This is a genomic window from Halopenitus persicus (assembly GCF_900107205.1).
Taxonomy (GTDB): Archaea; Halobacteriota; Halobacteria; order Halobacteriales; family Haloferacaceae; genus Halopenitus; species Halopenitus persicus.
The window spans coordinates 415,772-471,419 of sequence record NZ_FNPC01000001.1 but is presented as its reverse complement, the minus strand read 5'-3'; the positions used below and the strand labels follow the sequence as shown (position 1 = coordinate 471,419).

The following is a 55,648-nucleotide window of genomic DNA, read 5'->3' as shown; positions in this document are numbered from 1 at the left end:
CCGCCCTCGGGCGTCCGGTAGACCTGCTTGCGCCCGGAGAGTTTGCCGCGCTTCGCGGCCGGTTCGCCGTCGACGCTCACGATGTCGAGCGCGAAGTCGACCGGATCGGCGTTCGAGACGTAGCCGCCGACGCCGAAGCCGTCCGCCACGTCGCGCAGCGACCGCAGGTCCGCGGGGCCGAGCCCGCCCGAGACGTACACGTCGACGTCCTCGTGGCCGCGCGCGTCGAGCTCCCACCGCACCTCGCGGACGATGTGTCGGAAGTCGCCGCGCCGTGATCCGGTCGTGTCGAGGCGGACGCCGTCGAGGTCGTCGCCGAGCTCCCGGGCGGCCCGGATGACCTCGTCCTTCTCGTCGGAGTACGTGTCACAGAGCGCGATCCGCGGCACGTCGGCGTCGACCTCGTCGGCGAAGGCGCGCCAGGCCGCCTCCTGGTTCCCGTTCCCGAAACAGATCACCAGCGCGTGCGGCATCGTCCCCGAGGCCTCGCGCCCGATCACGTCCCCGGCCGCGACGTGGGAGAACCCGTCGAACCCGGCCACGAGCGCCGACCGTTCGACCGTGGCGGTCATCGCGGGATGGACGTGGCGCGCGCCGAAGGACAGCACCGTCGAGTCCGGCGCCGCGGTCCGGCAGTCGAGCGCCGCGGTCGCGATCCCGGAGGCGTGTGAGAGGAACCCCAGCAGCGACGTCTCGAAGCGCGCGAACGCGAGGTACGGCCCCTCGATCCGCATCACTGGGCCGCCGTCGAACAGCCGTCCCTCGGGGATCGCGTCGACGTCGACGTCGAGCCCGGCGAGGAGCTCGGCCGCGTTCTCGAGGCCCGCGAACAGCTCGAAGTCCCCGTCCGGGAACTGGTCGGCGGTCACCTCCGCGACCACGGTGGGGTTCCGGTCGGACGCCTCGAGCACCCGTTCGGTCCGGTCGAAATACGCGTCCGTCGCCCGGCCCGCCCGGATCGCGTCGGCCCCGACGATGTCGAACTCGCTCATACCGGCCCTTCGCCCGCGGCCGGAAAAAGCCACTCGGCTCGCTGCTCACCCGCAGCTCATCCGCGGCGGCGTCTCGCGAGCAGCGCCGTAGCCGTGAGTGCGGCGAGCGCAGCGAGCGCGGCCGCGATCCCGAACCCCGGCGTTTCCTCCGCCGTCGGATCGGTTTCCTCCTCGGACGTTGCGGGCTCGGCCGTCGGCGTTCCGTCGTCCGGGATCGTCGGCGACAGCGGTGTGACGGTCGCGCCTCCATCGATCGGCTGTACCGGATCGATCGCGGGACGGAGATCGAAGACGGCATCGGAGTCCGGCGCGTGGACGATCGTCACCCGGGTCCCGTTCCGCTCGATCGCGTAGGCGCCGCTGAAGCCGCCGTCGGCGACGTACCGCGTGCCGTCCTCGCGGTGGACGGCGTCGTGTGCCGCGAGCACCTGCCGGTAGGTCGCGTGGAACTGCGCGGCGTCGAGCGCCGTCCGCCACTCGGTCACCCAGACGTAGCCGTTTCGATCGGTCGCTCCCTCGTCGTTCCGATAGGGGAACAGCCGGTCGCCGGCCCAGCCGGCCGTCGAGGGATGGTCGTAGTTGTAGACGGACTCGGGATGGGACGTGTCCGTCAACGTCGCCCGCCAGTCGAACGTGTCGGCGCCGTACTGCCGGTTCTGGTACCAGAACATCGTGAACATCGACGCCTCGCCGGCCGTGTCCGACCCGTTCACGCCCTGGTCGGGGTAGGTCGTCCAGCCGTTCCGGGCGGTGTCGGTGAACGTGATGTTCGCGGGGCGACGCGGCTCGCGGTGGATCGTCTCGGCGGTCGCGTTGGGCGGGTGCTCCATTCGCTCGTCGACGCCGCTCCATCCTTCCTCCTCGACGATCTCGGCGACGTAGGCGGGACCGTCGGAGTACGGCTGGAACACCGTCAGATACACGCCCCAGTTCGCGGGGCCGCTGCTGCTCCCACCACCGCCGTCGTTCGGAGCCGGCAGACACTCCCACTCGCCGGTCTCACACCGCTCGCGGTATCGGTTCTCGACGTAGGCCGCCTCCCCCTCGACGATCCCGTCGATGGCGAGGTCGGAGTCCTGCGTTGCCCCGACGTACCGCGGTCGCGAGAGGTTGTGGTACTGGTCCTGCATCGCGTGGGTCAGCTCGTGGACCAGCGTGGCCTCGCTGATCCGGAGCGTCTCGCCCTCGGGCACCACGATCACGATCCGGTCCTGGGCGGGGGAGTAGAACCCGGCGACCGACCCCGAGAGCGTCCCCTGGATCGCCTCCTCGGAGGAGCCGTCCTCGCCGACGATGAACAGCGCCTTCCAGACCTGGTCGTTCCACCGGTTGAACTCGCTTCGGTTCCCGGTCGCGGAGCCGTTTCCGGACGCCGAGTCGTTTCCGGACGCCGAGTCGTTTCCGGAGATCATCGTCGTGTACTCCTCGCGCGTCATCGTCTCGACGGGGACCGTCCGGTTGAAGCTCCGGTTGCGGACGTACTCGACCCGTGCCATCCCGCGGTGAACGAGCCGCGTCAGCTCCTCGTCGCTCAGGCCGTCACTCGGGTCGACGTCGAGCTCGGAGTCGTGACAGACCCCCTCCCAGTAGCCGATCGCGTCGTTCGATGTCGCGTTACACGTTTCCGCCGTTTGGGCGGGGTCCACCGGTCGGATCTGCGTGGTGGTGTTGGCCGGCCGGACTTGCGTGGTGGCGTTGGCCGGCCGGACTTGCGTGGGCGGATCGGCAGCGATGGCCGGCGTGGTTGCGCTCCGGTCAACTCCGGACCCCGGTCCGTCGATGTCGGCCGCTAGCCCGGAGGCCGTGACGGGCGTGGCGGCCGCCGCGGCCGGTCCGACGATCGCGGCGACCAACAACGCGGCGGCGAGGAGGCCGAGAACCCGTCGCATACCGGGGTATGAACGTAGGGGCGTAAGTACCTTACCCGACGGCAGCCGGATCGGTGAGGTCCTGGAGGACCGGATCGGTCTCACCGGACGGTTCATTTAAAAGGAATTCGCTCCGGGGGATCCGTTTTTGAGACCGCGCCGTCGATCGATCGATATGCGCTTCGATCCGACCGAGACCGCCGTGGTCGTCGTCGACATGCAGAACGGGTTCTGTCACCCGGACGGAAGCCTGTATGCGCCGCCAAGCGAGGCGGCGATCGACCCGGTCGTCGACCTCGTCGAGCGCGGGCGCGAGGCGGGCGCCCGGATCGTCTTCACCCGGGACGTCCACCCGCCCGAGCAGTTCGAGAACGCCCACTACTACGACGAGTTCGACCGATGGGGCGAACACGTCACGGAGGACTCCTGGGAGGCCGAGCTCGTCGACGAGCTGTCGGTGAAGGGCGACGACCACGTCGTCGAGAAACACACCTACGACGCCTTCCACCGGACCGAACTCGAGGGGTGGCTGAACGCCCGCGGGATCCGCGATCTGGCCATCTGCGGGACGCTGGCGAACGTCTGCGTCCTCCATACCGCGGGAAGCGCCGGGCTCCGCGATTTCAAGCCCGTCGTCGTCGAGGACGCGCTCGGCTACATCGAGTCGGACCACCGCGAGTACGCGGTCGATCACGCCGACTGGCTCTTCGGGGAGACGACGACGCTGCCGGACGTTACGTTCGAGTGACGCCGGCGGCGGATCGTCTCGGCCAGACGTCAGGAATCGTCCCGGTCAGCGTCGAGGAATCGTCCCGGTCAGGTGTCGACCGTCACGACCTCACAGTCGAGCTTCTCGCGCAGGAACTCGTCGATGTCCGGATCGGAGAACACCTTCCGGAGCGTTCGCCGCCAGCGACTCGCCTGCCGGGAGCCGATCACGACGACGTCGGCGTCCTCCGCGGCGACCTCCTCGAGGATCGATTCCTCCACGAGGAATCCCTTGCGAACGACGTACCGCGCCCGGTCGATCGGCCCGAGCTCCCGTTCGACCGCCCGCTTCAGGTCGATGCGGGTGACGTTGTGGCTGTCCTGATACAGATCGACGTGCAGAACCGTGAGGGCGGCGTCCCGGTCCTCGGCGATCCGGGCCGCTTCCCGGAGCGTGGCCGCGGAGTTGCTCGTCAGCGGGTACCGAACCGGGACCACGACCAGGGTCATGTCCGACCCCTCGAGCGCCCGTTACAAGACCCTGCCGTTCCCCGACGCGTCGTGCCGCTTCCGGGACGGCTGACCCATCACGTATCCGCCCGTGCGGGGTCGGCTCCGTGCACGATCCGGATCCGACCCTCGATCGCGGGATCGACGCCGCGTTCGGCCGCGTACCGGTACAGCTCCTCGTACTGGATCCCGCCCTCGCCGGCGCGATGTCGTTCCTCGAGCGTCGGGAACTCGTGGTCGGAGTGCAGCAGGTACTCGGAGGTCGCGACCGTGTACGTCGCGTCGGGGTCGATCGGGTCGCCGCCGACGGTCGCCTCGCGGAGCCGTTCCGCGTCCGCGTCCCAGACGACCCGCGCGTTCGAGACGTGGCCGTGCCACCAGTCGTCCGCGCCGAAGTCGACGTCCGGGGCGGCCATCTCGCGGAGGATCGACCGCAGCTCCGTCCCGGTCACCGCGGCGCGGACGACCGGCTCCTCGAACGGAACGAGCCCGATGCACGTCGCCTTGGTGACCGCGCCGGCGATCGGGTCCCCGGACCGGATCCCGCCGGCGTTCGAGAGCCCGACGTCGGCGTCGACGGCCCACCGGAAGGCGTCGGCGACGAAGTTCCCGACGCGGCATTCTCCGCCGTGGACCACCGCGTCGCCGCGCTCGATCGGCTCCGTGACCGTGGCCACGACCTCGTCGAGGGCCGCCCGCTCCAGCCGGTCGGTCAGGGTCGCCCGGAGTTTCGGAACCGGATCGGCGCCGTCGCGCTCGTGGAGGCGCGCCGTCGGCGTCCCGGATCCGGACAGCTCGACCTCCGCGACGGCCCGCCCGTTGACCCCCGGCCGGACGAGGAGGGTTCCGTCGATGACGTCGACCCGGCGGTCGTGGACGTGCCCGCCGAGGATCGCGTCGACGTCGGTCGTCCGGGCCAGCTCCTCGTCCCCGCCGCCGAGATGCGAGAGGACGACGACGTGGTCGGGATCCGCCTCGTCGGTCAGCCGGTCGACCGCACGCTCGACCGCGGCGATCGGGTCGGTGAACGACAGCGACGCCGCGGACGGGTTCAACGAATCGGTCGCCGGGTCGGTGACGCCGACGAACCCGACCCGGTCGCCGTCGACCGTTCGCACCGTGGCCGGGACGACGCCCTCCGCGCGGCCGAACGGCTCGCCGTCCGCGTCGCGGACGTTCGCGGAGACGAACGTCGGGCCGGACGCGGCGACGATCTCCCGGAGCGCGTCGGGGCCGTAATCGAACTCGTGGTTGCCGAACGTCTCCAGCCGCGTGCCGGCGGCCGCGTAGAAGTCGACCGCCTGCCGGCCGCGCGTGACCAGCGAGCAGACGCCCGGCGCGACCGTGTCGCCGGTGCCGACGACGATCGCGTCCGGGCCGTCGAGTGCCCGGAGCCGTCCGGCGAGCGCGGCCGCCCGCTCGGGCGTGTCGAAGACGTTCTCGACGTCGGAGTGATGGAGAAGACGCGGCATCGGATACCGGTCGTACGTGACGGATCGAATAAAAGGGATCGACGTGGCCGGTCGGTTCGTGACCGGTCGGTTCGTGGCCGGTCGGTTCGTGGCCGGTCGGTTCGTGGCCAAAACCGGACGTAGTCAACGACCGAGGACCGCCGGTGCCGACGGCCGTCGGTCCGATCCGTGGATCCCGTTCCATTTCCATCCGGATATTGACACGCCGTTTGACGTTTTCCGATGATTTCCACACAAAAGTCGTTCACAGCATAAACGCTTATGTAGTGCGACTCATATGCGAAAGTGTACCTATGCCACGAAAACACGACGATCGTCGAACGTTCCTGAAAAGCGTCGGGGCTGCGGCAACCACCGTGGGGCTCGCGGGGTGTGCCGGTCTCGGCGGCGGCCCCGAGCGTGACACCTTCCTGCTGGGCGCGGTCACGTCGCTGTCGGGCGACCTCCGCTTCGGCGGCGGAGTCACCCAGCGCGGCTACGACATGTGGGCCGACACGATCAACCGCGAGCAGGGCGGGATCGAGATCGGCGGCGACACCTACGAGGTCGAGGTCGAGTACGCCGACGCGCAGTCGAACCCCTCGGCGGGCGCCGACGCGGCCTCGCAGATGATCAACGACGGGGCCGACGCCCTTCTCGGGCCGTACTCGAGCAACGTGACCCTCTCGGTCTGTCCGATCGCGGAGCAGAACTCGATCCCGCACATCACCGGCAGCGCCGAGTCGCCGCAGATCTGGCAGGAGGGCTACGAGTACAGCTTCGGGACGATCCCGACGGTGAGCATCATCGGCAACGAGGCGACGTCCGCGCTGTTGAACCTCGAGCCCCAGCCCGAGTCGGTCTACGTCACGGGCGTCAACGAGCCGTTCTCGGAGGCGACCGCCGTTTCGATGCGGACCGCCGCCGAGGACGCCGGGGTCACCGTCGAGAACTACGAGCTGTTCCCGCGCGACACCGACTACACGAACGTCGTGAGCGCGGCGCAGAACGCGGACCCGGACCTGCATCTCCACGGCGGCCACATCGGGAGCCACGTCGACCTCGTCAGCGCGGCCTCGCAGCTCGGGTACACCCCGAACGGGTTCCTGATGCATTACGGCGTCAACACGGGATCGTACAAGGAGGGCGCCGGCGCCCAGGCGCCCTACACCTTCGGCGCGACCGTGTGGATCCCGAGCGTCGACCGGTCCGGCGGCGTGCTGTTCGACTCCCCGCAGGCGTACGCCGACGCGGCCGAGGCCGCGTACGGCTCCGCGCCCGACTACACGCAGGCCGGCTCGACCGCGGCCGGGATCGTCTACCAGGAGGCGCTCAAGGAGCTCAACGCGGCCCCGCCGCTCTCCCAGGACGACAAGGACGAGCTCATCGGCATCCTCGAGGAGATCGAGGTCAACACGTTCTACGGCAACGTCACCTTCGAGGTCGGCGGCGAGTACCACCACAACAACATCAACACGCAAACCCTCCTCATCCAGCTCGGCGAGGACGGATCGCCGACGATCGTCGGCCCCGAGGACGCCGCGACCGGCGAGCCCAACTACCCCGTCCCCGCCTGGGACGAGCGGTAACCCCCTCTCGCCATCATTTTAAATGGTCGATATTGGACTCTTCACGCAGATCGTGATCAACGGCCTCCTGCTCGGGGGGATCTACGTCACGATCGGCGTCGGCTTCTCGCTGGCGTTCGGCGTGCTCGAGGTCGTCGACTTCGCGGTCGGCGAGTACGTGATGGTCGGCGCGTTCATGGGCGCGGTGCTCGCGCCCCTGTTCGGCGCCGAGGGCGTCTTCGTGATCCCGATCGTGCTCGTCGTCTTCTTCGCGGTCGGCGCGCTCATTCAGCCGCTGATCCACCACGTGACGACCGGCGATAGGCCCCACCCGCTGTTGATGGGGCTCGTCTTCACGTTCGGGCTCGCGACGTTCCTCCGCGGGTCGGTGCTCACGATCTTCGGCCCGAACAGCCAGGACGTCCCCTCCTCGCTGCTGACCGGCGGCATCGAGGTTCCCGGACTCGGGACGTTCCCCGTGGTCCGGACGGTGACCGCCGTCTTCGGCGTGACGGGCCTGGCCGTGTTCATGTACTACCTGTACCGAACGCGCGGCGGGATGGCCATCCGCGCGATCGCCGAGGACCGGACGAACGCCAGGCTGATGGGGATCAACATCAACCGTTACCAGTCGATCGCCTACGGCGCCTACGCCGCGTTGACCGGCAGCGCCGGCGTCTTCATCGGGATGACGTTCAACGCGAGCCCGGGAATGGGCCTGCAGTACACGGCGTTCGCGTTCTTCATGGTCGTGCTCGCCGGGATGGGCTACCTCCCGGGAGTCATCGTCGCGGGGATCGTGCTCGGGCTCACCCAGTCGTTCACGGCGGTGTACATCAGCGGGAACGCGGTGTTGCTCGTGCTGTTCGCGATCATCTACGTCGTGTTGCTCGTCTCGCCGGCCGGCATCCTCGGGAAGGGGGAGTGGGCCACATGAGCGGGTCCGCCCCCGTCCTCGACCGGTTGCCGGGCGACCGCCGCTACTGGTTCCTCGCCCTCGGCGTCCTGCTGCTCGCCTGGCCGTTCCTGTTCGGGTCCTTCTGGGCGCGGATCGGCCTCGGCGCGCTGATGTGGATCGGCCTGGCCCAGTCGTGGAACATGATCGGCGGGTACGCCGGCTACCTCGACTTCGGCCACGGCGCCTACTTCGGCATCGGCGGGTTCGCGGCCGGGATCGCGATGGTGCAGTTCGGCTACCCCTTCGTCGTCGGCTTCGCCCTCGCGATCGTCGTGGCCGCCGTCCTGGCGTACCTGGTGGCGGTGCCGACGCTCAGACTCACGGGCGCGTACTTCGCGATCGCGACGTGGGCGCTGGCCGAGTCGATCAAGCAGGCGGCGCTGATCCTCGAGATCACCGGCGGGACGTTCGGGTTGAGTCTGCCGCGGTCGCCGGACACGTTCATCGGGATCGCGGTCCCGTTCGCGATCTCGGAGACGTTCTTCTACTACGTGATGCTGCTGCTGTGTGCGGCGACGATGCTCGTCACGTACGTCCTGTTCGAGCGACACGAGTTCGGCTACCGGGTGAAGGCGCTGCGTGACGACCAGGACGCGGCCGAGTCGCTCGGCATCGACACCACCCGCGTCAAACGACAGGTGTACGTGCTCTCCTGTGTCGTCGCCGCGGTCTTCGGGTCGGTGTACGCGTGGTACATCGTCTTCATCCACCCGAACGACATTCTGGCGCCCATCGTCACCGATCGGATGGTGATCATGGCGCTGCTGGGCGGGCTCGGAACGCTGACCGGGCCGATATTCGGCGGGCTGTTGGTGTTCCTGCTCCAGCGCCTCTCGTCGGTGTTCCTCGGATCGAGCACGTTCTACCTGCCGCTGATCGGGACCCTCATCATGATCACGGTGCTGTTCGCGCCCAGCGGGATCATCGGGATCCTCCGCGGCGAGATCGGTCGCGACGACGTGCGAAAGAACCTCAAGGAGCTCGGGGAGAAGTTCGATCTACTATGAGCGACGGCGACACCATCCTCAAGACGACGGACCTGACGAAGCGCTTCGGCGCGTTGACCGCCAACGACGAGATCTCGTTGGCGGTCGAGCGCGGCGAGATCCGCGGGATCATCGGGCCGAACGGCTCCGGGAAGACGACCTTCTTCAACACCGTCACCGGCTTCTACGAGCCCGACGGAGGGTCGGTTCACTTCAACGGCGAGGAGGTGACCGGCTGGGAGCCCCACCGGCTCGCGCGGCGCGGGCTCGGGCGGACCTTCCAGATCGTCTCCCCGTTCAAGAACATGACCGTCCGGCAGAACATGCTCGCGGTCCAGACCGACGACGGTCGCTCCCGCGAGGAGAAACGCGAACGCGTCGGGGAGATCCTCGAGTTCCTCGAGATCGACCACATCGCGGACAACGAGGCCCGCGGGATGTCCGGCGGCCAGCAGAAGCTGCTCGAGCTCGGCCGCGTGCTGATGCTCGATCCCGAGCTCGTGATGCTCGACGAGCCCGCGGCGGGCGTCAACCCGGCCCTCGAGGAGCGGATCATGGACCACATCCACGAGCTCAACGACGAGGGGACGACCTTCGTCGTCATCGAACACGATATGCACGTGATGAAGACGCTCGCCGACACGGTGTCCGTCTTCGACTCCGGGCGCCACATCGCACAGGGCGACTTCGAGGAGGTCTCCCAGAACGAGGACGTCCGGAAGGCCTACCTCGGCGGAACGACCGCGGAGGACGACGAGGTGCCGGTATGAGCGACGTCACCGGCGGCGGATCCGGCGCCGATGATGCGGCCGATTCGGATGATGCGGCCGGCGCCGATTTCGACGGCGCCCAACGGACCGGCGACGTTCCGACGCTCTCGGCGACCGACGTCGAAGCCGGCTACGACCAGCACCAGGTGCTCCACGGGATCACCTTCGAGAGCCGCGACGGCGTGACGTGCATCTTCGGGCCGAACGGGTCGGGCAAGTCGACGTTCCTGAAGACGATGAACGGGATCGTCCCCGTCTGGGACGGCACGATCACCTACGGTGACGTCGACCTCACCGACGAGAAGCCGGAGGACATCGTCACCCACGGCATCGCGACGCTGCCGCAGGGCGGCGGCATCTTCGCCAGCCTCTCCGTCGAGGAGAACCTCAACGTCGGCGCGTTCACCGTGGACGACGCGGACGCGATCGCCGAGCGGAAGGCCGAGGTGCTCGAGGTGTTCCCGGCCCTGGAGGACAAACTCGACCAGAAGGCGCGCGAGCTCTCGGGCGGCCAGCAGATGATGGTCAGCCTCGGCCGGGCGATGATGACCGGGGCCGACACCTTCCTGCTCGACGAGCCGTCGGCCGGCCTGGCGCCCCGGCTGGTCGACGACGCGTTCGGACTCATCGAGCGGCTGGTCGACCGGGGCGCGCAGGTGATCCTGATCGAACAGAACGTCCGGGCCGCGCTTCGGCTCGCCGACTACGTCTACATCCTCGCGGAGGGCGAGGTGCAGTTCCACGGCCCGCCGGAGGACCTCTCCGAGGAGGACGAGCTGATGGAGCTGTACCTCGGGCTCTAGCCGGCGGTCGGATCGAGGTGCCTCGACCGCGGCCAATCACTCCCCGCTCACAGTCGATCGGGGTCGTGCCATGCAGCCGCCTCGCACGCTCCGGGCGGTTTGAAAGCCCTTTTATGCCATCCCGCAGTATCACGGGGCACAGCCTCTTCGGGGTTGATGATGTGGCGCGCCGATAGGGACCGACCGCCGGCGCGGCCACGCGAGCCCACGAGGGGGAACGGTGACCAACTATGGCAGTTTACGTAGACTACGACACCCCAGCCGACCTCGCGGACCGCGCGCTCGACGCGCTCGAGGTCGCCCGAGACACCGGTACGGTAAAGAAAGGCACGAACGAAACGACCAAGTCCGTCGAACGCGGCAACGCGAAGCTCGCCTTCGTCGCCGAGGACGTCTCGCCGGAGGAGATCGTGATGCACCTTCCCGAGCTCGCCGAGGAGAAGGGAATTCCGGTCGTCTTCGTCGAGACCCAGGACGACGTCGGTCACGCGGCCGGCCTCGAGGTCGGCTCCGCGGCGGCCGCGATCGTCGACGCCGGCGAGGCGTCCGACGACGTCGAGGACATCGCCGGAAAGGTCGAGGAACTCCGATAAGCGGTTATGAGCGCAGAAGAGGGAACCGGCGACTCGACGGCCGCGGAGGTCATCGAAGTCGTCGGCAAAACCGGGATGCACGGCGAGGCCATGCAGGTCAAATGCCGCATCCAGGAAGGGTCGAATCAGGGCCGCATCATCACGCGAAACGTCCTGGGCCCCGTCCGCGTGGGCGACGTGCTCCAGCTGCGGGAGACCCAGCGTGACGCCGACTCGATCGGAGGGCAATGACGATGGTCGAGACACGCACCTGTGATTACACCGGCGAGGAGATCGAGCCCGGCACGGGCACGATGTTCGTGAAGACGGACGGAACGATCCTCCACTTCGTCGACTCGAAGGCGGAGAAGAACTACTTCATGGGCCGTGAAGCCCGCGACCTCGAGTGGACCGAGGCCGGGCAGGCCGCCAAGGGCGAGGACGAATGAGCCACCACGACGAGCGCACCTTCGTGATGGTCAAACCCGACGGCGTCAACCGCGGCCTGATCGGCGAGGTCGTCTCCCGGTTCGAGGACCGCGGGCTCCAGCTCGTCGGCGCGAAGTTCATGCAGATCGACGAGGAGCTCGCCCACGAACACTACGGCGAACACGCCGACAAGCCGTTCTTCGACGGGCTCGTCGAGTTCATCACGTCCGACCCGGTCTTCGCGATGGTCTGGGAGGGCGCCGACGCGACCCGCCAGGTCCGCGCGATGGTCGGCGAGACCGACCCCGCCGAGTCCGACCCGGGCACGATCCGCGGCGACTTCGGGCTCGATCTGGGCCACAACGTCATCCACGCCTCCGACCACGAGGACGAGGGCGCCAACGAACGCGAGATCGACCTCTTCTTCGAGGAGGACGAGCTCGTCGACTGGACCCGCTCCGGCACGACGTGGGTCTACGAGGACGCCGAGTAACCACCCGACCCGAACGATTTTTCGCGGACGATTTTCCCGTCGAGGAGCCCGGTCTCCGTGGGCGATCACGTCCACGGACGCGACTCCACCCGTCGACACGGCCTCGCCGCCCTGAGCCTTTATACGGCCGCCGGACGAATCACGGGACATGGTCGGAATCACCTACGAGGACTTCCTGGACCGGTCCTACGAGCCGACGGCCGACGACCTCGTCTGCCGGTTTTACGTCGAGCCGGCGGCGGACATGGACGCCGAGGCGGCCGCGTCGCGGGTCGCCTCCGAGTCCTCCAACGGGACGTGGGCGGCGCTGCAGGTCGAGGGGTCGGTGACCGACCTCTCGGCGACCGCCTTCGACGTCGAGCCGACGAGCGTCGGCGGCGACACGCCGGGCACGGACCGGCGGGAGGGGTACGACGTCGGCGTCGCCTACCCGATGGCGCTGTTCGAGCCGGGGAGCATGCCGCAGGTGCTGTCGTGCATCGCCGGCAACATCCTCGGGATGAAGGCGGTCGACCGGATCCGCCTGCGCGACTGCGAGTGGCCCGAGCCGCTGGCGACGTCGTTCCCCGGGCCGGCGTACGGCTCCGCCGTGCGCGACCGGGTCTTCGACGCCGGGGACCGGCCGATCACCGCGACGGTCCCGAAGCCGAAGGTCGGCCTCTCGACCGACCAGCACGTCGAGGTCGGGTACCAGGCCTGGACCGGGGGGATCGACCTGCTGAAGGACGACGAGAACCTCACCGACCAGGCGTTCAACCCGTTCCACGACCGGCTCACCGAGAGCCTCGACGCGCGCGACCGCGCCGAGGAGGAGACCGGCGAGCGCAAGTCCTACCTGGTCAACGTCACCGCGCCCGGCGGGGAGATGCTCGACCGCGTCGACGCGGTCGCCGAGGCGGGCGGCGAGTACGTGATGGTCGACGTCGTCACCTGCGGGTGGGCCGCGGTCCAGCAGGTCCGCGAGCGCTGTGACCGCCACGGGCTCGCGATCCACGCCCATCGGGCGATGCACGCCGGCTTCGACCGCCTGCCGGACCACGGCGTCTCGATGCGCGTCATCGCCCAGATCGCCCGGCTGTGCGGCGTCGACCAGATCCACACGGGCACCGCGGACCTGGGCAAGCTGGCCAACGAGGACACCGCCGGCATCAACGAGTGGCTCCGGTCGGACCTGTACGGCCTCGCGGACGTGCTGCCGACGGCCTCGGGCGGGCTCCACCCGGGACTGGTGCCCGAGCTCGTCGACCGGCTCGGCACGCAGCTGTGCATCCAGGCCGGCGGCGGGATCCACGGCCATCCGGACGGGACCCACGCCGGCGCGAAGGCCCTTCGGGCCGCCGTCGACGCGGCGGCCGCCGGCGAGGACATCGAAGCCGCGGCCGAGCGGGAGCCGGCGCTCGCGACGGCCATCGAGAAGTGGGGGACGGAGACGCCGCGGTAGCGGACCTCGACCGGTGATCCGCGGCGGGGCTACACCGGCTCGCCGAACGCGTAGACGGTGTTGTGGCCGGTGACCTCGACGGTCGCGACGTCGCCCGGTTCGAGCCCGTGGTCGGTGGCGTTCTGGACGATCACCTGTCGGTACGCCGAGTCGCGACACTTCACCGAGTCGCCGGTCCCCTCCTCGACGACGAGCACCTCGCGGGTGGTCCCGACCAGCTCCGCGTAGGCCTCGCCGACGACGTCCATCTTCAGCTCGGACATCGCCTTCGAGCGCTCCTTTTTTACCGTCCCGCCGAGGCCCTTCATCTCGGCGGCGTCGGTGCCGGGGCGCTTCGAGAAGCGGGTGACGTTGATCTTCTCGGGGCGGACCTCCCGGAGGAGGTCCATCGACCGCTCGTGGTCGTCGCTCGTCTCCGTGGGGAACCCGACGATGAAGTCCGTCGAGAGCGTCCAGTGGTCCAGCCGGTCGTCGAACGTCTCCACGATCTCGCGGAACTTGTCGACGCGGTGCTGACGGCGCATCGACTCGAGCACCTCGTCGCTGCCCGACTGGACCGGCGCGTGGATGAAGTCGTAGAGCTTCTCGTTGCGCGCGAAGACGTCGGCCAGCTCCTCGTGGATCCCGTGAATGCCGCCGGGGTTCGCCATCCCCAGCCGGACGCGGAACTCCCCGTCGATGGCACAGATCCGGTCGAGCAGCTCCGGGAGCTTCCGCTCGCCGTCGTCCCAGCCGTAGACGCCGGTGTCCTGTCCGGTCACCCGGATCTCCTTCGCGCCGGCGTGGACGAGCGCGCGGGCCTTCTCGACGTTCTCCTCGACCGGCGGCGAGTCGACGCGGCCGGTCGCGAACTTGGTGATGCAGTACGAGCAGTTGCTCATACAGCCCCGCGCGATCGGGAGTATCCCGACGACGCCGTCGAGGATCGGCTCCGTGTCGGACGCCGGGGTCGGACACTCGCCGTTGCGCACGCGGGTCGGGACGTCGTCCCAGTGGAGCACCTCGGCGTCGATGCCGGCCTCGCGGAACTGCTCGCCCTGCGCGAGCGCCATGCAGCCCGTGACGATCAGGTCGGCGGTCTCCTCGGCGAGCTCCTCGGCGCGACGGAGCATGTTCCGCTCGGTCTTCTCGACGACGGTGCAGGTGTTGAGGATGGCGACGTCGGCCTCGTCGGGCCCGTCGGCGGGGCGGTGGCCGCCGTCGCGCAGCGCCCGCTCGATCTCGCGGCTCTCACCCCGGTTCGACGTGCAGCCGTACGTCTCGATGTGATACGTCGCCATCGGTTGGTCCCGCTAACGCCCCGGCGGGCAAAAGGACGACGGATCGGCGGGACGCGGGATGCCCGTCGTCCGTGGGCTGTGACGGACTCGATGCCGTGGTACCGACTCCCGATGCCGTCACGTGGCGGATGGGTTTTCACCCCGCCGCCGAAAGGAGGCGTATGGGCTTCGGCAGCTACGATGAATCCGAACAGGAGAACGCGAACCGGGACGACGAGGACGACGACTCCGAGGCGGTGAACGTCCACGAGAACGACCACGACGGGTCGATGTCCTTCGAGAGCGACGCCTCGACCGACGACCTCGTCGGGCGGCTCGCGGAGATGAAGGACGACGAGGACGAGGACGAATAGCGCGGCCGGTCGTGAACCGGATGTGGTAGTGTACAAACGTTTTATTTCATGCTCGAAAACCCCGATTAAGTGATCTCGTGATCGAACGTCTCCGCGGAACGGGACCGCTTTTGAGCGGGACGGGCGATGTCGGATCCGGACCGTGACCCATCGTCGAACCGACCACGACGGCGATTCGCGACGGTCGGCGGCGACCGACGGCGGCCGGTTCCGCGTGCTGGTGCCGCTGGCCAACCCGCAACACGAGACTGCGCTCGTCACGCTCGCGAGCGCGGTGGCGAAACGGTACGGCGGCGTGATCGACGCGGTCCACATCGTCACGGTTCCCGACCAGACGTCCCTGGAGTACGCCGTCGACCACCTCGAGGACCACGAGGAGAACTACCACGGGATCCTCGACGCGGCCCGCCGCGATGCCGAGACCCTCGGCGTGCCCGTGGAGACGCACACCATCGTCTCCCACCGCGGCTTCGAGGAGATCTTCGACGCCGCTCGGACCCACGACGCCGACCTCGTCGTGATGGGATGGGGACCCGACTCCCACGGCGACCCCGGCCGGATCGAGAGCACCGTCGACGAGGTGGTCGGCGACGTCCCCTGTGACGTCCTCGTCTACCGGGATCGGGGGTTCGACCCCTCGCGGGTGCTGCTTCCCACCGCCGGCGGTCCCGACTCCGATCTCGCCGCCGAGATCGCGCGGATCCTCAACGCACGGTACGGCGGCGAGATCACGCTGTTACACGTGGCGGAGGACGGGGAGCGGGCCGCCGGCGAGGCGTTCCTCGAGGAGTGGGCCCTCGAGCACGGCTTCGAGGACGCCGCCCGGCGGGTCGACACCGGCGACGTGGCCGCGGCCATCAGCCGAGCCGCCGACGACGCGACGCTGCTGGCCATCGGAGCGACGGAGCGGGGACTCCTCCCCCGGCTGGTCCGCGGAAGCGTGGCGGCCGACGTCGTCGACGAGGTCGACTGCTCGGTCCTGCTCGCCGAACGGTCGCGAACGACCGGGATCCTCGATCGGCTCCTCGGGTGGCGGTGACCTCCGACGACGGCTGCTCGAGAAGGAACGAACTAAGCGGCTCGACGCCGAACGACGGAGTATGTTCCCGTATGTGCGTCGATTCCCGGTTCACGATCGTGATCGACGGGATCTCGCCGAGTTCCACGGCCCGCTCGAGGAAACGAGCCGTGGACGACCGATCGAGTTCGGGAGGCGTCGGACGTGAGCGGCGACGAGGAGCTCGCGAAGGACCTCGGGCTGCTGGCGGCGCTGACGATCGGGATCGGGACGATGATCGGCGCGGGCATCTTCGTCCTTCCCGGGACCGCCGTGGCGCGGGCCGGGCCGCTGTCGGCGGCCACGTTCGTGATCGGCGGCGTCGTCGCGCTGTTCACGGCGCTGTCGGCCTCCGAGCTGGGGACCGCGATGCCGCGATCCGGCGGCGCCTACTTCTACATCAACCGCGCGCTCGGCCCCCTGTTCGGGTCGATATCCGGCTGGGCGAACTGGCTCGGCCTCGCGTTCGCGTCCTCGTTTTATATGTACGGCTTCGGCGAGTACGTCAACGCGCTCGTCGGCGCGCCGGCGCTGACGCTCGGCCCGGCGTCGCTGTCGGCGGCCCAGACCATCGGCCTGGTCGGGGCCGTGCTGTTCGTCGGCGTGAACTACGTCGGCGCGAAGGAGACCGGCGGCCTCCAGAACGCCATCGTCCTCACTCTGCTTGCGATCCTCGGGCTGTTCACGGTCGTCGGCCTGTTCAACGCCGAGCTGTCGTCGCTGCGCCCGATCGCGCCGCCCGGCGCCGCCGCCGAGGTGTTGCCCGTGACGGCGGTCGTCTTCGTCTCCTATCTCGGGTTCGTCCAGATCACCTCCGTCGCCGAGGAGATCAAGAACCCGGGACGGAACCTCCCGCTCGCCGTCATCGGCTCGGTCGTGATCGTCACGACGATCTACGCCCTGTTCCTCGTGGTCCTGCTGGCTGCCGTTCCCACGGAGATGGTGGCGAACAACGACACGGCGGTCGTCGAGGCCGCACAGCTGCTGTTCGGCCGGTACTCGGTCCTCGGATACGGCCTCGGGCTCCTCGGCTGGGGCGCGTTGCTGTTCGGCGGCCTGCTGGCGACGGCCTCCTCGGCGAACGCCTCGATCCTCTCGTCGTCCCGGATCAACTTCGCGATGGGTCGCGAGAAGATCGTCACCCCGAAGCTCAACGAGATCCACGGTCGGTTCGGCACGCCGTATAAATCGATCGCGGTGACCGGCGCGCTCATCGTCGTCTTCCTCGTGGCCGGGAACCTCGAGCTGCTCGCGACCGCGGGGTCGGTCCTGCATCTCATCGTCTACGGGCTGTTGAACCTCGCGCTGATCGTGATGCGGGAGGCGGAGCCCGAGGGCTACGACCCGGACTTCACGGTGCCGCTGTATCCGGTCGTCCCGATCGTCGGGGCGATCACCTCCTTCGCGCTCATCGCCTACATCGAGCCGCGGGTCATCGCGCTCTCGGCCGGGCTGGTCGCGTTCGCGACCCTCTGGTACTTCGGGTACGCCCGGAGCCGGGTGGAGAGCTCCGGCGTGCTCGGAACGTGGGTGCTCGACCGCGCCGAGGAGATGCCGGACGCGGCCGTCTCGGCTGCTACCTCCGTCCAGCCCGAAGCCGCCGACTACCGCGTGATGGTTCCGCTCTCGAACCCCGCGACCGAGGGACACCTCATCTCCCTGGCGGCCGCGGTCGCGAAACAGCGCGACGGGACCGTCGTCGCGGTCAACGTCGCCAACGTCCCTGACCAGACCTCCCTCACGGCGGCCCGCGACCGGGGCGCCCACGACGCCGCCTACGACCTGCTGGACCGCGCCAAGGAGGACGCCGAGACCTTCGGCGTGGACGTCGAGACCCACGTGATCCTCTCTCACCGCACCTTCGAGGAGGTCTTCGACGCGGCCCGCACCTTCGGCGCCGACCTGACCGTGATGGGCTGGGGCGAGGACGCCCACGGCTCGCCGGGTCGGGCCGAGTCGGCGATCGACGAGATCGCCCACTCGCTGCCCAGCGACATCCTCGTGTTCAAGGACCGCGGGTACGACCCCTCGCGGATCCTCGTCCCGACCGCCGGCGGTCCCGACTCCGAGCTGTCGGCGGCCGTCGCCCGGATGCTGCGCGCCGAGTACGATAGCGAGGTCACGCTGTTGCACGTCGCCGACGACGTCGCCGCGGGCCGGCGCTTCCTCGAGGAGTGGGCGGCCGACAACGACCTCGCGGACGCGACCCTGCGGGTCGAATCGGGCGGCGTGCAGGAGCGGATCGCCGAGGCCGCCGCCGACGCGACGATGCTCGTGATCGGCGCCACCGAGAAGGGGCTGCTCTCACGGCTCGTGCGTGGTTCGCTCGTGCTCGACGTCCTCTACGACGTCGACTGTTCGGTGCTGATCGCCGAGAAGAAACACGATCGCGGCATCCGGTCGCGGCTGTTCGGATCGGGCGCCCGGTCGCGGATACCGTCAGAGGAGCCGGATTCGTCAGAGGAGCCGGATTCGTCAGAGGAGCCGGATTCATCGGAGAAACCGGATTCGTCCGAGGCGACCGCCGAGACCTCCACCGAGACGACGACTCGGGACTGACCGGCCGGTTCCCGGTCGGACGCCTGCCCTTTCCTCACTCGGGCGCACCCTCGAGGATCGTCACGCCGGAGGAGGCGCCGATCCGTTCCGCGCCGGCCTCGACCATCGCCATCGCCGCCTGGTAGCTGCCGATCCCGCCGGAGGCCTTCACCGGGAGGTACTCGCTCATCAGGTCGACGTCGGCGGCAGTCGCCCCGCCGTCGGCGAAGCCGGTCGAGGTCTTGACCATCTCGGCGTCGGCGGCGACCGCCGCCTCGCAGGCGCGCCGCTTCTCCGCGTCGGTCAACAGGGCCGTCTCGATGATGGCCTTCACCGGGATCGGGACGGCGGCGACCACCTCGGCCAGGTCGGCGACGACGGCGTCGTCCTCGCCGGCCTTCAGCCGGCCGACGTTGATCACGACGTCCAGCTCGTCGGCGCCGTCGTTCCAGGCGGCGACGGCCGCCTCACGCTTCGCCGTCGTCGACCCCTGTCCGTGGGGGAAGTCGATAACGGTCGCGAGCAGCGTCTCCGTCGTCTCGTCCGTCGCTGCCGCTTCGTCCTCCACCGTCGCTCGGTCCCCCGCGGCCGCTTCGTCCCCTGCCGCCGCTTCGTCCGTTGCCTCCTCCTCGAGGAACGCGGTCGCCTCCTCGAGATAGCACGGCGGCACGCACGCGTTCATCCCGTGTTCGACCGCCGCCTCCAGGGTCGCCCTGACGTCCGCGGCGGTCGTCTCCGGGCCGAGAACGGTGTGGTCGATCAGCGGAGCGAGTTCACGTCGGTTCATATCCCCGGGTTACCGTACGCGGGGAAAGGTTTGTGGGTCGTCCTCCGATCGTGGACCACGGTTCCGACCCGTTCCCCTAGCCATATTTTATAAGATATATTAAGTATATTTAAATATTATATGTTTGCGCAGTGGAGCTGCCGGCATTCGGAGCAGTCGGTACGGATCCGTCGCCCGATCCGATCCCGTCTCGATGCCGTCGGCGTTCATCACGGTGGCCACGGTTCCGGATGCGATCACGAACTCCTTATAAATACGATCGTTCGATCCGAACGAATCGAGTTTTGTACGCCGTTCCGGAGCCGTGTTCCCGTTCCCGGAGCGGCGTGGTTTGGTCACGGCGCCGTTCGACCGTGGCGACCTTCCCCGTTGGAGTCGTCAACGGTCGATACCGGACCGACGGATATATTATGGAATTCTGTTCGGTATTCCCATTTATCGTATACGTTATATAAATGAGATCCGCCGCGGTGACGCCTACGCGTCCGTCGACCCCGGGTCGACCTCCACGAGGTTCGTCTTGTACTCGGAGAGCTCGATCGCCGAGCGGGCGACCGGCTGCGGGTCGATCCGGACCTTGAGCCGCGACCGGACGCGGTCGATCGCGTCCTCGACGACGGCGCTCGGATCCCGGTCCGAGTCGGGGTCCAACACGACGGTCACCGGGATCGGCGACTCGAAATGAACGGCGTCGGGGTCGGGCACCGTGACCCGTGCGTACGGGAGCGCGCCCTCGACCTCGGCGACGACGTCGCGGATCGCGGACGGGAACACGTTCATTCCCTTATAAATGAGCATCTCGTCGACGCGGCCGATACACTGCATCCGCGGCGACGTGCGGCCGCACTCGCAGTCGGTGCCCGTGATCCGGACGTAGTCGCCCGACCGGTACCGGAGCAGCGGCGTCGCCTCGCGGCCGAGCGGGGTGTACACGAGCTCGCCCTCCGCGCCCGCCTCGAACGGGACGGCCGCCTCCGTATCGGGGTCGATCAGCTCGACGTGCGCGTGTCCCTGCCCGCAGTAGTGCATCCCGTCCTCCGCGGCGCACTCGGCCCACAGACAGCCGATGACGTCGCCCAGTCCCATCAGCTCGCGGACCAGGTCGGCGTCCCACGCCTCGTAGAGCGCGTTCCGTATCTCGGGAGTGGCGATCCCCGGCCCCCCGCCGCCGATCAGCTTGACCGCCGGCAGCTCGTCGACGCCCTGGTCGATGATCTCCGGGGCACGCTCCGTGAGGTATCGCAGGTGCGAGGTCGTCGTGAAAAGCACCGGCGCGTGCAGGTCCCGCAGGGCGTCAAGCAGGCGCTCGGTGCTTCCGCCCCCGGCGGGGACGACGTTGGTCCCGAGCTCGGTCATCGCCTCGAAGTAGGGCGTGCCGCCCGGCACCATCGTCTGGCCGACGCCGAAGATCACCGTCTCCTCGGGCCGGATCCCGGTGGCGTGGAAGCAGCGCTTGATGACCGCGTTCCAGTGCTCGCGGTCCGCCTCGGTCAGCCCGAAGTAGGTCGGCTTGCCGGTGGTGCCCGACGAGGAGATGGTTCGGTTCAGCCGCTCGGTCGGGACCGCCTGGTGGTCGCCGAGCGGGCGGTCGGGGTCCGGATCCTCCTGGTTGCGCCGCTCGTCCTCCTTCGTCGTGAACGGGATCTCCCGGAACGCCTCGAGGGTCGTGATCGACGCCGGGTCGACGTTCCACTCCCGGAACTTCCGACGGTAGTAGTCGGAGTTCCCGTCGAGGTACTCGAGCTGCTCCGGCAGCAGCGACTCGTGGCGCGCAACCACGTCGTCCCACGGTTCCGTCTCGATCGGGTCGTACGGTTTCGTCTCGATCGGGTCGTACGTATCGGTCATGATCTATGTCTGATGAAATATGGGTGTGGGCCGGCGTACCGTCCTCCGGTCGTCACATCCGGAGCACGGGGCCTTCCTTCTCCGCCTCGGGCCAGCTGCCGTAGTGCTCGAGGATCTCCTCGGGCGGTCGTTTCTCGGTCCACTCGTCCTCGAACTCCTCGAACGGGACCGCCTCCTCGAGACGCTGCTCCCGGTAGCGCTCGCGGCGTCGCTCGGTCGCCTCCTCGTCGACGGTCAGCGACTCCTCGTCGTATTCGATCTCGTAGATGTTCTCGGCGGCCCAGTGGGAGACGCGGTCGGCCTCGATGTCGTCCATCACGGCCTCAGGGTCGCGCTCGAGCGCGTCGCCGTAGCCGCAGCCGCCGCCGGAGTGGCCGATGAACAGGTCGCCGTTCTCGTAGGGCTGGGACTCCCGGACGTGGCTCGTCACGTTGTAGTCGGCGTCCAGCGGCTGTTCCTGGAGGAGCTCGATCATGTCGTCCGGGACGTACTCCCCGTTCGCCATCCGCTCCTTCAGGTCCGAGTCGGTGACCGTGAGGCCGGGGATGGTGCGGGGCGGATAGCCGCCGAACAGCCCCTGTCCGGTCACGAGCTTCGAGTTGTGGCAGATCGAGAGCCACTCGACGGCTGGCACGTGGTGTTGCATGTACGCGAGCTGCATCCCGATCCCGCCGCGGTGTTTCCCGTGCCCACACGAGTCGGTCCCGTGCCGGAAGTACTGGTGGGTGAACGGGTACTCGTTCTCGACGAACTCCATGTTCGAGGCGTGCCCGAACGGACACCACGGGAAGATCGCCTCGTCCTCGCCGTCCCGCCGGGCCTGTCCGCCCGTGCCGTCGGTGTTCAGCGCGTGCGACATCAGGTCGGCGACCGGCTCCCCGTGCTGGCTCACCGCCCCGAAGGCGTACCCGGCGCCGGTGTTGGCCATCGGCGCCGTGACGTGTTCGTTCTCGGTCTCGTCGTCGTACATCGACCGCGAGAACAGCGTCGTGGTCGAGTCCATCACCACCTGGTTGACCATCACTGCCTGGACGGTCGACGCCTCGGCGTCCGGGTACAGGATCGACCCCTTCGGGATCTCGAAGTCGATCAGGTCGTAGGTCCCGTTGCTCTTCGGGAGGTCGTGGAAGGGCACGCTGAACAGGTAGTTCGCCGTGTGCGCGATCGAGGCGACCGGCTGGGAGTTGAACGAGCCGTCGTTCTCCGGGGAGGTCCCGGCGTAGTCGATGGATATCTCCGGTCCCTCCTTCTCCATCGTCGCGTTGAGGCGCCAGAGGCCGTCCTCGTACCCGACGGAGTCGGCGAAGTGGACGGTCCGGAAGGTCCCGTCGTTCCAGGAATCGACCCGCTCCTTCGCGCCCTGTCGGGACTCCTCGATGTTCCGACGGATGAGCCCCTTGAAGAAGTCGGGGCCCTGCTTCTCGATGATGAGGTCCTTCACCCGGCGTCTGACCCGGTCGCAGGTCGTCAGCCGCGCCCGGAGGTCGATCTCGTGCATCCGGGGCGCCCGCGAGATGAAGTTCTTCTGCATCTCGAGCATGTCGGTCTTGAGCTGGTAGTCCTCGCCGATCTTGATCGGCGAGAGCTTCATCCCCTCGTCGTGGCGCGTTCGTGCCGAGATGGGCATCCCGCCGGGCTCGATCGCGCCGGTCTCGGTGGTGTGCACCGCCGCGGAGACCCACGCCATGATCTCTCCCTCGTGGAAGATCGGCATGAAGGCGATCTGGTCCGGGTTGTGGATGCCGCCGTAGAGCGCGTCGTTCGCGTAGAAGACGTCGCCCGGCTCCACGCCGACGGTCTCGTCGTCGGCGAAGTTGTTGATGACGTACTTCAGCGGCGGGATCCCCGTGACGACGTGCAGGTACGCGCCCGCCGCCGAATCGATGAGATCCCCCTGCGGCGTGTAGATCGCCACCGCCAGGTCGCGGGCGGCGATGAACTGGGAGACGCCCGAGCGGACGAAGACGTCGACGCCCTCGTCGAGGATGAGCCGGAGGCGCTCCGAGTAGATCTCGTAGTCGCCGTGGCCGAGATCGTCCATGCAGGCCAGCTCCTCGTCGGTCGGTTCCTCCAGATCGAGCCAGTCGATCAGTTGGTCGCGGTTGACAGTCATTGGGTTGCTCCGTCGGTTTCCAGGATTCCGTTGCGGTAGTCGTCCATTCGGTACGTCCAGTCGTCGGGGACCGCGGTCGTCGTGTAGTCCGCGTCGACGACCGCCGGGCCCCGGATCTCCATCCCCGGACGAACGTCGTCGTACTGGTAGACCGGGGTCGTGACGGCTCCGTCGCTCGACTCCCACAGGACGTCCCGGGACCCCGCCCGCGCGTCCGCCGGGTCGCTCCCGCCGATCGCCGCGGTCGGGAGATCGATGTCCTGGCTCTCGACGCGGGACTTCAGCGCGAAGTTCTCGACGGTGATGCCGTGGCTCGGCGTCACCGAGTACGAGGAGAAGCGGTCCGTGTACTGGTCGATGAAGTGGTCACAGATCGCCTCGACGTCGGACTCGTCGTGGATCTCGAGCCGGGGCGATCCGACGCGTGCGACGTGGATCTGCCCGCCGAACCGCATGTCCAGCTCGAGCTCGTAGGTGATGTCGTCGGGGTCGTACCCCTCGCTTTCGATGTCGCGACGACCCTTCGCCTTCAGGTCCGCGACGGTCTCGTTGAACGACTCGTAGTCGGTCGAGTAAACGGCCTCCTCGCCCGACTCGCGCAGGTACATCGAGTTGGACTGCTCGTAGATGTGCAGCGTGTCCATCGTCGCCGATCCCATCGCGCAGAAGACCGGCGAGTACGGCGTCGTCACGACGGTGTCGATGTCGAGGTACGACGAGTAGGAGGCGGCGTGGAGGGGCCCGGCGCCGCCGAAGCTGTAGAGGATGAACTCGCGGGGGTCGTGGCCCCGAAGCATCGTCTCCTTGCGGACCGTGTTGCCCATGTTGCCGTCGGCGATCCGGCGGATGTTGCGCGCGGCCTCGGTGACCGACATCCCCGCCGGGTCGGCGACGTGGGTCTCGATCGCCTCCTCGGCGCGGTCCACCGCGAGCCGCTGGTTGCCCGCGTAGAACTTCTCCGGGTCGATGAACCCGAGCACCACGTCCGCGTCGGTGACGGTCGGCTTCGTGCCGCCCCGGTTGTAACAGGCGGGACCGGGGTCCGCGCCGGCGCTCTCGGGGCCGACCTCCAGCCGGCCGCCGAGCTCGTCGTTGACGGAGGCGATCGACCCGCCGCCCGCGCCGATCGACTTCGACTCGATCATCGTCCCCGAGACGCGCCAGCGGTCGATGACGGGCTCGAACTCGTAGGACTGGACGCCGCCCTGGGTGAGGATGCCGATGTCGAAGCTCGTGCCGCCCATGTCGGTCACGACCGCCTTGTCGTAGCCGAGCAGGTCACAGAGATACTCGCCGCCCTTCAGCCCGGCGACCGGCCCGCCGTTGAACGTCTCGACGGCGGTCGTCTTGTAGGACTCGGCCATGCCGCCGGTGTTGTGCAGCATCTGGACGTCCCCCTCGTAGCCGTACGCCTCCAGCCGCTCCTTGATGTCGGCGATGTGCTCCTGCATCAGCTCCGAGAGGTAGGCGTCGAGCAGCGTCGTGTTGGTCCGCTCGTACTCCTGTTTGGTCGGCATCACCTCCGAGGAGAGGAACACGGGGATGCTCCCGAGATACGAGGGCGGATACTCCTCGCGGACGAGCTCCCGGATCCGCTGTTCGTGTTCGGGGTACTCGTAGGACCACAGCAGGTTGACGACGATCGCCCGCGCCCCCCGGTCGACGAGGTCGCGGATCTGCTCGCGGGCGTGGTCCTCGTCGAGCGGCCGGAGCACGGTCCCCTCGCTGTCGACGCGCTCGCGGATCCCCTTGGTCCGGGAGTCGGGGACGAGGTACTCCGGCTTCTTCGCATCGGAGATGTTGCGCTGCTCGTTGTCGGTGAGCCCGTCAGCCCAGCGCGGCCCGCGACCGATCTGCGGGTAGTCCTGGACTCCGGCCGTGGTGAGCAGCCCGAGCTTGGGACCCTTCCGCTCGATCAGCCGGTTCATCGCGGTCGTCGTGGAGTACCGGATCGAGTCCACGTCGGCGATGAGTTCGTCGAGGCCGACGTCGAGCTGGGACGCGCACTTGCGGATCCCCTGGAAGAAACACTCCGACATATCGTGTTCGGTCGTCGGCGTCTTCGCCGAGACCGCCTCGCCGTCGTGGAGGGTGAAGCAGTCGGTGAACGTCCCGCCCGCGTCGATGTTGATCCGCGTCGTCATCGCGACCCTCCGTGCTCCTCGACGAGCGCATCCACGTCCAGCTCCGTGTCGTGGGTGATCGGGTGTCCCGGCGGGAGGTACTCGTTTTCGACCATCGTCCCGCAGCCCGGGCAGTAGAACTCCACGATCCGCACCCAGTCGGGGTCCGGCGCGAACGAGTAGTCCGCGTCCTCGATCAGGGGTCGATGGACCTCGTGCGGGTGGCGCTCGCGCACCAGGCAGCCGCGTTTGTAGTTCTCGTCGGCCGGCGCGATGGTCTCGGCACACTCGGTGCAGGTCCACGTCCGGTCCTCGAGGTCGATCTCCAGATATTCCGTGATCCGTTTCGTCGTGCTCATCTGGTCTCACTCCGTCGGTCGCGTTCGACTGCGTCCGTCGATCCGATGCGTCGGTCGGTCGTGTTCGGTGTGTGGGTATGTCCTGTCATCGTTTCTCTCGGGTTTCTCACGTCGTCGCCCCCACGGCCCGGGAGACGGCCTGGAGCTTGCTCGGGTGCGTTTCCGGCGGGATCTCCGTTCCGCTGGCGGGGAACACCGCGTCCGGCGCGGCCTCGAAGCGCGCCTCGATCGTTGACTCGATCTCGTCCGGCGGCTCCGCGAGCAGCTCGGGAGTGATCCCGCCGCCGACGCGGAGGTCGGGAAACCGGTCGGCCAGCGTGGCTGGATCGCTGCTGTCCACGAACACGCCGTCGATCGGCGTGCGCTCGGCGATCTCGGCCGCGACGTCCACGTCGTACCCCTCCGGAACGAACGCCACGGGAACGCCGAAGAACTCGGCGATGTTCCCGAGCATCTCCAGCGCCGCGACGTCGGTCTCGACCACGGCGGACGGCGACTGGGCTCCCGTGGCGAACTCGGTCACGAGGAAGGCGTCGACGCCCGCCCGGCCGTACGCCCGCGCCACGTCGCCGAAGACCTCGCGGATCAGCGCGGTCGTCTCCGGGTTCGCGTCGAGGCGCGCGTCCGCCAGCAGCTCGTTGAACGTCGCCACCGGGCCGGGGAGTCCCCCGACGACCGCGACGTCATCGAGGGTCGCGGTGAGCCGCTCCGTCACGTCGATGACCGTCGGGACGCGTCCCGCGGCCGCCACGTCGGTCGGCGCGCTCAGCTCGCCGCTCCCGGAGACCGACTCGACGACGAACCGGTCGGCGTCGTCGCTCCACGCGACGGCGGCGTCGAGGACGTCACACAGCAGCGTCCGGTCGAGGGTGGTCGCCACCGCGTCGTGTTCGAACAGCCGCTGTGCACGCTGTCGGCCGTTCGCCGACTGCGTCGCGTCCCGGTGGTACACCTCGTGGGGCACCTGGTTGATCTCCGCCGCCAGCGTGTCGACGAGGGGCACGAACGGTCGCTCCGTCGAGAGCCCCTCCAGGTACTCGACGGCCGGCGGCGATCCGAAGCTCATCGTTCGCTGATCCCGTTTGCGTCTTTCATCGTTCGCCGATCCCGTTTGCGTCTTTCATCGTTCGCCGATCCCGTTTGCGTCTTTCATCGTTCGATGATCCCGTTCGCGTATTCGTCGATAGTGTACGTCCAGTCGTCCGGGACGACGTAGGTGGTGTCGGTCGCCTCGATCAGCGCTCGTCCCTCGACGGCGTTGCCGGGAACGAGGTCCTCGCGCTGGTAGACGTCGGTTTCGACCCAGCCGTCGCCGGGCCAGTACGCCTCGCGGGACCCCTTTCGGGCGTCGCTTGGATCGGCGTCCCCGAGCTCGTGGCGGTCCAGATCCTCGGTGGCGACCGGGCCGACGGCGGTCAACACGAGCGTGTCGAGGTCGATCTCGTCCTCCGGATCGGCGTCGAACGCGTCGATCACCGGGTCCAGATCGCTCGAGTCGTCGATCCGGGACGGGACGTCGACCTCCCGGATCTCGTCGCCCAGCCGCGCCAGGATCGACGTCTGGAGCGCGACCTCGTCCGCGTCGAAGCCCTCCCCGGCCATGTCCTGGATCGCCTCCGCCTCCAGCCGCTCGATGGTCCGTTCGAACGCGTGCTCGTCGACCGAGGGAACGTCGCCGGCGACGGTCTCGCCGAGCGCCTCCGAGTAGCGGTGCTCGACGTCGAGCGTCGCCCCGCCGAAGGCGCTGAACTCGGCCGCGGCGGGCGCGGTGATGATGCGGGTGATGCCGGCCGCCTCGGCGAAGGTACAGCAGTGGGTCGGCCCCGCGCCACCGTAGGCGATCAGGGTGACGTCCGCGGGGTCCTCGCCGCGTTCGGCCAGCTGCGTCTCGATGCTGTCGGCGATGTTCCCGTCGACGCGTTGCCGGACCCGGAGCGCGGCCTCCGCGACCGAGACGTCGAGCGGGTCGGCGACCTGGCGCTCGATCGCCTCCGCGGCCCGGTCCGCGTTGAGCTGCTGGTCCCCGCCGAGGAAGTAGTCCGGGTCGATGTACCCCAGCGCGACGTCCGCGTCAGTCGTCGTCGGCTGGAACCCGCCGAGGTCGTAACACGCCGGGCCCGGCTCCGCGCCGGCGCTTTCGGGGCCGACCGAGAGCTCCCCGTCGCTCACCGAGGCGACGCTGCCCCCGCCGGCGCCGGCCGTGTGGACGTCGATCATCGGGACGTGGACCGGCATGTCCGCGACCTCCGGCAGGAGGTTTCGCTCGAGTTCGCCGTCGACGATCGTTCCGAGGTCGATGCTCGTGCCGCCCATATCCGCGCTCAGCACCGATTCCAGGTCGTACAGCTCCCGGAACGCGTCGGCGCCGAGCACCCCGGCGACCGGGCCGGAGTTGTAGGTGTGTAACGCGACGGTCTTGGAGACGCCGGCGACGCCGCCGGTGGACTGGCCGATGAGCAGCGGGTTCGAGTAGCCGCTGTTTCGGGCGTCGTCCTCCGCCTTATAAAGCGACCGGGCCATCGGCCGGTGCACGTACGCGTTGACCAGGGCGGTGTACGTTCGCGTTCGATACCCAGGCCGGCTGCTGACCTCGTTGGCGGTCAACACCTGGTTTGGGCCGAGGTAGTGGGGCGGATACTCGGTCTCGATGACCGTGCGTGCCCGTTCCTCGTTCGTCTCGTCGTGAAACGAGTTGGCGAAGCTGATGAGCAGGAGCTTCGCGCCCCTGTTCATCAGGGTCTTCGCGGCCGCCTGCACCTCGTCGGCGTCGACGGGGTCGACCACCTCGCCGTCGGCGTCGGTGCGCTCCTCGACGCCGATGACCAGGTCCTCGCCCGCGATCAGGCTCTCGTCCTCGGCCTCGGCGCTGAACAGGCCGTCCTCCTCGCCGGCGGTCACGATGAGCCCGATCTTCGGGCCCGACCGCTCGATGATCGTGTTCGTCCCGATCGTCGTCGAGAACCGGATGACGTCCGTGTTGACGAGGAACTCCTCGGTCGGCTTCTCCAGCTTGGCCGCCGCCTTGTCGATGCAGTTGCGGAAACACACCGTGAGGTCGTGGTCCGTCGTCGGAACCTTGACCGTCGTCGAGCCGTCCGGATACGACACGTAGCCGTCGGTGAAGGTCCCGCCGGTGTCGATGCTCACGTAATAGTCATCCTCTACCATGCGACCGACCCATTGAACACTATCTATATAAACATTCCGGCGGCTGTGAACAATGAGCACGCCCTCGAGGATTCCCGTCCGACGCGCCGTCCCGGCCCAAGATGATTTGGTATTACCAAAAGAGATCCGTGACGACGGCCGGCGCATCGCCGCTTCTTTCGTGCCGATCGGCGCGGATATTACAGCTATATATGTGTCAGTTTGACGCCGTCACGGCCGATGAGTCGCTGCCGAGTCCGCGGGTTTCGCATCGACGAATCCGAAACCGACCGGGCAAGCGGTGGCCTCACACCCCGCGTTCCTGCGAATGGATCCGGATCTCGATGTCGTTGGCCGCCTCCGTGACCGCCGCGGGGATCGTCCGTTCGAACCGGTCGCCGGTCCAGCTCGCGGCCGACCCCGAGACGCTGACGGTCCCGAGCACCGTCCCGTCCTCGTCGTGCAGGATGGGTGCACCGACCGCTCGGATGCCCGGCATATGCTCCTGGTCGTTGCGCGCGTACCCGCGGTCCCGAACCGTCTCCAGCTCCTCGAGCAGGCGCTCGCGGTCCGTGATCGTTCGGGAGGTCCGCGAGGGGAGCCCGTGGTCGTCGAGGATCTCGTGGACCCGCGACTCGGGCAGGTGCGCGAGGATGGCCTTTCCGCCCGCCGTACAGTGGACGTGTCGTTGGAGCCGGCCGCGCTTCTCGATGTGGAAGTCCTTGCCGATGGCGTCCTCCCCGTACACCTCCTCCAGGATGAGGAGTCGGCCGTCGTACTCGGCCATCAGGTGGACGCAACCGCCCGTCTCGAGCGCGAGTTCCTGGATGATCGTCTTCGAGGCAGCGTACAGCGTCGATCGGTTTCGGGCCCGAACGCCGAACGGGATGAACATCGATCCGAGCCGGTACTCCGTTCCGTCCTTGTCGACGAAGCCGTGATCCCGCAGCGTCGAGAGGTACGTGTGGACGCTGCCCGCCGACAGTTCCGAGTCGGCCGCCAGCTCCGAGATCGTCGACGGCCCGTTCCGGCGGAGGGACTCCAGGAGTTCACATCCCCGATCGACCGATTGGATGGTTCGTTTTTCGGCGTCCCGTGCCATGGTCTCACGTCACGCTCGGGACGGTTAGTTTTTGTCATTGCCAAACCACCGTGGTCTCGGATCGCTCGTTATGAACATAGAATATTTAGATATAATTCGAATATAGCAGTATACTTATATAATATGACGACTCGTGGACGTGCGATGCCCTCGGCGGATCGGGAGCGGCCGGCGCTGCAGAACCGGCGCTGATCGGGAACCGATATGCGGGTTCGACGACCGTTATATGCGCGTATATCGAATCTTCGCGGCGTATTTATGAACCACGGGGTGGGAGTTACCCGCTCGCCTCCGACGCGATCCCGGTTCGGTCCGCCAGTCCCTGCCGTCGCTTCTTCCACACGTGATATAAATTCTCAATATATTATTCATATTTTATATACTTGGTCGATCGGCTTTCTCGATGCGTCTCCCGGTTCGAGTCCGCCTCGCGCTCCGACGCTTCGGCGCCACCGTCCGCGACGCCCGGAATCCACCGTCCGCCTTATTACGCCCGCCGCGAAACCGTCACGTATGACCCGATTCGACGCCGCCGAGGAGACGGAGCGGCGCACGCTGTTCGCCGACGCGGTGACCGCCCACCGCAACCGGTCGAGTCCGGTGGCGACCTTCGACGTCGACCCCGACAGCGACACCACGACCGTCGAGGACGACGTCCCGCCGTGGATCCAGGTGGCAGGGACCGAGGTCGTTCTCGACGTCACCGACGACGAGCTCGAGCGACTGAAGGACCTGATCGGCGAGTATCCCGAGTTCCGGATCGACGAGCTACAGAGCCCCGAATCGGTCGAGGGGACCAACGTCGTGATCACCGCACGGTCGGACGCCAACCGCATCGCGGGCTTCCTCGAGCGCGCCTTCCGGACCGTCTTCGAGCTCGAGGCCGACTACCGGGTGTGGGTCAGCGAGGTGTGACGTCCGGTCGCGACCATACAACGCTTAAACCCTCCGCGGTCGAAGGGTCCGCCATGACCGACCTCACGGACCGCATACTCGTCCCGATCGCGAACGAGGCCGACGCCGTCGGCACCTACGACGCCCTCTCGATGTACCTCGACGCGGACACCGAGATCGTCGTGATCCACGTGATCGAGAAGGCCGGCGGCGGCATCGACAAGGCCAGCGTCGAGCAGCGGCGCGAGATCGCCGAGCAGTCCTTCGAGGCGATGCGCGGCCTCGCCGAGAGCGACGACGTCCCGATCGAGACACAGATCCACTACGGGACCGACGTCGCGGAGACGATCAACGACGCCGCCGCGGAGCACGGCGCGACCACGATCGCCTTCCGGTCGCGCGGCGGCGGCCGGATCCTCGATTTCCTCTCGGGCAGCGTCCGCACGAAGCTCGTGACCGACAGCGACGTCCCGCTCATCGTGTTGCCGCGGGACGGAACCGAGACCGAAGAGGACTGAGGTGGGATGAGGCGGCGGGAGAGGACTGCGTCGATTTCCTATGCCTCCCCCTTACCCCTGTCCGTCGCCCCGTCCGGGGACCGTCGACCCCTGACGTAGAGGTACGCGAGCACCGGCACGATGGTCAACACGAGCGTCGCGACCGCCCAGACGGCCGGGTAGCCGATCCCGCGGTCGCGGGCGTCCCGGTAGATCCAGACCGCGACCGCGAGGACGACGCCGTAGATGGCGCCGTAGTACAGCAGCGACCTGGCGGTCGCGAGGTCGACGGCGAGGGGGACCATCGTAACGAGGGGAGCCATCTCGACGAGGGGAGCCATCAGCGGTCCCCACGGGTTCGACCGTATTCGGGCCGGTCGAGTCGGTCGGGCCGGTCGGACCGGATCATCGCCAGGGCCGCGACTCCGCGGTGAGCTCGCCCGCCAGCGACGTCCGCATCGCGTCGGCGACGTCCTCGGTGTTGGCGATCGCCCACATCAGCTTCACCATCGCCGTCTCGGGGAGCATGTCGCCCCCCTCGATGATCCCCGCATCGAGCAGGTCACGGCCGGTGTCGTAGACGCGGTCGCAGACGCGCCCCTCGAGACACTGGCTCGTCATCACGACCGGCGTTCCGTCGTCGACGAGCGCCTCGATCCGCGGGATGAGGTCGGTGTGGACGTGACCCAGTCCGGTGCCCGCGACCACGACGCCCGCGGCGTCGTCCAGATGCTCCCAGGCGGCCGGGTCCATTCCGGGAGCGAAGGTGGCGAGCTCGACGCCGTCAGCGAGGTCGGGCGCGATGTCGAGGTCGGCCTCCCCGCGGCTCGCGTGCTCGCGCCGGAACGCGATCGCTTCGTCGGCGACCGCGCCGTCGGCCCCGGCTTCGGTTGCGGTTTCGTAGTCGATCTCCCCGAGCGGTTTCGCGCCGACCGTCTCGAAGGCGTCCCGCCGGGAGGTGTGGTTCTTCCGCACGCGCGTCCCGCGGTGGAGCGCGCACGCGTCGTCGGACTCGTCGGCGTGCATGCAGACGAGCACCTCCGCGCAGTCGGCCTTGGCCGCCTCGACCGCGCAGACGGCGTTCATCACGTTATCGGAGGAGGGTCGGTCCGCCGAGCGCTGGCTGCCCGTGAACACGATCGGGACCGGCGTCTCAAGGGTGAACGCCATCGCGGCCGCGGAGTACTGCATCGTGTCGGTGCCGTGCATCACGACGACGCCGTCGGCCCCGGCCGCGATCTCCTCGTGCACCGCGTGCGCGAGGTCCCGCCAGATGGCGGGGTCCATGTTCTCCGAGAGGATGTTCGCGACCACCCGTCCGCGGTAGTTCGCCCGCCCGGCGAGGTCGGGGACGGCCCGGAGGACGTCCTCGGCGTCGAACCGGGCGGTCACCGCGCCGGTCCGGTAATCCACCGTCGAGGCGATCGTCCCGCCGGTCGAGATGAGCGAGATCGTCGGCAGGTCCTCGTCGAAGGTGATCTCCGAGACCGCGCCGGCCTCGGGCGCCGGCTCGTCGTCGACCGCGTGGACGTCCGACTCGAGAACGTCGACCGACGCCGCCTCGCGGTCGACGCCGACGTTGTATCCGCCCTCGAGCTTGACCACGAGGTGCTCGGCCGTCGAGGAGGGCATCAACACGCCCTCGTTCGTGACGCCCGCCCGTTCGATTCGGACGCGATCCCCTGGGTTCATACCCACCGGTTGCGAGGGCGCGGACTTGAATCCAACCGTTCGCGTCGCTCGCGCTCGACCGCCTTCGCCCCGGGATCGGTCGCGGCGATATCGGTCGCGGCGGCATCGGTCGCGGCGATATCGGTCGCGGCGGCATCGATCGCAGTCGGGATCGATCGAAATCCGCCGGGAGGCGAGGCTTTTTGCGAGGCTCTCGAGTAGGCGGAGCCGTATGGCGAATCCCGCCGCCGATCCGGACGCTGCCCGCGAGCGCTGTCCCGACTGTCGCGAGAAGACTCCCCATCACGTCCGCGTCGAGATCCGGACCGAAAGCGAGAACCCGGAGAACGCGGCCTTCTCCCGGGAGCCGTACCGCGTTGCGGTCTGTGCACGCTGTGGTCACGAGACGGCGACCCGAATGAACAACGTTTAGCGCGGCGACTTTCGCAACGCTCGATCCCACACCGCTCGATCCGCGGCAGCCTCAATCGAACCGGTGAATGCCGGCGGTCGTCACCTCGACGCCGTCCTCGGTGACCAGGATCGTGTGCTCGGCCTGGCTCACGAGCTGGCCGTCCGACTCCTTGAGCACGGGATAGCCCGTGATCACGTCCCGCTGTTTGAGCCGGCGTAACGCCATCTCGACGCCGTCGACGTCGAGCCACCTGGCGGCGAACGGGAGGCCGTCGAACTCCCGGATCGCCGCAAGCGCCTGTCGGGAGCGGCGGTCGCGAACGCTCCGGTCGTGCTCGAGCTCGAAGATCTCCTCGGTCGTCCCCTCGCCGACCTTGCCGCGGCCGTCCGTCGCGAACGGCTCGATCGCCACCGCCTGGCCGGGCTCGAGCGTGACCGACCGGTCGACGCCCCTGTTCGGGACGTTCGGGCCGGTGTGGGCGTCGTACCGCTCGACGCCGTGGCCCGAGAGGTTCAGTATCGGGGTGTAGCCGTACCCGCGGATGACGTCCTCGACCGCCTGACCGATCTCGCCGACCGGCACGCCCGGGCCTGCCTCGTCGACCGCGGCCTCGAGGGCCATCTCCGACGCCTCGACGAGCTCCGTCGATCCGGTGTGGTCGACCGTCACCGCCGCGTCGGCGATGTAGCCGTCGACGTGGACGCCGACGTCCAGACACACCATCTCCTCGCCGATCGTCGCGTCGTCGTCGGCGCTCGGCGTCGCGTGGGAGGCCTCCTCGTCGACGCTGATGTTGACGGGGAACGCCAGCCCGGCGCCCCGGTCCCGGACGTAATCCTCGGTCCACTCGGCGATCTCGAGGTGGGTCGTGCCCGGCTCGACCATCCCCCGCGCCTCGTTCATCGCCTCGGCGAGGATCGCTCCCGCCTCACGGTAGCTCTCGATCTCGTCCGGATCGAACGGCTCGTCGCTCATATCCCGCGGTTCGCGGAGCGAGCGGAAAGAGGTTGCGGGACCGGCCGGCATCCCCGGATCCCGAGGTGACCGACCGGGACGCCGATCGGACTCCGGGGGGTACAGCGCCCGGCGTTCTCGGCGGGTTACACGCGCTCCGCGCTTCCGGCGGGGTCACGCTTGTCCGGCGCCCCCGGCGGGGTCACGCTTGTCCGGCGTTCCGATCCCGGATCACCCGGCCGACGCGGGCCAGCCCCTCCTCGAGGTCCTCGGTCGGAAGCCCGAAGCCGATCCGGAACCGGTCCGGATGGCCGAACAGCGTTCCGGGCGCCAACACGACGCTCGCCTCCGATACGACGGTTCGACAGAAGTCCATCGCGTCGGCGAACCCCTCCGGGACCGTCACGAACCCGTTGACGCCGACCGGCGGCAGCCAGTCGAGGTCGTGACGGTCGACCCATTCGGCCGTGATCTCGCGGTTGGTCCGCGCGAGGCGACGATTCTCCGTCAGAATGCGGTCCTCGCGGCGCCCCAAAGCCTGTCGTGCGACGTGCTGGCCGAACAGGCTCGGCGAGATGGTCGTGTAGTCCTTCCACCGGAGGGCCGCCTCGATCACCTCCCGCGGGCCCGCGATCCAGCCGAACCGGAGGCCGGCCAGCCCGTAGGCCTTCGTGAGGCTCGTGGTCGAGATCCCGTGGTCCCCGAGGCTCGCGACCGGCGGAAGCGGATCGTCGGCGAGCAGGCGATAGACCTCATCACACAGCAGGTAGGCGTCGTTGTCGGCGGCGATCGCGTACGCCTCCCGGATCGTCGCCTCGCCGTGGTACCGGCCGGTCGGGTTGTTCGGGTTGTTGATCACGACGACCGCGGTGTCCGGCCGGACCGCCTCGCGGAGGGCGTCGGGAGCGAGGGTCCACCGCGGCGGCTCGAGCGGAACCCGCGTCACCTCGCCGAACGCCTCGGGAACCGCCGACAGCGCCTGGTAGGTCGGCGTGACGACGACGGCGTGTGAGCCCCGTCCCCGGTCGCGGTCCGGGTCCGGCCCGTCGGCCGACGCGAGCAGCCCGAGGAACGTCAGGAAGTTGGCCTCCTGGGTGCCGCAGGTGAACGCCACCTCGTCGGCGTCCCGGCCGTACCGGTCGGCGACCGCGGCCCGAAACTCCGGGTCGCCGTCGGTCGGGATGACGTACCCGAGCCGTCCGGGATCGAGGTCGAACCGGGAGGCGTCCAGCGACCGGATCCCGCTCTCGGCGAGCATCAGGTCCGCGTCGTGTTCGTGCTCGTCGAACCACCGCTCGAGGCCGAACTCGGCGATCTGCATACGGAGCCGTGGGTCCGGACGGCGATATAAATACGGGTGGGCTGCGGTGTCGGTGGTCCGGACGACGATAACCGCGTGGGCCGCGCTACGGCGTCGGCGCCGCCTTCTGGAGCGCCGTCTCGGCGATGTTGCCGCCGTAGTCGGCGCTTCGGAGGACCGAGTCGACGACGAGCCCGAGCAGCTGTGCCCGCGCCGGATCGAGGTCGCGGAGCAGCTCGTCGATCTGCCGGACCCGGTCGTCGATGTCGCGGACGTGTTCGCGCGCGTCGTTCGCCATCGCCGTCGCCTTCTCGGTGTCGTCCTCGAAGAGGGCGTCCATCGCGGTGTCGATCACCTCGACGGCGTCCTCGTGGAGGTCGTCGATCGCCGAGAGGACCTCCTCGGGGAGCGGCTCGTCGATGTTGAGCGTCAGGTGGGCGATCTTCGTCGCGTGGTCGCCGATCCGCTCGAGCTGGCGGGCGCTCGAGTGGTAATCGAAGCACTCCTCGCGGGGTAGCCCCAGCTCCTCGGCCGCCTTCGGCGTGCGCAGGGTCGACCGGAAGATGCGCGAGACGACCATCCACAGCCGGTCGAGGTCGTCATCGCGTTGGGTCACGTCGCGCGCGAGGTCGTCGTCGAGCTCCCGGAGCGCCGCGAGCGCGTCCGCCAGCATCGAGGTGGAGATCAGCCGCATCCGGGTGACCGCGTTGTGGATCGACAGCTCCGAGGAGTCGAGCAGGTCCCGGACGACGACCCGGTCGCGGGTCTCCTCGAGCACCTCCAGCCCGACGAGGCTCTGGGTCGCGTCACGGATCGTCGACCGCTGCTCGGTGGTGATGTTCGACCCCTCCAGCGCGATGACGTCGAAGCCGCTCACGTACATCGTCATCACCGCCCGCGTGAGCTCGCGGTCGGCGAGGTCGCTGATGTCGAGGGTGCCGGTCGTCCGCTCCTCCTCGGACCGCGGGCTGAGCAGCAGCGAGTCCCCGTCGGGGTAGAACTCGACCTCGCTGCCGGCCTCGACGTCGTTTCGGTTCGCCCACGTCTTGGGGATCGAGACCGTGTACGTGGACCCGCCCGTCACCTGGACCTTCCGCGTTTCCATGCGTTGATCTCTCCGTAGCCTATGTATAAATCTAACTGTATATATACTCCCGCATTCGGGACCGGACACGATCGGCTAATTGGCGATTTTCAGCGGTTAGATGCGGTATATATGGGCGTCCCCGACGCACGGATGAACGATTTAAACGTCGTTTTTCATACCTGGATATATATCTATATAGTTGTTATAGTAGGTTATTTACGTGTTCGAGGTCTGTCCATCAGGTGATGAAGGACGACCGCGAGGAGGTCCCGGTCGACGGCGTTCGTCGACGGGTTCCGTCCGTCCCGATGCGCGGATCTCGCGGATTCCCATCGCGACCGACCAACCAATGAGCGACAGTTACCACATCCAGGGGACCGACGCCGACTCGTCAGCCGCGGCCGACCCGTCCCCGAACGATCCATCCCCGAGCGACTCGCCCGCGAACGAGACCGTTCGACCCGGCGAGACCGAGGAGCTCACACCGACGATCGAGGAGATCCCCGAATCACAGTCGGTGATCCGGTCGGAGGAGTTGACCGTTCATTACGGCGACGAACAGGCGCTCCAGCCGGTCACGGTCGGGATCCCCGAACGGGAGGTGACGGCGATCATCGGCCCCTCGGGCTGCGGGAAGTCGACGTATCTCCGATGTCTCAACCGGATGAACGACATGATCGACGCCGCGAGGATCTCCGGGACCGTTCGGTTCCGCGGCGCCGACGTCTACGCCGATGACGTCGACCCGGTCGCGCTCCGTCGGAAGATCGGGATGGTGTTCCAGAAGCCGAACCCCTTCCCGAAGTCGATCTACGACAACGTCGCCTACGGGCTGAAGATCCAGGGCTTCGACGGCGACATGGACGCCCGCGTCGAGCAGGCGCTCAGGGACGCCGCGCTGTGGGACGAGGTGAAGGACCAGCTCGACAGTTCCGGACTCGACCTCTCGGGCGGCCAGCAACAGCGGCTCTGTATCGCCCGCGCGATCGCGCCGGACCCGGAGGTCGTCCTGATGGATGAGCCCGCCTCCGCGCTCGACCCCGTCGCGACCGCGAAGGTCGAGGACCTGATCGCGGACCTGTCCGAGCGGTACACCGTGATCATCGTCACGCACAACATGCAGCAGGCGGCCCGGATCTCCGATAAGACCGCGGTGTTTCTGACCGGCGGCCAGCTCGTCGAGTTCGGCGACACGGACCAGATCTTCGAGAACCCCGAGAACCAGCGCGTGGAGGACTACATCACCGGCAAGTTCGGATAGCTCGCCGGCACGTTCGGATGGTCGGACTCCATCCCCGGGGTTCGGCGGTGGACGCTCGCCGGTCGGGGGACACCGCTCGCCGGTCGGGGGACACCGCTCGCCGGTCGGGGGACACCGCTCGCCGGTCGGGGGACACCGCTCGCCGGTCGGAACCGGACGGGGCGTCCCGACGACCGCCGGCGGGAGGCATATTTAAGTGTCCCCGCCCGTTCGACTGCAAGCAAGCGGATCGACGCACGGCGCCGGGGCGTTCGCCCCGCGAGGAACGACGACACGGATTCACCGATGGTTCGCAAGGAATACCAGATCAAACTCGACGAACTGCGCGACGACGTGCTCTACATGAGCGAGGTCGTCGCGGAGCGCCTGCGGTTGGCGCTCGACGCACTCGAACAGCAGGACGGCGACCTCGGCGAGGAGGTGATCACCGGCGACGCGGAGGTCAACGAGCTCTACCTCGAGCTCGAGCGGGACTGCATCGACCTCATCGCGCTCCAGCAGCCGGTGGCCGGCGACCTCCGGTTCATCGCCGCCTCGTTCAAGATCATCACCGACCTCGAGCGAATCGCCGACCTCGCGACCAACCTCGGCGGGTACGCCGGCGAGGCCCACCACGAGGTCTATCCGGACGTCGACATCCAGCTGATCGGCGACCAGACCCTCGAGATGATCGAGACCGCGATGAACGCCTACCGCGAGGAGACGGCCGACGCGTGTTATGAGGTCTCGGAGATGGACGACGACGTCGACGAGCTGTGTGAGTCCGCCAGCGAGCTCGTGGTTCGGGACCTGATCCAGCGCGAGCAGCTCGAGAGCGACGAGGACATCGAGGCGACGATGCGTGACGTCTCGCGGCTGCTGCTCACCATCCGCGACCTCGAGCGCGTCGGCGACCACGCCGTCAACATCGCGGCCCGGTCGCTGTACATGATCGAGAACGACGACGACCTGCTGTACTGACCGTCGGTCGCTCGTTTTTATAACCTCCCCGGGTCTGTGTCCGGTATGGACGATCAGCGAATCGCGATCCTGGCCCACGAGATGTTTCCGGACCGCGCGAAGACCGCCCTCGGCGTGATGCGGTACGGCGACCAGGAGGTCGCCGCGGTGCTCGACCGCGAGACCGCCGGCACCCGCGTGCACGACCACCTCGTCGAGAGCGACGCGGCGACGATCGACGACGCCCCGATCGCGGCAACCTTCGACGACGCCCTGGAGCTGGCCGGCGGCCCGGGCGACGACGGCATCGACGCCCTTCTCATCGGGATCGCGCCGATCGGCGGCGGTCTGGACGACTCCTGGCGCGCGGACATCCGGGCGGCGATCGAGGCGGGCTGTGACGTGATCGCCGGGCTCCACTCCTTCCTGAACGAGGACGAGGAGTTCGCCACGCTGGCGGCCGAGCACGGCGTCGACCTGGTCGACGTGCGCGACCCGCACGAGGGGCTCGGCGTCGCCGAGGGGCGCGCCGGCGAGGTGGACGCCGACGTGGTCTGTACCGTCGGGACCGACTGCTCGGTCGGCAAGATGACGGCCACGATGGAGATCGTCGCGGCAGCCCGGGACCGCGGGATCGACGCGGCGGTGATCCCGACCGGCCAGACGGGGATCCTGATCGAGGGATGGGGGAACCCGATTGACCGCGTGATCTCCGATTTCACCGCCGGCGCGGTCGAGGAGATGATCCTCGAGAAGGGCGACGAGCACGACCTGCTCGTCGTGGAGGGGCAGGGCAGCATCGTCCATCCCGCCTACTCGGCGGTCACCTGCGGGATCCTCCACGGGTCGATGCCGGACGCGCTCGTGCTATGTCACGCCGCCGGCCGCGAGGCGGTCCACGGCTACGAGTCGTTCGAGCTGCCCGCGATCCCCGAGTACGTCGACCTCTACGAGAGCCTCTCGGCCCCGGTCGCGGACGCGGACGTGGTCGCCGGCGCGCTCAACACGAAGGACGTGGCCGACGACGAGACGGCCCGGGCTGCGGTCGCGGACCTCGAGGACGGCATTCGGGCGCCCGCGACCGACCCGGTCCGCTTCGGCGCCGAGGCGATCGTCGACGCGATCGAGTCGGAGGTCCTCGAGGGATGACGCTGTCGACCGACTTCGAGCGCGTCTCGGTCGCGCTGGAGAACGCCTTCACGATCTCCCGCGACACGCAGACCCACGCCGAGAACGTGATCGTCAGGATCACGGACGACGGCGGGATGACCGGCATCGGCGGCGCAGCGCCCGCGCCGCACTACGGCGACACGCCCGAGACCGTCGAGGCCGTGCTGCCGGACCTGCTCGCGGTCGTCGAGGAGGTCGGCGACCCGCACGCGCTCGCCGAGATCGAAACGCGGATGGCCGAAACCGTCCGGGGCAACCCCGCCGCGCGAACCGCCGTCTCGATCGCCCTACACGACCTCGCGGCCCGCCGGCTCGGCGTGCCGCTCCACCGGCTGTGGGGGATCGACCCCGAAGCGGCGCCGCGAACCTCCTACACGATCGGCCTCGACACGGCCGATCGCGTCCGCGAGAAGACCGAAGCCGCCGTCGAGGCCGGCTATCCGATCCTGAAGATCAAGCTCGGCACCGACCGCGACCGCGAGCTGATCGAGGCCGTCCGGTCCGCGGCGCCCGAGGCGACGATCCGGGTCGACGCCAACGAGGCGTGGTCCCCCTCCGAGACCGTCCGGAAGAGCGAGTGGCTCGCCGAATACGGCGTCGAGTTCATCGAACAGCCCGTGCCGGCCGAGAACGTCGAGGGGCTGCGCGTCGCCTACGAGCGCTCCGCGCTGCCGATCGCTGCCGACGAGTCCTGCGTCACGCTTCCGGACATCCCGCGGATCGCCGACCGGTGTGACATCGCGAACCTGAAACTCATGAAGACCGGGGGTATCCGGGAGGCGCGACGGATGATCGCCGCGGCCCGCGCACACGGGCTCGAGGTGATGCTGGGCTGTATGATCGAGACGAACGCCTCGATCGCCGCCGCGGCACAGCTCGCGCCGCTGGTCGATTACGCCGACCTCGACGGGTCCCTGCTGCTCGCGTCGGACCCCTTCACCGGCCCCGACCTGACCGGCGGTGACGTTCGACTCGAGGCGGACGCGAACGGCACCGGCGTTCGGGAGTCGGAGGAGTAAGGGATAGCAACCGGCGGTCCGGCGTTTCTCACCGGTTCTCGGCGTCGACGTTCTCCGTCTCGGTGTCGACGTTCTCCGTCTCGACGTCCACCTCGGAGTCCGCCGTCTCGGCGTCCGACTCCTCGACCTCCGCCTCGAGGTCGGAGAGTTCGGCCTCGACGTCGTCCGTCGATCCGGATCCGCCGCCGTTCCCGCCGGTTCCGGCCTCCGACTTCAGCGTCTCCAGCTCGGCCTCGACCTCGCGGTCCGAGGAGACCTCCTCGAGCTCCCGGTCGATGCTGTCCTTGTCGGACAGGGCGTCGTCGAAGGCGCCGGTGTCCTGCAGCTCGTCCATCGCCTGCGACCGCGCCTCCATTTCGTCGGTTCGGTCCTCGGCGCGCTCGATGGCTCGGCCGACGTCCTCCATCTCGTCCCCGACGCCGGTCATCGCCTCGGAGACGCGCGTGGACGCCTCCGCCGCCTCGTAGCGCGCCTTCATCGTCTCCTTCTTCGTCCGGAACTCCTCGATGCGGCTCTGGAGCTCGTTCTTCTTCTCGACGAGCGAGTCCTGGGTGGATTGGAGCTCGGCGATCTGCCCTTCGATCTCCTCGATCTGTTGCATCTTGGAGTTCTTCTTCTCGAGGGCCTGCCGCGCCAGGTCGTCGCGGTCCTGTTGAACGGCCTCGCGGGCCTGGCGGTTGTGCTTCTCGACGTTCTCCTCGAGGCGACGCTTCTGGATCTCCAGCCGTTTCTTCTGGGTGGTCAGGTCGGCGATCCCCTGTTTGACGTCCTGGAGCTCGTCGCGCATCTGTTCGTAGGAGTAGTCGAGCGTCTCGGTCGGGTCCTCCGCCCGGTTGAGGATGGAGTTCACCTTCGAGCGGATGACGTACGAGGCGCGTGAGAGGATCCCCATATACGGTAGTCTCGGGCTGTCCGGTAAAAAGTCGTGTGCTGTTCGCTCACGTATCCGTCGTCATCTCCCCTAGCGGCGAATCAGCGACGTTACCCAACACGGATCAGCGACGTTTAACCGACACGAATCGAACCGCGGGTATGCGACTCATCGCGTTCGACTTCGACGGAACGCTCTCCGACTCCGAGATGACGGTGTTGCTTGCCGAGCGTGCCGGCGTCGCCGACGAGGTCGCCGAGATCACCGAGCGGGCGATGAACGACGAGATCAGCTACGCGGAGAGCCTCTACCAGCGCGCCGCGCTCCTCGAGGGGCTCCCCGAGGCGGACGTCGACGACGCGTTCGACGAGGTCCGGATCCGGCCGGGCGCCGCGGCCCTCATCGAGCGACTGCGGGCGGCCGGCCACCACGTCGCGATCCTCACCGGCGGGTTCGAGCGCGGCGTCGAGGCGGCCCTGGAACGCGAGGGCGTCTCGGTCGACACGATCGTCGCGAACCGGTTGCCGCAGTCCGGCGGCCGGCTGACCGGCGACGCCGAGGGGCCGCTCATCGAGGGGACCAAGGACGACGCCCTCGAGTCGCTGGCCGCCGACGTCGGCGTCCCGATGGCCGACACCGTGGCGATCGGCGACGGTGCCAACGACCTCCCGATGCTCGAGGTCGCCGGACTCTCGGTCGGCTTCGTTCCGAAACCCGCGGTCCGGTCATCCTGTGATGCCGTCGTCGCCTCGATGCCCCGGCTGGGTCGCGTGCTCGAGGGCTATCGGGTGCTTCGGGCGGACGACGAGACGCGGTGACGGTCCCTTCCTCCGCGTCATCCGGCTCGGGCCGTTCCCGATCCGGCGAAACCGGGGTAACGGTTAAGACGACGGCTTCGATCAGATACTACTGATGAACGGTCGCACGCCCGACACCCCGACGGGAACGAGCCGATCGCGGGTCGCGGAGTGGGCCGCGCTCGTGGGCGAGGACGTCCCGGAGGACCGTCCCTCGGAGGACCGGGTCCCCGACGACGACCCGGACCGGTAGCCGGCCCACCCGGACCAATTGCTGCTGCGGTCCGTTTCGGGCCGGTCGCCGACGCGTCCGCCACGGGCTGGTTGCCGGCTCGGATCGAACCGACCTGACCGAGCCGGCCGTCCGCCCCCGTGCCGGCCGACCACTTCCGCCTCGCTTCGCGAACCCTTTTGCCCGATGCCGGCCAAGACCCGTCGATGGCGACCGAGGCCGACGCGGTGAGCATCGATCACCCCCTGCTCGTGGAGGGCGTCCTCCAGCGACGCCGCTACCAGACCCGGCTCGCGACCGCCGCGCGCGGGGCGCACACCCTGGTGTGTCTCCCGACGGGCCTCGGAAAGACGGCGGTGAGCCTGCTCGTGACGGCCCACCGGCTCGCGGAGGCGGGCGGCACGGCCCTCTTGTTGGCCCCGACGAAGCCGCTCGTCGAACAGCACGCCGACTTCTACCGGGAGGCGCTCGCGATCCCCGACGAGGAGATCGTGGTGTTCACCGGCGACGTCTCCCCTGACGACCGCGGCGATCTGTGGGGGTCCGCACGGGTCGTGATCGCGACCCCGCAGGTGATCGAGAACGACCTCGTCGGCAACCGGATCTCGCTGCGGGACGTCACGCACCTCACCTTCGACGAGTGTCACCGCGCGACCGGCGACTACTCGTACGTCTACATCGCCGAGCGCTACCACGCCGACGCCGTCGACCCGCTGGTCACCGGGATGTCCGCCTCCCCCGGCGGCGACCTCGAGGAGATCGAGGTCGTCTGTGACAACCTCGGGATCGAGAACGTGGAGGTGACGACCGAGGACGACGCCGACGTGGACGAGTACACCCACGACACCGACGTCCGCTGGGAGCAGGTCGAGCTCCCCGACGAGCTGCTGGCGATCCGCGACGCGCTGAACGAGGTGATCGCCGACCGGCTCGAGAAGCTCAAGTCCATCGGCGTCGCGGACACGACCGATCCCGACCTCTCACAGCGCCAGCTCAACGCGATGCGCGGGGAGCTCAAGCGGATGATGGACGCCGGGAACTCGGACGGCTACACCGGGATGTCGACCCACGCCGAGGTGATGAAGCTCCGGCGCGCGGTCGAGCTCGTGGAGACCCAGTCGGTGGAGTCGCTGCGCCGGTACTTCGAGCGACAGCGGAACGCGGCCCGCTCCTCGGGCGCCTCGAAGGCCAGCCAGCGGCTCGTCGCCGAGCCGAAGGTCCGCGAGGCGATGCGCAAGGCGGAGGCGTTCGACGACCTCCACCCGAAGTTCTCGAAGACGCGGCTCCTGCTGGCGGAGACGCTCGGCGTCAACGGCGGCGAGCGCGCGATCGTCTTCACCGAGTCGCGGGACACCGCCGAGGCGCTCGTGGAGTTCCTCGCCGCGAGCTTCGACGTCGAGCGGTTCGTCGGGCAGGGCGACAAGGAGGGCTCGGACGGGATGAGCCAGACTGAACAGCAGAACACGCTCGACGCCTTCCGCGCCGGCGAGTTCGAGGTGCTCGTCTCGACGTCGGTCGCCGAGGAGGGCCTCGACGTCCCCGAGGTCGATCTCGTGTTGTTCTACGAGCCGGTCCCGACCGCGATCCGATCCATCCAGCGGAAGGGACGAACCGGCCGGCAGGCCAGCGGGCGCGTCGTCGTGCTGATGGCCGAGGACACCCGCGACGAGGCGTTCTTCTGGATCTCCCGGCGGCGGGAAAAGCAGATGCGACAGCAGCTCCGCGACCTCAAGGCCGCGACCGGCGAGATCGAGGCCGAGATCGCCGACGAGGACCAGGCGAACCTCGACGCGTTCGAGGAAGCGGCCGACGAGGTTGGTGACGTCACTGGCGCCGAGAACGATGAGAGCGCCGAGGACGACGCGGGCGCCGAGGACGACGCGGGCGCCGAGAACGATGAGAGCGCCGAGAACGATACGGGCGCCGAAGCCAGCGAGGCTGGCGACGGACAGCCCGGTCTGACCGACTTCGCCGCGGAGGCGGACTCCGGTGGAAACGGAAGCGAGGCCGACGAACCCGCTTCCGTCGAGGAGGACGATGCAGTCGATGACGCGACTGACGACGGCGTCGTCGCCACCGCGGGCGTCGGGGACGCCGACGACGTCGAGGTCGTGATCGACCAGCGCGAGCTCGACGCCGGGATCGCCAAGGACCTCTCGACCCGGTCGGGGATCCGCACCCGGCTGGAGACGCTCGCGGTCGGCGACTACGTCCTCTCCGACCGGGTGGCCGTCGAGCGGAAGTCCGCGGCCGACTTCGTCGACTCCCTCCTCGACGGCGACCGGTCGGTCTTCGAGCAGGTCGGCGAGCTCTCGCGGGCCTACTCCCGGCCGGTCATCGTGATCGAGGGCGGCGACCTCTACACGCAGCGGAACGTGAACCCGAACGCGATCCGGGGCGCGATCGCCTCCCTGGCGGTCGACTTCGGACTGAGCGTGCTCCGGACCGACGACGAGGCGGACACCACCGAACTGTTCGAGACGATCGCCCGCCGCGAACAGGAGACCCGGGACCGCGAGGTGAGCGTCCACGGCGAGAAGACGACGAAGACGCTGGCCGAACAGCAGGAGTACGTCGTCTCCGCGATCGCCGACATCGGCCCCGTCACCGCCCGGTCGCTGCTGGAGCACTTCGGCACCGTCGAGGCCGTGATGACCGCCCGCGAGGACGACCTCCGGGAGGTCGAGGGCGTCGGGACGGTCACCGCCGAGCGGATTCGGGAGGTCGTCGGCGGCGACTATCCCGGAGCCGAGTGATACGGCGCGGTCCCGGCGCGGCGGTCGGTCGTCGATACGGGTACGCGTCCGTCGCGTTCGAGCATCGACGTCGGGGGCTGCGGTCGTTCCCTGCCGATAACGATATCCGTTCGCCGCGTGACCGGCGGATATGGAGCTACCGGTCGAGATACTCTACGGGATCTATCTGGGACTGCTCACCGGGATCATTCCCGCGATCGTCTCGGGAGTTCTCGGCTTCCTGTTCAAGTACTTCACCGGGGTGACGATCCCGGGGTTCGGTGTCGTCGTCCTGGCGCTGGCGATCGCCGGGGTCAACGGCGGTCTGCTCGCGCTCAACGATCCCTCGGTCCGCGCCTCAGAGCGCGCGCCGGCGATCCTGACGGCGATCATCGTCGTGCTGATGCTGGCGCTGTACGCGCACGCACAGGGTGATAAGCTCGGATCGACCGCCCCGAAGCGACTGTCGCTGCGCTCGCTGCGGAACCGGACCCTCTCGGCGGACGTCGTCGAACTCGTCGGCGGTCGGGGCCGGGCGCGCGTCGAGATCGTCGGCGAGGTCGGCGATATGGAGGGCTACCCGCCGCTGTCGGCCGAGACGCGCGCGGCGATCGCCGACGGGGAGTGGACGTTCCCGGCGGACGTGCCGATCGCGGAGCTCGAGACTCGCCTCGCGGACCGTCTCCGGACGGAGTTCGAACTCGCCGACGTCTCCGTCAGCATGGACGAACACGCGCGGGCGATCGTTCAGGCCGCGCCCCCGACGGGCGGTCTCTCGCGGCGGGTTCCGGACGGTCGGCGGGCGGTCTCGATCGCCGCGTTGATGCCGACCGGCGTCACCCGCGGCGACGAGGTGACCGTCTTCACGCCCGGCGGCGCCGTCGACGGCACCGTCGTCTCGGCGCGGTCGAGCCCGGACGCCGACCGCGTGGGCGGCGCTTCCGCCGCTCCGGCATCAGCCGGGGACGATCTCGCCACCGACGGGGGATCCGGGGACGCAGCCGGGACCGACGCCGACGTGCCGTCCCCCTCGGTTCCGGTCACGACGGGCGGGGAGGGGCGGATCACCGTCGCGGTGGCGCGCTCCGACGCGCGTCCGTTGCTCGAGGCCGACCGCGGACGCGTCCTGGTTCGGTCGCGCGGAACGCGTCGCGAGTTCGAGCTGACCGCCCTGATCCGGCGGGCCGGAAAGCGGTTCCGGCGCGTCTCGGTCGTCGCCGGCGGCCCGCTCGACGGAGCCACGATCGGCGACGTCGACGTCCGCGACCGGTACGACGTCGCGATCGTGGCCGCGAAGCACGGTTCGTGGGTGATCGCTCCCCGCGGCGATCAGCACCTGTCGGCCGGCGACGAGCTGTTCGTCGTGGGGACCCGCGACGCGCTCGACGGGTTCGCGGAGGTGGCGGCGTGACCGGACTCGCCGTGATCGGAATCGGGGATCCCGGCGCCTCGGCCCTCGCCACCGGCCTCTCGTCCGCCATCGGCCTCTCGTCCGCCATCGGCCTCTCGTCCGCGACCGACGCCGTACCGCTCGCCACCGGCGTCACCTTCAGCGAGCCCCTTCGGGCGGCCGCGACGCTCCTGCTGTTCGCGTGTCTGGCGTTGCTGATCACCGGGTCGATCGCGGCGCTCTACCGCTGGTATTTCCGCCAGCGGGCACCGGAGGGCGTCGCAGTCCTGTTCGGCGTCTCGGTGGTCGTGTTGTACCTCAACACGACCTCGCTGGGCGGGCTGATCGGCGGCGGGGAGTTCGAGCTCCTGCGGCTCGACGCCGTCCTGTTCAACGTCGTCGCCGTCGGCGTCGCCGCGGCGGTCTCCCCGGCCGGCCTCCGCGTCGGCGACACGGTCGCGCGGAACGTCTTCGCGATGGCGGGCGGCAAGCGGCTCGAGGGCGAAGTCGGCGCGGTCGTGCGGACGGTCGGGCGCGTGACGCCGGTCACGCTCCCGGCGGTCGAGGACATCGAGGACATGGAGTCCTACGAGGCGGTCTCCCCGGACCGAAAGGCCGAGATGGCGGAGAAGACGCTGCTGTTCCCCCGGCGGCTGACCGTCGAGGAGCTCCGCACTCGGCTCGTCGCCCGCGTGAAGGAGGACTTCGGAATCACGTACGTCGACGTCGACGTCGACGAGCGCGGCGAGATCGAGTACTTCGCCGTCGGATCCCGGGCGGCCGGCCTCGGGCCGACGCTCGCGCCGGGCACCGCCGCGGTGGCGATCACCGCCGACCCGGCGAACACCGCGACCCCCGGCGACGTCGTACAGGTGTGGCGCGGCGGCGAGGCCCCCGAGCGGGTCGCGACCGCCGAACTCCGCGCGACGGCCGGCGACGTGGCCACCCTCGCGCTCGACGCCGCGGACGCGGAGCGGCTCGACGACGCGACGGCGTACCGGCTGGTGACGCTTCCCGCCCAGCCGCAGGCCGACCGCGAGTTCGCGAGCCTGCTGCGGAGCGCCGACGAGACGATGAGCGTCGTCACCGTCGCCGAGGGAAGCGAGTTGGTCGGCACCGCCGTCGGCGACGTCTCGGCCGTCGTCGCCGCGATCCGGCCCGCCGAGGGGTCAGTTCGGGCGCTCCCGCCCAGAAGCGACGTCTTCGAGCCGGGGGACGCAGTCTACCTCGTCGGACGTCTCGACGCGATCCGTCGGTTCGAGGCGGCAGCCACCACGCCGGCCGAGCCCGCCGACGAGGGCGGATCGGGGACGGACGAGGTCGGCACGGGAGCGGACGAGGGAGGCGTTCGCGACGAGGGCGATACGGAGACGGATGAGGGTGGAATGGCGACGGGCGAGGCCGGTCCGGGAGCGGGCACGGCCGGCTCGGAAGGCGGCTCCGGGGACGAAACCGAGGCCGAGTCGAACGCCGGTGGATCCGACGACGGCGACCGTGGAAGCGACCCTGACGACGCCGGTGCTGCGTCCGGCGACCGGAAGCCCGACTAGCCCGGTCACGTCGTGCGGCGTCCGGACGGGACGCAACCCTCATACTCCCGGCGGTCGGTGACTCGATATGGAGTGGAAGCTGTTCGCTGATCTCGCGGAGCTCGCCGGCGACCGGACCGTGCCCGTCGCGGCCGACCCCGGCGACACGGTCGGTGACGCCCTCGACGCCCTGCTCGCGGATCGGCCGGACCTTCGCGACCGCGTGCTCGAGGACGGCGATCTCGCCGACCACATCAACCTGCTGCGGAACGGTCAGAACGTCATCCACCAGGACGGGCTCGCGACCGAACTCGAGGCGGGCGACGAGCTCGCGCTGTTTCCGCCGGTCAGCGGTGGGTGATGAATCGACGGAGGGTGAATCGACCGAGAATGAATCGACGGAGGATGGTTCGAGGCGTGAATCGCCGGGCGGCTCGCCGCGTCACGACGACCGGAGCCGTTCCCGATCGAGCCGGAGGTAGTGGATCGCGGTTCCGGTGAGCCCGTCGCGCTCGATCCGGCGCGGGGAGGTCTCGACGAGGACGTCGGGACAGTATCCCGTCCGGTGGGTCCGGCCGAGCCGCCGGCTGTAGGCGGTGTCCTCGTTCGGGACCGCCGGGAACCCCCCGGTTGCCGTGAAGACGTCGCGTCGGACCAGGAAATTGAAGCCCGGCAGGATCGGCCTGCGCAGCCGCGGGAAGACGTGGTTGATGACCGCCTCCATACACGTCGCACGCAGTCCCGGGATCCGGCAGCGCGAGCTCGCGGCATCGAGGTCGTGTTCGCGGGCGTACGCGAGGAGCCGGTCGCAGTGGGTCGGCGCGACCAGCGTGTCGGCGTCGACGAACGCGAGCCAGTCCCCCTCGGCGACCGCGCCGCCCCGGTTGCGGCCCTCCCAGATCCCGCCCGTGGCGCCCGTGACGAGTTGCACGCCGTGGTCGCGGGCGATCGACCGCGTCCCGTCGGCGCTGTCCGCGTCGGCGACGATCACCTCGATCGGCTCCGCGGTCGGCTGGAGGCGGATGTGCTCGAGGGTCGCGTCGAGGTGGGCCGCCTCCTCGTCGGTGGGGATCACGTAGCTGACCGTCGGCCGGTCGCTGCTCGACGTCGGCATCGTTCCGAAGGCTGTCGGGGCCGCCTCAAGAACCCATCGGCGAGCCGGGAATCGCCGTTCCGACGGACGAGCACGACGCCGTTCCGGCGGACGAGAACCGTGAGAAAGTTTATCACACAGGAGACCGAACGGAACCGTAGATGGCCCCTGTGAGTATGCCACCGACGACGGAGGCCAGAGCCGTTTTCCGTGAACTAGGATACACCGTCGACGGGGACGGATCCGAATTCGTCGCCGAGCGGAAGTGGCGACGCGTGCTCGTGACGCCGGTGTGTGCCGACGACGCCACCGATCCCGAGCCGTATCTGGCGGACGGCGGGGAGACGCCGCGGCTGCGGTGTTTCGTGACGTGGCGGCGGGCGGCGACGGACCTCCGTGACCATCTCCTCCGGCTGAAGCCGCCGTTCGACTGGGCGGTCATCGGCGTCGACGACGAGGGCGAGTTCGACGTGATGCAGGGGCGGCCCGGAAGCCCCTGAGGAGCTGACCGCGGACCGATGCGGGATGCATCGCCGCGGAGCGACCGGACCGCATCGCTTCGGGGAGAACGGACCGCGGGGTACTTTTATACGGGCGGGCGCGCTATCCCGCGATATGGTATATAAGAAGATCAGCCTGATCGGGACGAGCACCGAGAGCTTCGACGACGCGGCCGACGACGCGATCGACCGCGCCGAGGACACCCTCCAGAACGTCTACTGGGCCGAGGTCCAGGAGTTCGGCGTCGAGGTGAAGAACGCCCCCGAGCGGGAGTATCAGGCGGAAGTCGAGGTCGCCTTCGAGCTGGCCGAGTGAGGCCGGTCCGGCTGCCCGAGTGAGGCCGGTCCGGCTGCCCGAGTGGCGGTCACCCGGTTGAAACCGCACCCGCCGAAGCGCGCACTTTTTTGGGCCGCCGCCGCCGACCGGGGAGTATGACGGCCTCGCGTGCACCGGCTGACCCCGACGTGCGGACCTTCGAGACGACCGTCGAGCGTGTCGACGGAACTTCGATCACCCTCGCTGAGACGTACTTCTACCCCGAATCGGGCGGCCAGCCCGCCGACCGCGGGACGATCGCCGGCGTCGACGTGACCCACGTCGAGGCGGTCGACGGCGACGTCGTCCACCACCTCGCCGAGGCGCCCTCGATCGCGGCCGGCGACACGGTGTCGTGTGCGATCGACCCCGCCTTCCGGACCTACTGTATGCGGGCCCACACCGCCTCGCACGTGCTCTACGGCGCCGCGCGGCGCTGCTTCGACGGGCTCGGCTACGCCGGCTTCGACATCGGAACCGAGACGGTCCGGGTCGACCTCACGACCGACGAGCCGATCGGCGAGGACGACCTGATCGAGCTCGAGCGCCTCTCGAACCGCGCGGTCTGGGACGCGCTGTCGGTCTCCTGGGAGACGATGCCGGCCGCGGAGGCGCGGTCGCTCCCGGACATCGCGTTCAACGAGCGGACCGAGGAGGGCGCGATGGCGGACCGGCCGGAGTCGGTCCGGGTCGTGACGATCGAGGGGTGGGACACCGCCGCCTGCGGCGGCACCCACGTCTCGAACACGCGCGAGATCGGCCCGATCGAGGTCATCGACCGGTCGAACCCCGGGGAGGGCCGAACCCGCGTCGAGTTCGCCGTCGGCCCGGCCGGGATCGAGCACCGGGCCACCGTCCACCGGTCCGCACGGGCGGCGAGCCGCGCGGCGGACGCGAACGTCGCCGACCTTCCCGACGCCGTCACCCGGCTTCGCGAGGAAACGGACGACTTGGCCGCGGAGGTGGCGTCGCTGCGATCCGCGCTCCTGTCGGCCCGGATCGCCGACCTCGAGAGGGTCGAGACGCCTGCTGCCGACCGCGACGCGGCCGCCGCAACCTGGGCCGTCGGCACGATCGGCGGCGACGGTTCGGGCGGCGACGGTTCGAATGATTCCGGCTCGACCGACGCCGGCTCGGCCGGCGACGATCCGCTCGCGGGGATCGGTCCGAACGACCTCCAGGAACCGGTCGAGGACGCGGTCGGCACCGGCCCCGATGCACCCGACGTCGTGGCCGTCGTCGGCGCGGACGGCGCGCCGTTCGTGGTCGTCGCGACGAGCGGCGAGACGGCGCCGGGCGCCGGCGAGATCGTTGACGCCGTCACCGACGAGTTCGGGGGCGGAGGCGGCGGGAGCGCGACGTTCGCCCAGGGCGGCGGGATCGACGGCGAGCCGGCGGCGGTCGCCGAGTTCCTCCGGTCCGAGGCCGCCGCCCTCGTCGCGCCGGACGCCGAGCGATGACGGGGAAGCTCGACCCGGCGGGGCTCGCTGACTTCCTCGGCGCGGTCGGCGCGGCCGATCCGGCCGTGATCCAGGGCGCCGCCTACGGCGAGGACGCGGCCGCGATCGACCTGGGCGACCGGACGCTCGTCGTGAGCGCGGACCCGATCTCGCTGGCGGCCGAGCGCGCCGGCCAGCTGGGGATCCACGTCGCGTGCAACGACGTCGCGGTCAGCGGGGCCGACCCGCGGTGGGTCACGAGCACCGTCTTCCTGCCCGACGAGGACCCCGAGACGCGGCGGACGCTCGCCGACCAGCTCGACGCGACGGCGAGCGACCTCGGCGTCGCGATCGTCGGGGGGCACACCGAATACCTGCCCGCGCTCGACCGGCCGCTCCTCTCGATGACGGCGATGGGAACCACGGACCGGTTTCTCCCGTCCGGCGGCGCGACGCCCGGCGACCGGCTCGTGTTGACGAAGGGCGCCGGCATCGAGGCGACCGCGATCCTCGCGAGCGACTTCGCCGAGGAGTGCCGGAACGCCGGCGTCGAGACCGAGACGCTCGAGACCGCGCTCGGGTTCTTCGACGACGTCAGCGTCGTCCCCGAGGCGGCCGCGATCCGGGAGCTCGCGACAGCGATGCACGACCCGACCGAGGGCGGCCTGCTCACCGCCGTCCACGAGATGGCGAGCGCCGCCGGCGTCCGCGTCGAGATCGCCCGCGAGGACGTTCCGATCCGTCCGGAAACGCGGGCGTGCTGTGCGGCGATGGGCGTCGATCCGCTCCGAACCTTCGGCTCCGGCGCGCTCCTGGCTGCCGTCCCGGCGGACCGGGTCGCCGAAGCCGTCTCGGCCGTCGAGTCGATCGGCGTCGAGGCCGCCGCGATCGGCGAGGTCGTGGCGGACGACGCCGGCACCGGGTCGGGCGACGGGGCCGACGAGGTCGACGCGGGCACGGTCGTGCTCGACGGAACTCCGATCCTCGATCCGCCGCGGGACGATATGTACGCCCTGTGGGAGGCCGCGGGCGATTCCTGACCGGTTCGGCGTCGCTGCTCCGTTTCGGGCCGCTGCCCGACCCCGCCGACCGAAACACACAGTGTGACCGCCTCCCAACCGTGGGGTATGACCGACTTCGACCTCGGGTTCGATCCCGACGCCTACGACGCCGTGATCTACGACCTCGACGGAACGTTGGTCCGGCTGGCGGTCGACTGGAACGCCGTCGCCGACGACGTGCTCGCGGTGTACGCCGAACACGCGGTCAAACCCCCGAGCGACGGCCTCTGGGACCTTCTCGAGGCGGCCCCGGAGTACGGGATCGCGGACGCCGTCGAGGCGGCCATCGCCGCTCACGAACACGAGGGCGCGCGCGAGTCACGCCGGCTCGCGGCCGCGGACGTCCTCTCGACGGACCGGGCGACTCGAACCGGGGTCTGCTCGCTCAACGCCGAGGAGGCCTGCCGGATCGCCCTCCAAACCCACGGGCTCGAGGACCGCGTGAGCGCGGTCGTCGGCCGCGACACCGTCGGGACCTACAAGCCGGACCCCGAACCCCTCCGGGCGACCGTCGAGGCGCTGTCGGCCGACCCCGAGCGGTCGATCTTCGTCGGCGATTCCGACCGCGACGCCCGCACCGCTCGCCGGGCCGGTCTCGAGTTCGCGCGCGTGAACCCGCCCGAGTCGCGGACCGAGGACGCCGCCTGACCGGGCGAGTCGGAACCCGAGTCCGTCGGAGCGGACGGCGTCGTCGCGCCGATCCCTGTGCGTCTCAGAACCGATCGCTGCGTCCGGCGGCCGTCCAGGCATCGCGCGGCGCGCCGTCGGGAACCCTGGCGGACCGGCCCCGGAGCGCGGCGGTTCGGCCCGCGAACGTCCAGCGGTCGCCGTCCCACCCGTCCTCCGCGGCCGCCGCCGCAGCCGCGGCCGCCGCGGCGGCGAGGGTACGGTCCCGGTCCTGCAGGTGTGCGGCGATGGCGGCGACGATGGCGGCGGCCTCCTCGGGCTCGGCGTCGTCGGGGATCGAGAGCCGGTCGCTGAGGTCCGCGTCGCATCCGGCACCGTCGGCGTCACCGGCGCCGCTTCGTTCGTCCGCATCAGGCGTGTCGTTCGCCATCGGATCAGATCGGGAGGTTGCCGTGTTTCTTCTCGGGAAGCTCGTCCCGCTTGCTCGCCAGCATTTCGAGGTCGTCGACGAGCCGTGACCGGGTCTCGGTCGGCTCGATGACGTCGTCGATGTAGCCGCGGTCGGCGGCGGTGTAGGGGTTCGCGAACTCCTCGCGGTACTCGTCGATCAGCTCCTGCCGGCGCGCCTCGGGGTCCTCGGCGTTCGCCAGCTCCTCGCGGTAGAGGACGTTCACGGCGCCCTTCGGGCCCATCACCGCGATCTCGGCGGTCGGCCAGGCGTAGTTGACGTCGCCGCCGACGTGTTTCGAGGCCATCACGCAGTAGGCGCCGCCGTAGGCCTTGCGGGTGATGACGGTCAAAAGCGGGACGGTCGCCTCCGAGTAGGCGTACAGCAGCTTCGCGCCGTGGCGGATGATCCCGTTGTGCTCCTGGTCGGTGCCGGGCATGAAGCCCGGGACGTCCTCGAAGGTGAGGATCGGGACGTTGAACGCGTCACACAGCCGGACGAAGCGCGCGCCCTTCTGGCTGGCCTCGATGTCGAGCGTGCCGGCGTTGACCCGCGGGTTGTTCGCGACGATCCCGACCGACCGGCCGTCGAGCCTGGCGAAGCCGATCACGAGGTTCTTCGCGAAGTTCGCCTGCACCTCCAGGAACGACCCCTCGTCGACGACGCGCTCGATCACCGCGGTCATATCGTAGGGCTTGCGCGGCGCGTCCGGGACGATCGTCTCGAGCTCCGGGTCGGCGCGGTCGGGGTCGTCCCAGGGGTCGACCCGCGGCGGGTCCTCGACGTTGTTCTGCGGGAGGTACGACAGCAGCCGGGCGATCCGGTCGAGGGCGTCCTCCTCGGACTCCTCGGCGAAGTGGGCCACGCCGGTTCGCGAGGAGTGGGTGACCGCGCCGCCGAGCTCCTCGAAGGTCACCTCCTCGCCGGTCACCGTCTCGATCACGTCGGGCCCGGTGATGAACATGTGGGAGGTGTCTTTCACCATCACGGTGAAGTCGGTGATCGCCGGGGAGTAGACCGCGCCGCCGGCACACGGGCCCATGATCCCGGAGATCTGCGGGATCACGCCCGAGGCCTCGGTGTTGCGCCTGAAGATCTCCGCGAACCCGCCGAGCGCGCCGACGCCCTCCTGGATGCGCGCCCCGGC

The 55,648-nt window shown here is 69.2% G+C and carries 53 protein-coding genes and 1 pseudogene (2 of these 54 cut by a window edge); 32 read left to right on the top strand and 22 right to left on the bottom strand.

The genetic code is table 11. From position 1 onward, the window contains the following. Positions 1–992, bottom strand: partial view of a nicotinate phosphoribosyltransferase gene (locus tag BLV25_RS02380; RefSeq protein WP_021072794.1) — the 5' portion only. The gene continues 169 nt to the left of window position 1, outside the view; 992 of the gene's 1,161 nt are visible here — the first part of the coding sequence; it begins with the start codon at positions 990–992; the stop codon falls past the left edge of the window. 56 nt (positions 993–1,048) lie between these two features. After that, positions 1,049–2,881 carry an Hvo_1808 family surface protein gene (locus BLV25_RS02375; protein WP_092730583.1) on the bottom strand — a complete coding sequence of 611 codons (1,833 nt, stop codon included), beginning with the start codon at positions 2,879–2,881 and terminating at the stop codon, positions 1,049–1,051. 154 nt (positions 2,882–3,035) lie between these two features. On the opposite strand from BLV25_RS02375, the gene BLV25_RS02370 reads away from it, so the two are divergent. After that, positions 3,036–3,608, top strand: a complete 573-nt coding sequence (locus tag BLV25_RS02370; RefSeq protein ID WP_021072796.1) for a cysteine hydrolase family protein — start codon at positions 3,036–3,038, stop codon at positions 3,606–3,608. 68 nt (positions 3,609–3,676) lie between these two features. On the opposite strand, the gene BLV25_RS02365 is transcribed toward BLV25_RS02370, so the two are convergent. After that, positions 3,677–4,078 carry a universal stress protein gene (locus tag BLV25_RS02365; protein WP_021072797.1) on the bottom strand — a complete coding sequence of 134 codons (402 nt, stop codon included), beginning with the start codon at positions 4,076–4,078 and terminating at the stop codon, positions 3,677–3,679. A gap of 77 nt (positions 4,079–4,155) precedes the next feature. After that, the gene (locus BLV25_RS02360) at positions 4,156–5,550 is read right to left on the bottom strand and encodes a bifunctional metallophosphatase/5'-nucleotidase (RefSeq protein ID WP_092730754.1); all 1,395 of its coding nucleotides are present in this window, start codon (positions 5,548–5,550) and stop codon (positions 4,156–4,158) included. Between the two features lie 293 nt (positions 5,551–5,843). Between BLV25_RS02360 and BLV25_RS02355 the strand changes: the two genes are divergently transcribed. From BLV25_RS02355 to rbcL, 10 genes are all read left to right on the top strand, one after another. Further along, entirely contained in the window at positions 5,844–7,118 is a 1,275-nt protein-coding gene (locus BLV25_RS02355) for an amino acid ABC transporter substrate-binding protein (protein ID WP_021072799.1), read from the top strand. Positions 7,119–7,140: 22 nt separating this feature from the next. Next, entirely contained in the window at positions 7,141–8,034 is an 894-nt protein-coding gene (locus BLV25_RS02350) for a branched-chain amino acid ABC transporter permease (RefSeq protein WP_021072800.1), read from the top strand. Next, positions 8,031–9,062, top strand: a complete 1,032-nt coding sequence (locus tag BLV25_RS02345) for a branched-chain amino acid ABC transporter permease (RefSeq protein ID WP_049817724.1) — start codon at positions 8,031–8,033, stop codon at positions 9,060–9,062. Before BLV25_RS02350 ends, BLV25_RS02345 begins: the two co-directional genes overlap by 4 nt. Further along, positions 9,059–9,811 carry an ABC transporter ATP-binding protein gene (locus BLV25_RS17780; RefSeq protein WP_256335631.1) on the top strand — a complete coding sequence of 251 codons (753 nt, stop codon included), beginning with the start codon at positions 9,059–9,061 and terminating at the stop codon, positions 9,809–9,811. Before BLV25_RS02345 ends, BLV25_RS17780 begins: the two co-directional genes overlap by 4 nt. Beyond that, positions 9,808–10,614, top strand: coding sequence for an ABC transporter ATP-binding protein (locus BLV25_RS17775; protein ID WP_256335630.1), 807 nt, complete (start codon positions 9,808–9,810; stop codon positions 10,612–10,614). The genes BLV25_RS17780 and BLV25_RS17775 overlap by 4 nt, the downstream gene beginning before the upstream one ends. 230 nt (positions 10,615–10,844) lie before the next feature. Beyond that, a complete protein-coding gene (rpl7ae, locus tag BLV25_RS02335; protein ID WP_039400712.1) occupies positions 10,845–11,207 on the top strand; it encodes a 50S ribosomal protein L7Ae in 363 nt (120 codons plus the stop codon). A 6-nt stretch (positions 11,208–11,213) separates the two neighbouring features. Continuing rightward, a complete protein-coding gene (locus BLV25_RS02330) occupies positions 11,214–11,438 on the top strand; it encodes a 30S ribosomal protein S28e (RefSeq protein WP_021072806.1) in 225 nt (74 codons plus the stop codon). A 2-nt stretch (positions 11,439–11,440) separates the two neighbouring features. Further along, positions 11,441–11,635 (top strand): 50S ribosomal protein L24e, encoded by a 195-nt coding sequence (locus tag BLV25_RS02325; protein WP_039400710.1) that lies wholly within the window; start codon positions 11,441–11,443, stop codon positions 11,633–11,635. Next, the gene (gene ndk / locus BLV25_RS02320) at positions 11,632–12,108 is read left to right on the top strand and encodes a nucleoside-diphosphate kinase (RefSeq protein ID WP_021072808.1); all 477 of its coding nucleotides are present in this window, start codon (positions 11,632–11,634) and stop codon (positions 12,106–12,108) included. The genes BLV25_RS02325 and ndk overlap by 4 nt, the downstream gene beginning before the upstream one ends. Positions 12,109–12,256: 148 nt before the next feature. Then, the gene (rbcL, locus tag BLV25_RS02315; protein WP_092730581.1) at positions 12,257–13,549 is read left to right on the top strand and encodes a type III ribulose-bisphosphate carboxylase; all 1,293 of its coding nucleotides are present in this window, start codon (positions 12,257–12,259) and stop codon (positions 13,547–13,549) included. Positions 13,550–13,578: 29 nt separating this feature from the next. On the opposite strand, the gene BLV25_RS02310 is transcribed toward rbcL, so the two are convergent. After that, complete coding sequence (locus BLV25_RS02310; RefSeq protein WP_092730579.1) at positions 13,579–14,829, bottom strand: tRNA (N(6)-L-threonylcarbamoyladenosine(37)-C(2))-methylthiotransferase; 1,251 nt, start codon at positions 14,827–14,829, stop codon at positions 13,579–13,581. A gap of 161 nt (positions 14,830–14,990) precedes the next feature. On the opposite strand from BLV25_RS02310, the gene BLV25_RS02305 reads away from it, so the two are divergent. The 3 genes and pseudogenes from BLV25_RS02305 to BLV25_RS02295 all read left to right on the top strand — a co-directional run bounded on the left by BLV25_RS02305 (position 14,991) and on the right by BLV25_RS02295 (position 18,798). Further along, on the top strand, positions 14,991–15,182 hold the full coding sequence (locus BLV25_RS02305; protein WP_021072811.1) for a DUF5786 family protein: 192 nt from the start codon (positions 14,991–14,993) through the stop codon (positions 15,180–15,182). A gap of 154 nt (positions 15,183–15,336) precedes the next feature. Then, a pseudogene (locus BLV25_RS02300) lies at positions 15,337–16,221 on the top strand (universal stress protein); the annotation flags it as partial. A 183-nt stretch (positions 16,222–16,404) separates the two neighbouring features. Beyond that, complete coding sequence (locus tag BLV25_RS02295; RefSeq protein ID WP_021072814.1) at positions 16,405–18,798, top strand: amino acid permease; 2,394 nt, start codon at positions 16,405–16,407, stop codon at positions 18,796–18,798. 34 nt (positions 18,799–18,832) lie between these two features. On the opposite strand, the gene deoC is transcribed toward BLV25_RS02295, so the two are convergent. The 8 genes from deoC to BLV25_RS02255 form a co-directional block, all read right to left on the bottom strand. Next, the gene (gene deoC, locus BLV25_RS02290; RefSeq protein ID WP_092730577.1) at positions 18,833–19,564 is read right to left on the bottom strand and encodes a deoxyribose-phosphate aldolase; all 732 of its coding nucleotides are present in this window, start codon (positions 19,562–19,564) and stop codon (positions 18,833–18,835) included. A 477-nt stretch (positions 19,565–20,041) separates the two neighbouring features. Beyond that, positions 20,042–21,412 carry a phenylacetate--CoA ligase family protein gene (locus BLV25_RS02285; protein ID WP_092730575.1) on the bottom strand — a complete coding sequence of 457 codons (1,371 nt, stop codon included), beginning with the start codon at positions 21,410–21,412 and terminating at the stop codon, positions 20,042–20,044. Between the two features lie 52 nt (positions 21,413–21,464). Beyond that, entirely contained in the window at positions 21,465–23,525 is a 2,061-nt protein-coding gene (locus tag BLV25_RS02280; RefSeq protein ID WP_021072817.1) for a hydantoinase B/oxoprolinase family protein, read from the bottom strand. Continuing rightward, positions 23,522–25,669, bottom strand: a complete 2,148-nt coding sequence (locus BLV25_RS02275; RefSeq protein WP_021072818.1) for a hydantoinase/oxoprolinase family protein — start codon at positions 25,667–25,669, stop codon at positions 23,522–23,524. Before BLV25_RS02275 ends, BLV25_RS02280 begins: the two co-directional genes overlap by 4 nt. Further along, positions 25,666–26,007 carry an acetone carboxylase subunit gamma gene (locus BLV25_RS02270; protein ID WP_049817654.1) on the bottom strand — a complete coding sequence of 114 codons (342 nt, stop codon included), beginning with the start codon at positions 26,005–26,007 and terminating at the stop codon, positions 25,666–25,668. Before BLV25_RS02270 ends, BLV25_RS02275 begins: the two co-directional genes overlap by 4 nt. A gap of 106 nt (positions 26,008–26,113) precedes the next feature. Next, positions 26,114–27,073 (bottom strand): uroporphyrinogen decarboxylase family protein, encoded by a 960-nt coding sequence (locus tag BLV25_RS02265; RefSeq protein ID WP_092730573.1) that lies wholly within the window; start codon positions 27,071–27,073, stop codon positions 26,114–26,116. A gap of 83 nt (positions 27,074–27,156) precedes the next feature. Beyond that, on the bottom strand, positions 27,157–29,175 hold the full coding sequence (locus tag BLV25_RS02260) for a hydantoinase/oxoprolinase family protein (protein ID WP_021072821.1): 2,019 nt from the start codon (positions 29,173–29,175) through the stop codon (positions 27,157–27,159). A gap of 286 nt (positions 29,176–29,461) precedes the next feature. After that, positions 29,462–30,256, bottom strand: coding sequence for an IclR family transcriptional regulator (locus BLV25_RS02255; RefSeq protein WP_021072822.1), 795 nt, complete (start codon positions 30,254–30,256; stop codon positions 29,462–29,464). Between the two features lie 513 nt (positions 30,257–30,769). On the opposite strand from BLV25_RS02255, the gene BLV25_RS02250 reads away from it, so the two are divergent. Both BLV25_RS02250 and BLV25_RS02245 read left to right on the top strand, forming a co-directional pair. Next, positions 30,770–31,171: a hypothetical protein gene (locus BLV25_RS02250; RefSeq protein ID WP_092730569.1), complete on the top strand. Its 402-nt coding sequence runs from the start codon at positions 30,770–30,772 to the stop codon at positions 31,169–31,171. 53 nt (positions 31,172–31,224) lie between these two features. Then, entirely contained in the window at positions 31,225–31,668 is a 444-nt protein-coding gene (locus BLV25_RS02245) for a universal stress protein (RefSeq protein ID WP_021072824.1), read from the top strand. A gap of 38 nt (positions 31,669–31,706) precedes the next feature. On the opposite strand, the gene BLV25_RS02240 is transcribed toward BLV25_RS02245, so the two are convergent. After that, the gene (locus BLV25_RS02240; RefSeq protein ID WP_092730752.1) at positions 31,707–31,952 is read right to left on the bottom strand and encodes an ABA4-like family protein; all 246 of its coding nucleotides are present in this window, start codon (positions 31,950–31,952) and stop codon (positions 31,707–31,709) included. A 100-nt stretch (positions 31,953–32,052) separates the two neighbouring features. After that, positions 32,053–33,339 (bottom strand): Glu-tRNA(Gln) amidotransferase subunit GatD, encoded by a 1,287-nt coding sequence (gene gatD, locus BLV25_RS02235; protein WP_021072826.1) that lies wholly within the window; start codon positions 33,337–33,339, stop codon positions 32,053–32,055. Positions 33,340–33,550: 211 nt separating this feature from the next. Between gatD and BLV25_RS02230 the strand changes: the two genes are divergently transcribed. Next, positions 33,551–33,751 (top strand): DUF7835 family putative zinc beta-ribbon protein, encoded by a 201-nt coding sequence (locus BLV25_RS02230; RefSeq protein WP_092730567.1) that lies wholly within the window; start codon positions 33,551–33,553, stop codon positions 33,749–33,751. A 51-nt stretch (positions 33,752–33,802) separates the two neighbouring features. On the opposite strand, the gene map is transcribed toward BLV25_RS02230, so the two are convergent. From map to BLV25_RS02215, 3 genes are all read right to left on the bottom strand, one after another. Continuing rightward, positions 33,803–34,708 (bottom strand): type II methionyl aminopeptidase, encoded by a 906-nt coding sequence (gene map, locus BLV25_RS02225; RefSeq protein WP_092730565.1) that lies wholly within the window; start codon positions 34,706–34,708, stop codon positions 33,803–33,805. Between the two features lie 181 nt (positions 34,709–34,889). Further along, positions 34,890–36,008: an aminotransferase class I/II-fold pyridoxal phosphate-dependent enzyme gene (locus tag BLV25_RS02220; protein WP_092730563.1), complete on the bottom strand. Its 1,119-nt coding sequence runs from the start codon at positions 36,006–36,008 to the stop codon at positions 34,890–34,892. Positions 36,009–36,093: 85 nt separating this feature from the next. Continuing rightward, positions 36,094–37,092, bottom strand: a complete 999-nt coding sequence (locus BLV25_RS02215; protein WP_021072830.1) for a phosphate signaling complex PhoU family protein — start codon at positions 37,090–37,092, stop codon at positions 36,094–36,096. Positions 37,093–37,423: 331 nt separating this feature from the next. Between BLV25_RS02215 and pstB the strand changes: the two genes are divergently transcribed. From pstB to BLV25_RS02195, 4 genes are all read left to right on the top strand, one after another. After that, the gene (gene pstB / locus BLV25_RS02210) at positions 37,424–38,335 is read left to right on the top strand and encodes a phosphate ABC transporter ATP-binding protein PstB (RefSeq protein ID WP_092730561.1); all 912 of its coding nucleotides are present in this window, start codon (positions 37,424–37,426) and stop codon (positions 38,333–38,335) included. Positions 38,336–38,620: 285 nt separating this feature from the next. Continuing rightward, positions 38,621–39,295, top strand: a complete 675-nt coding sequence (gene phoU, locus BLV25_RS02205) for a phosphate signaling complex protein PhoU (RefSeq protein WP_021072833.1) — start codon at positions 38,621–38,623, stop codon at positions 39,293–39,295. 45 nt (positions 39,296–39,340) lie between these two features. Beyond that, the gene (locus BLV25_RS02200; RefSeq protein WP_021072834.1) at positions 39,341–40,423 is read left to right on the top strand and encodes a DUF1611 domain-containing protein; all 1,083 of its coding nucleotides are present in this window, start codon (positions 39,341–39,343) and stop codon (positions 40,421–40,423) included. Continuing rightward, positions 40,420–41,463 (top strand): dipeptide epimerase, encoded by a 1,044-nt coding sequence (locus tag BLV25_RS02195; RefSeq protein WP_092730559.1) that lies wholly within the window; start codon positions 40,420–40,422, stop codon positions 41,461–41,463. Before BLV25_RS02200 ends, BLV25_RS02195 begins: the two co-directional genes overlap by 4 nt. Before the next feature lie 28 nt (positions 41,464–41,491). On the opposite strand, the gene BLV25_RS02190 is transcribed toward BLV25_RS02195, so the two are convergent. Then, positions 41,492–42,355, bottom strand: a complete 864-nt coding sequence (locus tag BLV25_RS02190) for a PspA/IM30 family protein (protein WP_021072836.1) — start codon at positions 42,353–42,355, stop codon at positions 41,492–41,494. Positions 42,356–42,495: 140 nt separating this feature from the next. On the opposite strand from BLV25_RS02190, the gene serB reads away from it, so the two are divergent. The 6 genes from serB to BLV25_RS02165 all read left to right on the top strand — a co-directional run bounded on the left by serB (position 42,496) and on the right by BLV25_RS02165 (position 49,378). Then, complete coding sequence (gene serB, locus BLV25_RS02185; protein ID WP_021072837.1) at positions 42,496–43,152, top strand: phosphoserine phosphatase SerB; 657 nt, start codon at positions 42,496–42,498, stop codon at positions 43,150–43,152. Positions 43,153–43,246: 94 nt separating this feature from the next. After that, positions 43,247–43,384 carry a hypothetical protein gene (locus BLV25_RS17225; protein WP_021072838.1) on the top strand — a complete coding sequence of 46 codons (138 nt, stop codon included), beginning with the start codon at positions 43,247–43,249 and terminating at the stop codon, positions 43,382–43,384. A gap of 185 nt (positions 43,385–43,569) precedes the next feature. Then, complete coding sequence (locus BLV25_RS02180; RefSeq protein WP_092730557.1) at positions 43,570–46,119, top strand: DEAD/DEAH box helicase; 2,550 nt, start codon at positions 43,570–43,572, stop codon at positions 46,117–46,119. A gap of 130 nt (positions 46,120–46,249) precedes the next feature. Beyond that, a complete protein-coding gene (locus BLV25_RS02175; RefSeq protein WP_021072840.1) occupies positions 46,250–47,509 on the top strand; it encodes a potassium channel family protein in 1,260 nt (419 codons plus the stop codon). 68 nt (positions 47,510–47,577) lie between these two features. Next, a complete protein-coding gene (locus BLV25_RS02170) occupies positions 47,578–49,038 on the top strand; it encodes a potassium transporter TrkA (RefSeq protein WP_455429062.1) in 1,461 nt (486 codons plus the stop codon). A 67-nt stretch (positions 49,039–49,105) separates the two neighbouring features. Next, complete coding sequence (locus BLV25_RS02165) at positions 49,106–49,378, top strand: ubiquitin-like small modifier protein 1 (RefSeq protein ID WP_039400700.1); 273 nt, start codon at positions 49,106–49,108, stop codon at positions 49,376–49,378. Positions 49,379–49,459: 81 nt separating this feature from the next. On the opposite strand, the gene BLV25_RS02160 is transcribed toward BLV25_RS02165, so the two are convergent. Next, complete coding sequence (locus tag BLV25_RS02160) at positions 49,460–50,131, bottom strand: glycosyltransferase (RefSeq protein ID WP_092730555.1); 672 nt, start codon at positions 50,129–50,131, stop codon at positions 49,460–49,462. A 140-nt stretch (positions 50,132–50,271) separates the two neighbouring features. Here BLV25_RS02160 and BLV25_RS02155 point away from each other — a divergent pair, with 140 nt between their 5' ends. The 5 genes from BLV25_RS02155 (at position 50,272) to BLV25_RS02135 (ending at position 54,074) form a co-directional block, all read left to right on the top strand. Then, positions 50,272–50,610, top strand: a complete 339-nt coding sequence (locus BLV25_RS02155; RefSeq protein WP_039400695.1) for a DUF7116 family protein — start codon at positions 50,272–50,274, stop codon at positions 50,608–50,610. A gap of 115 nt (positions 50,611–50,725) precedes the next feature. After that, positions 50,726–50,926, top strand: a complete 201-nt coding sequence (locus BLV25_RS02150; RefSeq protein WP_021073985.1) for a dodecin — start codon at positions 50,726–50,728, stop codon at positions 50,924–50,926. Between the two features lie 116 nt (positions 50,927–51,042). After that, positions 51,043–52,386, top strand: a complete 1,344-nt coding sequence (locus BLV25_RS02145; protein ID WP_092730553.1) for an alanyl-tRNA editing protein — start codon at positions 51,043–51,045, stop codon at positions 52,384–52,386. Beyond that, positions 52,383–53,405 (top strand): AIR synthase family protein, encoded by a 1,023-nt coding sequence (locus tag BLV25_RS02140; protein ID WP_021073987.1) that lies wholly within the window; start codon positions 52,383–52,385, stop codon positions 53,403–53,405. Before BLV25_RS02145 ends, BLV25_RS02140 begins: the two co-directional genes overlap by 4 nt. A gap of 87 nt (positions 53,406–53,492) precedes the next feature. After that, positions 53,493–54,074, top strand: a complete 582-nt coding sequence (locus BLV25_RS02135) for an HAD family hydrolase (RefSeq protein ID WP_021073988.1) — start codon at positions 53,493–53,495, stop codon at positions 54,072–54,074. A gap of 64 nt (positions 54,075–54,138) precedes the next feature. On the opposite strand, the gene BLV25_RS02130 is transcribed toward BLV25_RS02135, so the two are convergent. Together BLV25_RS02130 and BLV25_RS02125 are read right to left on the bottom strand one after the other, a co-directional pair. Further along, positions 54,139–54,483 (bottom strand): hypothetical protein, encoded by a 345-nt coding sequence (locus BLV25_RS02130; protein WP_039400692.1) that lies wholly within the window; start codon positions 54,481–54,483, stop codon positions 54,139–54,141. Between the two features lie 4 nt (positions 54,484–54,487). Next, positions 54,488–55,648, bottom strand: partial view of an acyl-CoA carboxylase subunit beta gene (locus BLV25_RS02125; protein ID WP_092730551.1) — the 3' portion only. Its footprint extends 384 nt past the window's final position; 1,161 of the gene's 1,545 nt are visible here — the last part of the coding sequence; its start codon lies off the right edge, out of view — the gene reads right to left on this strand; its stop codon occupies positions 54,488–54,490.

What these genes read in the sequence shown, in the direction of transcription:
- BLV25_RS02370 (WP_021072796.1), top strand. Translation starts at nt 3,036, where the DNA reads ATGCGCTTCGATCCGACCGAGACCGCCGTGGTCGTCGTCGACATGCAG.
- map (WP_092730565.1), bottom strand. Translation starts at nt 34,708, where the DNA reads ATGAGCGACGAGCCGTTCGATCCGGACGAGATCGAGAGCTACCGTGAG.
- rbcL (WP_092730581.1), top strand. Translation starts at nt 12,257, where the DNA reads ATGGTCGGAATCACCTACGAGGACTTCCTGGACCGGTCCTACGAGCCG.
- pstB (WP_092730561.1), top strand. Translation starts at nt 37,424, where the DNA reads ATGAGCGACAGTTACCACATCCAGGGGACCGACGCCGACTCGTCAGCC.
- BLV25_RS02195 (WP_092730559.1), top strand. Translation starts at nt 40,420, where the DNA reads ATGACGCTGTCGACCGACTTCGAGCGCGTCTCGGTCGCGCTGGAGAAC.
- phoU (WP_021072833.1), top strand. Translation starts at nt 38,621, where the DNA reads ATGGTTCGCAAGGAATACCAGATCAAACTCGACGAACTGCGCGACGAC.
- BLV25_RS02165 (WP_039400700.1), top strand. Translation starts at nt 49,106, where the DNA reads ATGGAGTGGAAGCTGTTCGCTGATCTCGCGGAGCTCGCCGGCGACCGG.
- BLV25_RS02305 (WP_021072811.1), top strand. Translation starts at nt 14,991, where the DNA reads ATGGGCTTCGGCAGCTACGATGAATCCGAACAGGAGAACGCGAACCGG.
- BLV25_RS02145 (WP_092730553.1), top strand. Translation starts at nt 51,043, where the DNA reads ATGACGGCCTCGCGTGCACCGGCTGACCCCGACGTGCGGACCTTCGAG.
- BLV25_RS02130 (WP_039400692.1), bottom strand. Translation starts at nt 54,483, where the DNA reads ATGGCGAACGACACGCCTGATGCGGACGAACGAAGCGGCGCCGGTGAC.
- BLV25_RS02215 (WP_021072830.1), bottom strand. Translation starts at nt 37,092, where the DNA reads ATGGAAACGCGGAAGGTCCAGGTGACGGGCGGGTCCACGTACACGGTC.
- rpl7ae (WP_039400712.1), top strand. Translation starts at nt 10,845, where the DNA reads ATGGCAGTTTACGTAGACTACGACACCCCAGCCGACCTCGCGGACCGC.
- BLV25_RS02375 (WP_092730583.1), bottom strand. Translation starts at nt 2,881, where the DNA reads ATGCGACGGGTTCTCGGCCTCCTCGCCGCCGCGTTGTTGGTCGCCGCG.
- ndk (WP_021072808.1), top strand. Translation starts at nt 11,632, where the DNA reads ATGAGCCACCACGACGAGCGCACCTTCGTGATGGTCAAACCCGACGGC.
- BLV25_RS02245 (WP_021072824.1), top strand. Translation starts at nt 31,225, where the DNA reads ATGACCGACCTCACGGACCGCATACTCGTCCCGATCGCGAACGAGGCC.
- BLV25_RS17780 (WP_256335631.1), top strand. Translation starts at nt 9,059, where the DNA reads ATGAGCGACGGCGACACCATCCTCAAGACGACGGACCTGACGAAGCGC.
- BLV25_RS02325 (WP_039400710.1), top strand. Translation starts at nt 11,441, where the DNA reads ATGGTCGAGACACGCACCTGTGATTACACCGGCGAGGAGATCGAGCCC.
- BLV25_RS02135 (WP_021073988.1), top strand. Translation starts at nt 53,493, where the DNA reads ATGACCGACTTCGACCTCGGGTTCGATCCCGACGCCTACGACGCCGTG.
- BLV25_RS02310 (WP_092730579.1), bottom strand. Translation starts at nt 14,829, where the DNA reads ATGGCGACGTATCACATCGAGACGTACGGCTGCACGTCGAACCGGGGT.
- BLV25_RS02175 (WP_021072840.1), top strand. Translation starts at nt 46,250, where the DNA reads ATGGAGCTACCGGTCGAGATACTCTACGGGATCTATCTGGGACTGCTC.
- BLV25_RS02250 (WP_092730569.1), top strand. Translation starts at nt 30,770, where the DNA reads ATGACCCGATTCGACGCCGCCGAGGAGACGGAGCGGCGCACGCTGTTC.
- BLV25_RS02280 (WP_021072817.1), bottom strand. Translation starts at nt 23,525, where the DNA reads ATGACTGTCAACCGCGACCAACTGATCGACTGGCTCGATCTGGAGGAA.
- BLV25_RS02140 (WP_021073987.1), top strand. Translation starts at nt 52,383, where the DNA reads ATGACGGGGAAGCTCGACCCGGCGGGGCTCGCTGACTTCCTCGGCGCG.
- BLV25_RS02240 (WP_092730752.1), bottom strand. Translation starts at nt 31,952, where the DNA reads ATGGTCCCCCTCGCCGTCGACCTCGCGACCGCCAGGTCGCTGCTGTAC.
- BLV25_RS02330 (WP_021072806.1), top strand. Translation starts at nt 11,214, where the DNA reads ATGAGCGCAGAAGAGGGAACCGGCGACTCGACGGCCGCGGAGGTCATC.
- gatD (WP_021072826.1), bottom strand. Translation starts at nt 33,339, where the DNA reads ATGAACCCAGGGGATCGCGTCCGAATCGAACGGGCGGGCGTCACGAAC.
- BLV25_RS02355 (WP_021072799.1), top strand. Translation starts at nt 5,844, where the DNA reads ATGCCACGAAAACACGACGATCGTCGAACGTTCCTGAAAAGCGTCGGG.
- BLV25_RS02270 (WP_049817654.1), bottom strand. Translation starts at nt 26,007, where the DNA reads ATGAGCACGACGAAACGGATCACGGAATATCTGGAGATCGACCTCGAG.
- BLV25_RS02260 (WP_021072821.1), bottom strand. Translation starts at nt 29,175, where the DNA reads ATGGTAGAGGATGACTATTACGTGAGCATCGACACCGGCGGGACCTTC.
- BLV25_RS17775 (WP_256335630.1), top strand. Translation starts at nt 9,808, where the DNA reads ATGAGCGACGTCACCGGCGGCGGATCCGGCGCCGATGATGCGGCCGAT.
- BLV25_RS02160 (WP_092730555.1), bottom strand. Translation starts at nt 50,131, where the DNA reads ATGCCGACGTCGAGCAGCGACCGGCCGACGGTCAGCTACGTGATCCCC.
- BLV25_RS02220 (WP_092730563.1), bottom strand. Translation starts at nt 36,008, where the DNA reads ATGCAGATCGCCGAGTTCGGCCTCGAGCGGTGGTTCGACGAGCACGAA.
- deoC (WP_092730577.1), bottom strand. Translation starts at nt 19,564, where the DNA reads ATGAACCGACGTGAACTCGCTCCGCTGATCGACCACACCGTTCTCGGC.
- BLV25_RS02345 (WP_049817724.1), top strand. Translation starts at nt 8,031, where the DNA reads ATGAGCGGGTCCGCCCCCGTCCTCGACCGGTTGCCGGGCGACCGCCGC.
- BLV25_RS02285 (WP_092730575.1), bottom strand. Translation starts at nt 21,412, where the DNA reads ATGACCGATACGTACGACCCGATCGAGACGAAACCGTACGACCCGATC.
- BLV25_RS02365 (WP_021072797.1), bottom strand. Translation starts at nt 4,078, where the DNA reads ATGACCCTGGTCGTGGTCCCGGTTCGGTACCCGCTGACGAGCAACTCC.
- BLV25_RS02155 (WP_039400695.1), top strand. Translation starts at nt 50,272, where the DNA reads ATGGCCCCTGTGAGTATGCCACCGACGACGGAGGCCAGAGCCGTTTTC.
- BLV25_RS02275 (WP_021072818.1), bottom strand. Translation starts at nt 25,669, where the DNA reads ATGACGACGCGGATCAACATCGACGCGGGCGGGACGTTCACCGACTGC.
- BLV25_RS02350 (WP_021072800.1), top strand. Translation starts at nt 7,141, where the DNA reads ATGGTCGATATTGGACTCTTCACGCAGATCGTGATCAACGGCCTCCTG.
- BLV25_RS02360 (WP_092730754.1), bottom strand. Translation starts at nt 5,550, where the DNA reads ATGCCGCGTCTTCTCCATCACTCCGACGTCGAGAACGTCTTCGACACG.
- BLV25_RS02230 (WP_092730567.1), top strand. Translation starts at nt 33,551, where the DNA reads ATGGCGAATCCCGCCGCCGATCCGGACGCTGCCCGCGAGCGCTGTCCC.
- BLV25_RS02190 (WP_021072836.1), bottom strand. Translation starts at nt 42,355, where the DNA reads ATGGGGATCCTCTCACGCGCCTCGTACGTCATCCGCTCGAAGGTGAAC.
- BLV25_RS02265 (WP_092730573.1), bottom strand. Translation starts at nt 27,073, where the DNA reads ATGAGCTTCGGATCGCCGCCGGCCGTCGAGTACCTGGAGGGGCTCTCG.
- BLV25_RS02200 (WP_021072834.1), top strand. Translation starts at nt 39,341, where the DNA reads ATGGACGATCAGCGAATCGCGATCCTGGCCCACGAGATGTTTCCGGAC.
- BLV25_RS17225 (WP_021072838.1), top strand. Translation starts at nt 43,247, where the DNA reads ATGAACGGTCGCACGCCCGACACCCCGACGGGAACGAGCCGATCGCGG.
- BLV25_RS02180 (WP_092730557.1), top strand. Translation starts at nt 43,570, where the DNA reads ATGGCGACCGAGGCCGACGCGGTGAGCATCGATCACCCCCTGCTCGTG.
- serB (WP_021072837.1), top strand. Translation starts at nt 42,496, where the DNA reads ATGCGACTCATCGCGTTCGACTTCGACGGAACGCTCTCCGACTCCGAG.
- BLV25_RS02255 (WP_021072822.1), bottom strand. Translation starts at nt 30,256, where the DNA reads ATGGCACGGGACGCCGAAAAACGAACCATCCAATCGGTCGATCGGGGA.
- BLV25_RS02150 (WP_021073985.1), top strand. Translation starts at nt 50,726, where the DNA reads ATGGTATATAAGAAGATCAGCCTGATCGGGACGAGCACCGAGAGCTTC.